A 57,671-nucleotide genomic window follows, 5' to 3' on the forward strand; every position below is an offset into this window, starting at 1 on the left:
TTACAAATAGAATCGACTTTTTAGTGGCTCACTTTATCCCGGCTAAAGTGGCTCACGTTGACCCGGCCAAGGTGGTTCACTTTCATCCGGCCAGGGTGGTATACTATGACCGTTTTTTGCAATAGAAGGTCGTACAAAAAGTTATATCGAACGTATCAAAACTAAAATACCTCTTTTTGTAATGACAAAAGATTTTGATACCGCCAATAAAGTTCTAGATAAAGAGAAAATTTTACTAATTACTGGTCAGCCAGGAGTAGGTAAAACTACTCTTGCAGAAATGCTTATTATTGAACGAGCTCGATTAGAACATCAAATTTATCTAATAAATACAATACGAGATGCCGAAGATGTTATATCGCCGGACGAGTCAAAGCAGCTATTTTATTTTGACGATTTTTTAGGTGAGGTTTATTATGAAATTTTAAGTGGTAGCCAGAAAGAAAATGAAATATCAAGATTCATCGATAGAATCAAGCATACTCCCAATAAATTTATCATTCTTTCAACTAGAACGGTAATATTAGAGCAAGCAAAAGCCAAATCTGAGAAAATTAAAAGATCAAGAATAGAAACTGGAAAATATGAAATAGTAATAAATCAATACAATAATTACGAGAAAGCAAAAATACTATACAATCATTTATACTTTCAAAGGATTAGTGATAAACTGTTTTCAGTTATAATAAATAATGAATTCTACTATGATATAATCAAGCATAAAAATTATACACCTAGAATAATTGAATTTATTACTGACTATGATCGGACAAAAAACTTTGAGAATGAAGATTATAAAAAATTTATAATTTTTAACTTAAATCATCCAGAAGAAATATGGAATGATTCTTTTCATAATCAAATCAGATATCAAGACAGACTTTTTCTGATGACGTTGTTCACATTTCAAAGGAATGTTGAAGAAAATTTTTTGATTAAAGCATTTGGTGAAAGGTTAGTATTTGAAAAGAGCTCAAATAATATTTCAATCAATTCTGAGCAATTTATCGACTCAGTTAGAAACCTTTTAAATGGTTTTATTGTATCCACAATTACTGATATTGATAAAAATAATAAGGTATATTCTTTTATTAACCCTTCGATTTCTGACTACTTAGTTACGTTCTTAAACAACCATTATAATCTTAAAAAAGCAACCATTGGCGCATCAATATATATTGAACAACTTGAAATTTTCAATCCTGAAAAAAAGCAATTTCATATCGAAGAAGAAATTCAAAAAATTATTTTAGGAAAAATATGCAACGAAGAGTTTGATAGCATCAATAAATATAAGGAATATAGACTTGAAGGCTTTTATTTAGAAATTTTGGTGAAATATTGCAAATCAATTGACATCGACGATTGTTTATTAGAATTATTTCAGAGATTAGATTTTGATAAAATGTGGTGGATAAGAAAAAGTTTAAAATACGTTCTTGAAAACTTACAAGATTCTCCTAAATCTACTGCGTACATAAGACAAAATTTTTTCAATATTATTGAAAAATATATAAAGGATGTTGATGATTATGATATGGCTATTGAACTTCCTTTGATTTTTACAAATTTCGGATATGATTATGAAGAATATTCTTCAGAAGACAATAGCCAAAATTTAATCCTGGATTTGATTTCCAAAATTGTAGTGGAAACAGAAAAAGATTTAATGTCATCTTACAAAGATCAAGTTAATGATATGGATGACTATGATAATTTCGTATATGATGAAGTCAATAACTTAAAGAAGAATTTATTTAATGAATTATGTTCTGAGGTTGACATGGAAATTCCCAGATACTATAATGATGAAGAGTTATTCAAACAAATAGAGGAAAATGAATTAAATCATCGAGAATATATCAAAAGAGAAAAGGCTCGAGATCGATATTATGAAGAAAGACAGGAAAAAACTGTTATAGAAAACAAGAAAATAGAAAGGCTATTCTCTCGGAGAAAATTAGAATAAAGAACCATTGATTCAAGAATACATTAAAGCAGAATTTCTAAATTGAATATGCATAATTTAACTTAGGAAGAATATTTGATTTTTTAGAGAATATCTAGCTCTTATTAGTTCCGGGAATTTATTATTCCTTATCTTTATAAGAATTAGTCGCATAAACTTTATTGCTATTTAGGCTCTTTTGATTTTAATGAATTATTCAGTGAATGCTTACTGAAATTCGACGATAAAGCGGCATAAATCCTACCAAAATTTTTGGTTTAGATTTCCTGCCACCTTTTTAACTCTCCTTATATTTATACCTTAAATCTTATTATTCCATGGAAATAATTGGAACAGGTAAAAATGACTTAAAATTTATACGACATAAAGCTTTCAACAGTAAACTCTTCTTGCCAATAAGCACTTATGTGTCTTATAAACTGGAACATGATTGGGATGACTATAATGAACTTTTTCACGCTGTTAATTATATTGAAAATATTAAAAACATAGAAGGCGTTTGGTTCGATATACATACTATTCAAAATAATGATAGAATCATAGGTGTTTTAACCATAGTTGGAGGAGAAATTGAAAAGCTAGGAATTCCACATGATTCACAAACTACATCTACATTACTGCTTAAATATTTTCATATCATTGATAAAGGCATGGGGTATGGAAGTTATTGGCTAAAATCAGTTATTTTCCCATATTATCAATCTAAAAACTATTCTAAAATCCTCATTAGTAGTAGTCATCCCAAATCCTTCAATTTTTACGAAAAAATAGGTAAAGAGATGGAATCCTACACCAAAATGAGCGATAACCAATTGCACGAAAGAAAATGCAAAACATTTTCAATTTCACTTTAATAAACTCAGCTCCTAAATTTCTCTGAATCGGCATCAAGTAGTTTTTTTGTGATCTGTGTCACCCTTAAATGTGAGTTAATCTTGAGTTTTACATTTACTTCTTTCACATGATCTTTCGCATATCATCACTAAGTTTTTGATCCAATACTCTAGAATAGATTTGAGTCGTAGAAAGCTTGGTATGTCCCAGAAGTTTAGATACTGTTTCAATAGGAATCCCTTTGGATAAGGTAACGGTCGTGGCAAAGGTATGACGAGCGACATGAAACGTAAGCTTCTTAGATATTTTGGCAAGCTTTGCCAAATCTTTTAAATACTGGTTGGTTTTCTGATTGGAATATACCGGAAGCAACAAACCACTTATATTAGCTTCCTTTTCATACTTTTTTAGAATAGCTTTTACCTTTGGAAGCATAGGCACTTTAAAAAGTTTACCTGTTTTTTCCCTTTCCTTTACAATCCATTTGTTGCCGTCAATTCCTGTAACAATATGTTTTGCTTCTAATGACTTTGCATCACCATAGGATAAGCCGGAATAGCAGGAAAACAAGAAAACATCTCTAGTTCTTGATAAGGTTATTCTATTAAGGTTTAAATTTTCTAAAATATCAATTTCATCCTGTAATAAATAGTCACGTTCCTTTTTCTTATAATGCAAGGAGTATTTGCTAAATGGGTCTTTATCGATCCATTCCATTTTTAAGGCAAGATTGGTAAGCTTTTTTAAACGCTCCAAATGCTTCATCACCCCGTTATTTGTTGGCTTGGATCGATGTGTCTTTGGTTTATAGTTACGAAGGAAATGTTCAAAATCAGTGATAAAGCGATAATTAATTTGCTTTAAATAGATATCATTGGTATTTATCTTTTTCTCTAGAAACTCCAAAACATACTTTTCAGTAGTATAGTAGTTTTTCATTGTTCCGGGCTTCAAAACAGAAGTCATCTTCGTGTTATGATAGGTCAGGAGTTCGGCTAAGGTTTTATAGGAATCATCTAAGCCTAAATAACGGGCTTTTATACTTTTGGCAGTTAAAAGCTTGTTTTCTTCTTGAAGTTGTCTAAAAGCCTCGTAAATTTTATTGTAAATACGATCTAAGGATTTGTTAACTTGCAGGCTTTCTTCACTATAGCCTTTTAATCGGCTACGTTTCTCATTCCAGAGACTTAAAGTAATCCTTCGCTTAAGGCTGAGTTCAATACGTTCTCCGTTTACAGTAATTCGAGCATAGAGGGGAGCAGTACCATTTTTGGCTTTTGATGTTTTTGGAATAAAACGAATTCCAAAGCTTACGGCATTTTTCATAGTGTTTCGTTTTCAAATTAGACAAAAGGCGTGAAAACGAAAGTCAAATCAATACGAACAACAAGATAACCAAAAAAAAGGTCACCGAATAGGTCACCGAATCGGACTCATTTTTAATGATTGCAAATGATATGAAAAACCGCCTAAAAACAGAAAAACCTTGAAAATCAATAGATTAACAAGGTTTTTTATGCCATTTTAATATGGTCTTGGTCGGGGTGGCAGGATTCGAACCTGCGACCTCCTGCTCCCAAAGCAGGCGCGATGACCGGGCTACGCTACACCCCGTTTCACAATCATTATCTGCGATTGCGGCTGCAAATATAATAATTCTTTTAGCACCACAATGGAAAGTTTAGATTTTTTATATATTAGTTCGATAAATCGCTTTTAATCCATTAAATTACAACCATTCTCATAACACCTAACTATGAAAAAAATATTAACTAATCTGGGAATTGCTCTTATGCTTATTTCCTGCGGTCAAAATGCTAAAGAGCAGGATACCGCCACTTCTCAGGACACGAATCCTCAACCCGAGATTATCAGCCAGGAAGTACCAGATCCTATTCCGGCAGAAACCAATGATGCTTACACCACTGAAGTTGTTGTAGAAGGAATTGCCATCCCATGGGGAATCGATTTCTTACCAGACCAAAGCATGCTGATTACCGATAAATCCGGTGATATTTATCATTTTAAGGATGGCAAAAAGCAAAAACTCTCTAATGTACCTGAAGTGTATGTTCGCGGTCAGGGCGGATTATTGGATATCGCGGTCCACCCAGATTATAAAAACAACGGATGGATTTATTTTACATACGCTTCTCCTAAAGGCAAAGGCGAAGGTGGGAATACCGCGATAGCCAGAGCAAAAATTAATGGCAACCAACTTGCCAATATAGAAGTGCTTTATAAAGCGGCTCCAAATACCACCAAAGGACAACATTTTGGATCCAGAATCGCTTTCGATAAAGATGGCTACCTATATTTTTCAGCCGGAGAACGCGGTGCCCGTGACGAAAATCCACAAGATATCACAAGAGATAACGGCAAAGTATATCGCTTAAATGATGATGGTAGTATTCCGCAGGACAATCCGTTTGTGGGAAAAGAAAACGCCAAAGAAGCTATTTATTCCTATGGGCATCGTAATCCGCAAGGGATGATCTTAAATCCTGAAACCGGTGAAATCTGGGTACATGAACATGGCCCACAAGGAGGGGATGAAATAAACGTAGTGAAAGCCGGAGCAAATTATGGATGGCCAATAGTAACCTATGGCGAAAATTATGACGGCACTCCTATCACCGAAGAACGTAGCAGAACAGAGTTCGAAAATCCTATTTTTTACTGGTTACCTTCAATAGCACCAAGCGGATTTGCTTATATAACTTCAGAAAAATATCCCGACTTAAAAGGAAATTTATTGGCCGGCTCCCTTAAATTTCAATATCTCGAACATTTGGTTTTGGACGGAAAGAAAATTAACAAAAGAGAAAAATTAGTCGAAAAAGTAGGAAGAGTACGAGAAGTTGTTGAAGGACCCGACGGAAATATCTATCTTGGCGTAGAAGGAAAAGGCGTATTGAAATTAGTTAAAAAAACAGAATAAATTAGATTAAACACAAACTATCAAAAATGAAAAAGTTATTAAGTATTGCTGTGATTTTGGGAGCGATGGCCTGCAAATCAGACAAAAAACAGGAACCCGCCGAGGAAGAAGAAACATACACTATCCCTGCAGATAACAGTTCAGCACAAAAAACACCTTTAGATGAAAGTATCGCCAGAGGAAAAAAAATATACTCTCAGCTGTGTGTTACCTGTCACCTTCCAACAGGAAAAGGAATCCCGGGAACTTATCCTCCCTTAGATGGTTCTAACTGGCTAAAGGAAAAACGTACCGAGAGTATTCGTGGCGTAAAATACGGCTTGCAGGGACCTATTACCGTAAATGGTAAAGAATACGATAACGTAATGACCCCTATGGGATTAAACGATCAGGAAGTTGCAGATGCGCTTAACTACGCCATGAACACCTGGAGCAATAAAATTGATGATATGGTAACCGCAGAAGAAGTTGCCGCAGTAGAAAAATCTGAATAACATTTATTTTTTGGGGCAAATAATTAAATTTGCCCCAAATTTTTTCAGATGCTTATAATTGGAATTGCCGGAGGAACCGGTAGTGGAAAGACTACCGTTGTAAATCAGATTATCGACGAGTTAAAAAACGAAGAAGTAGATGTAATATCTCAGGATTCCTATTATATGGATACCAGTCATCTTAGCTTCGAAGAACGCAAAAAAATAAACTTCGACCATCCAAAATCAATAGATTTCGAGTTGTTGGTCTCTCACCTAAAAGATCTAAAAGCCGGCAAAAATGTAATGCAGCCGGTATATTCATTCAAAGAACATAACAGGACTGGAGAGTTTATAGAAGTCCATCCCCGTAAAGTGGTGATCGTAGAAGGGATTCTTATTCTTGCCCATCCCGATATTCGCGATATGTTCGATATCAAAATTTATGTCCATGCCGATAGTGACGAGCGATTAATACGACGTCTTAAAAGAGATATCGCAGATCGTGGCCGTGATTTAGAAGAAGTGCTTTGGCGTTACCAGACCACACTAAAGCCCATGCACAACCAGTTTATAGAACCAACCAAAGAATTTGCCGATATTATTATTCCTACCAATCGCTATAATACAGTAGCTGTTGATATCGTTCAGACAATTATCAAAGATCGCTTGTCCTAATTTTGTATATTTAAACCAATGAAACTAAAAGAACTTCGCAGTAAAACATGGTTTAAAATTCTTAGCAATAAATATGTATTGCTGGGACTTATATTTGCGGTTTGGATGTTCTTTTTAGACAGTAATTCCTGGTTTATTCACCACGAACTAAATCAGGAAATTAACGAGCTAAAAGAAAACAAGGAATATTACCAAAAAGAAATATCTAGGGATAAAGCTATTATTGGTACTCTGGGCGACTCTATAGAATTAGAAAAATTTGCTCGCCAAAAATATTATATGAAACGCCCTAACGAAGAGATCTATATTATCGAATACGATACGGTAGATTAATATTGGGCATTTTCCACTTGTTTTCTTTAAACCACACCTATTATGAAGCAATCATTATTTCAGGATTTTGATGAAGTTTCTGCAAAACAATGGAAACAGAAAATTCAGTTTGAACTAGACGGTTCAGACTATCAAAATCTGATAACGCATACTTTAGATGGCGTAGATATCAGGCCATTTTACCATCAGGATGATCAAATTGAAAGTTTACAGATAGATTCCACTAAAGATTGGTCAATTTGCGACCAGATTTATGTAGTTTCTGAAGAAAAAAGTAATTATCGCGCTTTAAAATTAGTCGAAAAAGGAGCTGAAAGTATATGGTTTATCATTTCTTCGGAAGAAACCGATCTTGAAAAGCTATTTAAAAATTTCGATTTTCAATCTGTTCCTATTTACCTTAAATTCACTTTTTTTTCTGAAGATTTCCTAAAAGGTTTGCGTAATTTTTTTCAGGATAAAAAGGCAAAAGTATATCTTCATATCGATATTATTGGGAATCTGGCCGCTTCAGGAAACTGGTTTTTTAATTTGGAAGAGGATCATAAAATTTTAGATAAAATTCTTCAAAATTCATCCAATTTCGAGTCGGTTATTTCAGTAGACACTATGCACTATCAAAACGCAGGTGCTACTATTCCGCAGCAGTTAGCGTATGCCCTGGCACATGCCAATGAATATCTAAATCATATAAACAAAGTCAATTTTCTTTCCGAAGCAAAAAAGAAAAACCTTAAACTTCAGTTTCTGGTAGCGGTTGGCCCAAATTACTTCTTCGAAAATGCTAAAATAAGAGCTTTAAGATGGCTTTTTGCAAGCTTGGCAGAAAGCTACGGCTTTCATAAAGAAATTTTTATTCTTGCCCAGCCGTCAAAACGTAACAAAACGATATACGATTACAATGTAAACCTTCTACGCACTACGACCGAAAGTATGAGTGCAATTTTGGGCGGTGCAGATGCTATTTTTAATATGCCTTACGATGCGGTATATCATAAAAATAATGAATTTGGAAATAGAATTGCCCGCAATCAGCTTTTAATTATGAAGCACGAAGCACATCTTAATAAAGTGAAAAATGCTGCGGAAGGCACCTATTATATCGAAAATCTAACCGAACAATTTGCTGAAAAAGCCTTGGTTATTTTTAAAGATATTGAAAATGGAGGCGGATTTTTAAAACAACTGAAGGACAGCGTTATTCAGAAGAAAATAAGAGAATCGGCTGAAAAAGAACAGGCAAAATTTGATAATGGAGAACTGATTTTGATCGGTACCAACAAATATCAAAACAAAGCCGATAAAATGCAGCAGGAGATTCAGCTCTATCCGTTTTTAAAAAAGAATCCCCGAAAAACCTTAATCGAACCGATTTTAGAACGGCGATTGAGTGAAAAACTGGAAGCGCAACGATTGGAAACCGAAAAAACTGTAAACGCATAATTATGGGAAGAAAAGACCTTAAAAATTTACGGTTAATCGATAAAAACATCAGTTCAATATCAAGAATTTCGACCTATAACACTCCGGAAGAAATCAACATTAAATCTTCCTACGCAAAAGAAGATATTAAGCATTTTGAGCACCTGAATTTTGTTGCCGGAACGCCACCATTTTTACGTGGCCCTTACAGCACCATGTATGTACAACGCCCCTGGACGATTAGGCAATATGCGGGATTTTCAACCGCTGAAGAAAGTAATGCCTTTTATCGTAGAAATTTAGCAGCCGGACAAAAAGGACTCTCCGTAGCATTCGACCTGGCGACACACCGCGGTTACGATAGCGATCACGAACGTGTGGTTGGCGATGTAGGAAAAGCAGGAGTAGCCATCGATTCGGTTGAGGATATGAAGATTCTTTTCGATCAGATTCCGCTCGATAAAATGTCGGTTTCCATGACCATGAACGGTGCCGTGTTACCAATTTTAGCATTTTATATCGTTGCTGCAGAAGAACAGGGCGTAAAACCCGCGCAGCTTTCAGGAACAATTCAGAATGATATTTTAAAGGAGTTTATGGTGCGGAATACCTATATCTACCCTCCTACTCCTTCGATGAAAATAATTGCCGATATTTTTGAATATACCTCGCAAAATATGCCAAAATTCAACAGTATCAGTATTTCAGGCTATCACATGCAGGAAGCCGGTGCTACCAGCGATATTGAACTGGCATACACGTTGGCCGACGGACTGGAATATATTCGAAAAGGCCTGGAAGCGGGGATGGATATTGATAGTTTTGCACCCCGACTTTCTTTCTTTTGGGCAATAGGGATGAACCATTTTATGGAAATCGCTAAAATGCGGGCGGGCAGAATGCTTTGGGCAAAACTGGTAAAACAGTTTCATCCTAAAAACCCAAAAAGTTTATCGCTTAGAACACATTCGCAAACCAGCGGATGGAGTTTAACCGAACAGGATCCTTTTAATAATGTTGCGAGGACTTCCATAGAAGCGGCCGCGGCAGCCTTTGGAGGCACGCAAAGTTTACATACCAATGCTTTAGATGAAGCAATTGCTTTGCCTACAGACTTTTCAGCAAGGATCGCGAGGAATACACAGTTGCACCTTCAGCAGGAAACATCGATTACTAAAACAGTAGATCCCTGGGCGGGCAGTTATTATGTAGAAAGCTTAACGAATGCTATTGCTGAAAAAGCCTGGAAATTAATTGAAGAAGTAGAAGAGCTGGGCGGAATGACCAAAGCGATTGAAGCCGGAATTCCAAAAATGCGTATCGAAGAAGCCGCTGCCAGAAAACAAGCCCGAATTGACAATGAAACCGATATCATCGTGGGTACCAATAAATACCGTTTACCAAAAGAAGACGAACTGGTCACCCTGGAAATAGATAACCAAACGGTGCGCAAACAACAAATAAAGCGCTTAGAAAAAATTAAGGCTGAAAGAAATCAGGCTGAAGTTGATAAAACACTTGCAAATCTTACTAAATCGGCAAAATCTGGCAAAGGAAACTTATTAGCATTAGCAGTTGAAGCTGCCCGAAAAAGAGCTACTTTAGGGGAAATAAGCGATGCCTTAGCAGAAGTTTTTGGCCGATATAAAGCAAAAATCCAATCGTTTAGCGGTGTGTATTCTAAAGAAATGAAAGACAACGAAACTTTTAAAAAAGCCAGAGAACTTGCCGATAAATTTGCAGAGCAGGATGGTCGACGCCCCAGAATCATGATCGCAAAAATGGGACAGGATGGGCATGATCGTGGTGCAAAAGTAGTAGCAACAGCCTATGCCGATGTAGGTTTCGATGTAGATATTGGTCCGCTTTTCCAAACTCCAAAAGAAGCGGCAAAACAAGCGGTAGAAAACGATGTTCATATTCTTGGCGTTTCCTCACTCGCAGCAGGGCATAAAACTTTGGTGCCACAGGTTTTAGAAGAACTTAAAAAATTAGGTCGTGAAGATATTATGGTGATTGTTGGTGGGGTGATCCCATCGCAGGATTACCAGTATTTATTTGATGCCGGTGCCGTAGCAGTTTTTGGTCCCGGAACCAAGATTAGCGATGCTGCCATACAATTATTAGAGATTTTAATTGATGAATAAACACTGAGCACCGATTCCCAAATACATAATTTTCAGTATTATTTACCACAAATTCTGAAAAAATATAAGTAAATTCATTGCTGAACTTACAAATTCTGAATAATGGAGTACACAAAAAAAATGCTACGTGACGATGCTTTAGCGGGTAAAACAATTGTTGTCACCGGTGGAGGCAGCGGTCTTGGCAAATCAATGACCAAATATTTCTTAGAATTAGGAGCTAACGTAGCTATTTCTTCCAGAAATCTGGAAAAACTTCAGAATACAGCATCAGAACTAGAGCAGGAAACCGGTGGGAAATGTTTACCTGTGCAATGTGATGTTCGAAACTATGATGAAGTAGAACAAATGCTTCAATTGGTATTAGATGAGTTTGGAGAAGTAGACGTATTGTTGAATAATGCCGCAGGAAATTTTATATCTCCTACCGAACGTCTTTCAGCAAATGCCTTTGATACCATTATTGATATTGTACTTAAAGGAAGTAAAAACTGCACGCTAGCCTTTGGAAAACATTGGATCGATAAGAAAACTGAAAATAAATCTATTCTAAATATCGTAACCACCTATGCCTGGACGGGTTCGGCTTACGTGGTACCCAGTGCTACCGCGAAAGCAGGAGTATTGGCAATGACGCGCTCTCTGGCAGTAGAATGGGCTAAATACGGCATTAGATGTAACGCCATTGCACCAGGACCATTTCCTACCAAAGGAGCCTGGGATCGATTATTACCCGGAGATTTAAAAGATAAATTCGATCTTTCCAAAAAAGTACCCTTAAAACGTGTGGGGGATCATCAGGAACTAGCGAACCTTGCTGCTTATCTGGTGTCTGACTTTTCCGCTTATGTAAACGGTGAAGTTATCACCATCGATGGCGGAGAATGGCTTAAGGGTGCCGGGCAGTTTAATCTGCTGGAAGCGATCCCCGAAGAATTATGGGATCAGCTGGAAGCAATGATTAAAGCGAAGAAAAGAGGTTAAAACTTTTGCGATTGTTAAAGTTTTTGAAAAAACTGTTAAGAAAATGATTTTATAAACCTATAATAAATTGTATTTTTACCTTCAAAAATTGATACAAATTAATGGGTAAAATCATCGCTATTGCCAATCAGAAAGGTGGAGTAGGAAAAACGACAACCTCAGTAAATCTTGCTGCTTCCCTTGGTGTTTTAGAAAAAAAGGTACTTCTTATTGATGCCGATCCCCAGGCAAACGCCACTTCAGGATTAGGAATTGATGTTGAAGAAATAGAATTGGGAACCTATCAGCTGTTGGAGCATTCAATTACTCCAGAAAAAGCGATTATGGAAACCAGTTCGCCAAATCTGGATTTAATCCCTGCCCATATCGATTTGGTAGCTATTGAAATTGAACTGGTTGATCAGGAAAATCGTGAGTCGATGCTTAAAAAAGTAATCACTCCGCTTAAAGATCAATACGACTATATTTTAATAGACTGTGCTCCTTCCCTGGGATTATTAACTTTAAATGCTTTAACGGCTTCAGATTCTGTAATTATCCCTATCCAGTGCGAATATTTTGCTTTAGAAGGTTTAGGTAAATTACTGAATACCATAAAAAGTGTTCAAAAAATACACAATAACAAACTTGATATCGAAGGTTTACTGCTTACCATGTACGATAGCCGTCTTCGACTTTCCAATCAGGTTGTTGAAGAAGTTCAAAAACATTTTGATGAAATGGTTTTTGAAACAATCATTCAGCGAAATGTGCGTTTAAGTGAAGCGCCAAGTTACGGTGAAAGCATAATTAATTACGATGCGTCTAGTAAAGGGGCTACAAATTACTTAAGTTTGGCGCACGAAATTATTAAGAAAAACAGTTAGAGGATGGCGAAGGCTACAAAAAAACAGGCACTTGGTAGAGGTCTTTCTGCGCTATTGAAAGATCCTCAAAACGATATAAATTCAGCCGAAGATAAAAATGCAGATAAGTTGGTGGGGCATATTGTTGAGTTGGAATTATCTTCAATCGAGGTAAATCCATTTCAGCCAAGAACCAGTTTTAATGAAGATGCCTTACGTGAACTAGGTAGTTCGATAAAAGAACTTGGGGTAATTCAGCCCATTACCGTTAGAAAGTTAGATTTCAATAAATACCAGCTGGTTTCTGGAGAGCGCCGTTATAGAGCTTCAAAATTAATTGGTTTAGAAACCATCCCGGCTTATATACGAATTGCCAACGATCAGGAAAGTCTGGAAATGGCGTTGGTTGAAAATATTCAGCGCCAAGACCTTGATCCCATAGAAATTGCTCTTTCTTACCAAAGACTAATCGACGAGATTAGCCTTACCCAGGAACAGCTTAGTGAACGTGTAGGGAAAAACCGTTCTACCATTGCTAACTATTTGCGCCTTTTAAAACTAGACCCAATTATCCAGACCGGAATGCGCGATGGTTTTCTGGGAATGGGCCATGGTAGAGCTTTGATTAATGTTGACGATCCACAAAAGCAACTGGAGATCTATGAAAAGATCTTAAAAAACTCATTATCGGTAAGGGATACCGAAAAACTGGTAAAAGAAGCCAAAAACGGACCTGAACCAAAAACGGCTTCAAAAATTGCAATACCGGTAACCTACAAAAAAAGCATTAAAGAATTTACAGATTATCTGGGTACCAAGGTTGATGTAAAAGTTCAGAAAAACGGAAAAGGGAAACTAACTATTCCTTTTTCTTCTGAAGAGGAATTTAATAGAATTAAAAAATTAATTCAGGGTGAAGAGTAAGCAGCTACTTCCGCTATTGTTCCTACTTCTACTAACATTTCAGCTTATCGCTCAGGAAGATTCGCTTTCCGTAGAAACACCAACGATAGTTACAAATCCAGAAGGGACAAAAGCATCAAAACAAGAGAAGGATTATAAGCCCTATAATGCTTTGGCACCTGCCAAAGCTGCATTTTATTCGGCTATCCTACCAGGTTTAGGTCAAATTTATAATGGCCGAATTTGGAAAGTACCTCTAGTATATGCGGGAATAGGGATTCCTGTTTATTTTTATATTGATAACGACAAACAATACGATCGCTATCGCAGTGCTTATAAACAGCGATTAGCGGGAAAAGAGGATGAGTTTGCCGGAAAAATATCTGACGAGGGATTGCGTAACGCTCAGGAACTTTATCAACGTAATAAAGAAATTTCAATATTAGTAGCTATAGGATTTTATGCCCTAAATATTATTGATGCCAACGTAGATGCACACCTGCAACAATTTAACGTAAGCGACGACTTAAGTTTAAAACCGAATTATAATCTCGATAAATTCACAGGAAGGTCTAACTACGGGTTTTCCCTGAATTTTAAATTTTAGACATGAAAATAGCACTATTAGGATACGGAAGAATGGGAAAAGCAATAGAAAGTATTGCTTTAGAACGTGGTCATGAAGTTGTATTAAAAATAGATGAAAATATAGAAAGTTATAGTTTAGAAGAAATAGGAATTGATGTGGCCATCGATTTTAGTATTCCAGACGCCGCTTTTAAAAATATTATCACTTGCTTTAAAGCAGGCATTCCTGTTATTTCTGGTACCACTGGGTGGCTAGAAAAATATGACGAAGCAGTTAAAATATGTAATGACCATAAAGCCGCTTTTATTTATGCCAGTAATTTTTCTCTGGGCGTTAATATATTCTTTGAGCTGAATAAAAAATTAGCCGGAATGATGAAAAACTTAGAGGAATACGGCGTAGAAATTGAAGAAATACACCATACTAAAAAATTAGATGCTCCCAGTGGCACGGCCATAAGCCTGGCAGAACAAATTATCGAAGTTAACGAAAGAAAAAAAGGATGGCATCTGGAGACTGCTAATAATAATGAAATTCCGATTTTCGCAAAACGAATAGAAGATGTACCGGGAACGCATACGGTAAGTTACACCTCCAGGATCGACGATATCGAAATTATGCACACCGCCCATTCTCGTGAAGGTTTTGCCAAAGGAGCCGTAGTGGCAGCCGAATGGATAAATGGAAAAACGGGTGTACATACCATGAAAGATGTACTTTCTAGTTTATTGGAATAAAAAAGCCTTTTATTTTATCGAATTTCAGCTTAAGAGATCAAAAAATTCTGTTTTTACTTTCAGAATAAATTATAAGTAAACTACCTCGGGCTAATCCCATGAGGCATTTTTTAGAAATTATTTTTATTTCGAGTCCAAGCTCGGAGCATTTAATCTTGATTATCGAGTAACGAATAGCCTTTTAGGCATACTAACAGGGAAATAATAAGATATGACATTTACAGAGTGGTTTATTTTCTTTCTGGTTGTGCAAGTGATTCACTTTGCAGGAACCTGGAAATTATATCAAAAAGCAGGTAGAAAAGCCTGGGAAGCTTTAATACCAATCTACAATGCGGTAATTTTGATGAAAATCATTAATCGTCCGTGGTGGTGGGTAATTTTGCTTTTTATTCCGATTGTAAATCTTATCATGTTCCCGGTAATCTGGGTAGAAACCTTAAGGAGCTTTGGAAAAAACAGTACGGCAGATACCTGGTTAGGGATACTAACCCTTGGCTTTTACATCTATTACGTTAATTACACCCAGGATGTAAAGCATATAAAAGATCGAAGCATAAAACCAAAAACAACCGCTGGTGAATGGGTAAGTTCTATTTTATTTGCGGTGGTGGCAGCTACTATTGTTCACGGCTACTTTATGCAACCTTTTACCATCCCTACTTCTTCTTTAGAGAAAACCCTTTTGGTTGGTGATTATCTTTTTGTAAGTAAATTCCACTATGGTGCAAGGATTCCGCAAACGCCCATAGCTTTTCCTATGGTTCATGATACTATTCCGGGAATTGGTATTAAATCGTATGCTTCAGAGCCACAAATTCCCTATTTTAGGTTACCAGGGTTCGAAAAAGTTAAGAAAAATGATATCGTAGTTTTTAACTGGCCTGTAGATACGGTAAATGCTTTCCACCAATATGGCGATGGAAAATATTATCATAAGCCAATCGACAAAAAATCGAACTATGTTAAGCGTTGTGTAGCCACACCTGGAGATTCTTTAGAAATTATAGCCGGTAAAATCCATATTAACGGGAAACCTCTTCAATTATCTGAAAGAGCGAAACCACAATATTCATATCAGGGAACTACCAATGGGCAGGAGCTTACTCCGCAGTACATGTATCAAATGTACGATATTACTGATGGCTTCTACTACAATAAAGCAACCAATGAATTTATAATTTCTGCTCTTCCAGAAGAGGCGGAAGAAAGATTGAAAAATAATCCTTACATCAAAACACTGGAAAGACGTGTTTATCCTGAAGATCAGAAAACAGCCAGTTTATTCCCTAACGATAAGAAAAAGCGATATAACCTCGATTATTTTGGCCCAATTTACATTCCTGAAGAAGGAAAAACGGTAAAAATCACTCCGGAATCTTTGCCCTATTACCGCCGAATCATTGAAGTTTATGAAGGTAGCGAAATGGGAATTAACAATGAAATTAGTCTTAATGGCACCCAGGTACTCTTAAACGGTAAGCCATTTGATTCTTATACTTTTAAACAAAATTATTACTGGATGATGGGTGATAACCGTCATAACAGTGAAGATAGCCGTAGCTGGGGATACGTACCGTATAATCATGTTGTAGGAAAACCAGTGTTTATCTGGTTTAGTAAAGATAAATATGCCTCTGGTTTCTTTAATAGCATTAGATGGGATAGAATGTTTACAACAGTAAAAGGTGAAGGTAAACCAGTATCTTACCTACCCTATTTCTTAATTTTACTTGTGATTTTCTTCGGTTTTAATTATTTCAGAAAACGTAAAAAATCAGATTCCTAAAAAATGAATACTGTTTTATTACATCCGGCCTATTTTGGCCCAGTTTCACAATACGCTGTGATTGCGCAATACGAGAAAATAGTTTTTGAAAACTTTGATAGCTACCAGAAACAAACTTATCGTAACCGGATGTATATCTACGATGCCAATGGGAAGTTATTATTAAACATTCCCGTTAAGCATAAATCATCGCTTACGGGAAAGGAATCTGACGGGCATCAGCTTTATAAAGAAGTTTTGATCGATAACTCATTTGAATGGCAGAAACAGCATTGGCGAGCTTTAAAAGCTTCCTATCAAACCTCTCCATTCTTTGAGTTTTATGAAGATGATATTGTCCACTTATATAAACAGCAATTCGCTCATTTAATGGATTTTAATTATCAATGCCAGGCATTTGTTTTTGATGCGCTGGGAATTGAGCCTGAAATTAAACAATCTGAAGAGTATTTTAGAAATCCTAAAGAAATGGATAATGGCCGACATCTTATTTCAGCCAAAAAGGATTTTAATTTTTCAGCAACTCCTTATCAGCAGGTATTTGAACCAAAACACGGATTTATCAATAACCTTAGTATTCTGGATCTAATTTTTAATTTAGGGCCGCAAAGCTTAGAATTCCTGGAAAACCAAAAACTTCCCGATTTTAATTTTTAATTGAAAAGGTAGTTAGGATCGGATAATGATCGGAATAAGGTACTTTAATCCTCTCATACGAATTTATCTCAAAAACAGTATCTAACAGATGAAAATCAATTCTTAGCGGAAAATAATTTAAGTTGTAAGTACTACTAAACCCCGACCCTTTCTTCACAAAAGCATCCTGCAACCTATCATTTGTAACCTGATTATAGGTATACGAAAAAGCAGTATTATTAAAGTCTCCACTTACAATGACGGGATATTCCGACGCATTTATTGAACGTTGTACTTTTTCTGACTGGTTTTGCTGTCTAACAAAACCACTCGATATATTTTTTACGACTTTTTTAGATTCCTGCTTATTTTTGAAATTATCGACTTCCTGAATATCTTCGGTAACTTTTAAGCTCTGAAAATGTATATTATAAAGCCGTATCGTGTCTTTTTTTATAATAACATCTGTAAATATGGCATTATTATTTTCTCCTGTAAAATTGTCCAGACTAAAATCTAAAGATCGCTTGGCAAGCAATGGAAACTTAGAAAATATGGCCTGTCCAAACGAAGATTTATCAGAACGATATTTGATAAATTTATAGGGATATTTTTTTTCCAGATATTCATTTTTGTAATATTCCTCTATGGTTAGAATATCCGGATCTGCTTCATCGATTACATCGTTAATTTTTTCAGGGATATCCTCTTCTTCTGTCCAATTCGATTTATTGAACATTCTAACATTATAATTCATTATAGAATATTCTCCGGCAGGCTCTTCGCTTGTAAATGGCCATCTATAAAACTTAGAAGCAAATCCAAATCCTACAATTATAATTAACAACGACAAAACCATTTGTCGCTTCATTCGCAATAACCAGTATAAAAAGAAAACAAGATTAGCGATAATTAAAATAGGAACCCCTAAGGTTAATACTGAAATTAAAGGATAACTTTTGGGTGGGATATATGGTAAAAAATAAGCTACAATTAAGCCTATCGCTAATACTGAATTAAAAAAGAAAATGAGTTTATCAAACCAGGATAGTTTTTTCATTTAATCGTCTTTGCCGGCCTGAAAAAGAAAATCTTTTTCTGCTTTCGTTAAACTTTCATAACCACTCTTACTTATTTTGTCTAAAATTGAATCAATTTTTTGTTGTTTTTCAGATTTAGACATACTCGAAGAAGTTCTGGAAGATGAAGAGGAAGCCGCCGAAGATCTTTTTTTAGAAGTTCTATGTACCGTTTTCATATTGGCCTTTTTCTCTCTCTTTTTAAATAGATTTGCTATGCCATCCATCAAATTTTCCCACCAGGCACCAATATCATTTCCCTTATGCAATTGCGTAGTGTATAGATATCCCAAACCTGCCCCACCAAGATGTGCTAAATGACCACCGGCATTACCCATAGGAATCTGAATGACATCTATTGCCACCAAAGCAGCAGCGATCCACCAAAATTTTAAATTCCCCAAAATCAGTAATCGAACGTACATATTAGGCGCCTGGGTAGCTACTCCTATTAATACCGCCATCACTCCCGCTGAAGCTCCAACAAGATAAGATTTACCACCAGCAAAGGCCGGAAATAGATTATAACTCAGCATAAAAACCAAGCCTCCTATAATCACTCCCAAAAAGTAATAATTTAATAGGCGTTTTGGTGAAAAGAAATTCAAAAAATATATTCCCGAAAAGTATAAAATCAGCATGTTCCCTAGTAAATGTAAAATTCCGCCATGCAGAAAAGAATACGAGATAATCGTCCAGGGTTTCAGGATAAATTCGGCAGGGTCTGATGGCAATACAAACCAGTCATAAAAATTGGCAAAGCCGCCTATTTTAAAAAGCGAAAATATCGTATTAAGAATACCGAAAAATAAGAATACAATCACATTTACAGCGATAAGTTTCTCTGTAACCGTGGCTGTATTTATTTTATATCGTATCTTATCTGAGGTCCTCATCTAGTTCCACCTATTTTGGTTAAACTGATTTTTCTTCCAGTACCACATGGTAATAAAGCCAATAACTGCTCCCCCAATATGCGCCCAGTAGGCCGTGTTTGAAGGTCCTAACAGAGTATTCCCGGTTACCGCGGAATACACATTTAAAAGAAAATATCCACCAATTAAATACTTTGCTTTTATGGGTATAGGAATAAACATAATGTATAATGGCAAATTTGGATAAATCACTGCAAAAGCAGCCATTACTCCAAAAATCGCTCCTGATGCTCCAACCATTGGCACCATAAAGGAACTGGCCAAATCGTTCACCAACGTATTACCGCCATTATACATCATCCCATAAGACTGCCCGTCAAACTGGCTTAGCAAATCATTGATTTGGGAAACAGTAGCGCCATTTTCGATCAAAGCATTGTAAGCCGAATTAAAGTCGAGATAAGAAAACAATATCTGTAGTCCTGCTGCTCCTAACCCGGCTGAAAAGTACAGGAATAAAAAGCGATTCTGACCAATACTTTGCTCTAAAAAACTTCCGAAGATATATAGCGCAAACATATTAAAGAAAATATGAGAAATCCCGCCATGCATAAACATGTGGGTAATCACCTGCCAAAAATGAAAGTTTTGATTCTCTGGAAACCATAAGGCAAAAAGCTCGTAAGCTTTTACACCTATCACCTGGCTACCAATAAAAAATAAAATATTTGCTATTAAAATAACTTTTACAGACTCCGAAATTCTTCCCATTTAGGTAAACTTTTTATCTAATTCATCCACTGTTAAGGTTACGAATACCGATTTATTAAACGGACTTACATCGGGTTCCTTGCAGGCGAACAATCGATTTACAATATGTTGCTGCTCTGTACTATTTAATAAAGTTCCAGATTTCACAGCCATTCCTTTTGCCAGGGATTTGGCCAGCAAATCGGTTTGTGAAAATCCATTATCGGGAACTTCATTTTCAAAATCAGATAGCAGCTGCTCTAGCAAAATACTAACTTCGCTTTCGCTAATTAACGTTGGTATCCCTGTAATCTCTACATTTTCGACCTCAATATTAGAAAAAATAAAACCAGTTTGTTCTAAAGATTCCTTAATTTCTTTAAGCATTTCGATTTCATGTGTGTTAAACTGCAATTGTAAAGGAAAAAGAAGTTGCTGGCTCACCGCTGCGGCGATGGTAATATTTTTTAAAAGCTCTTCGTACAAAATTCTGGTATGTGCCCGATTTTGATCGATCACCAAAATTCCGCTTTTCAATGTAGAGACAATATATTTTTTTTGAAGCTGAAAAGTACCTGCTTCAGACCCTGAATGATCATCATCAAAAAGCTTTCCGGTTACTTCTTCGCTTTCAAATTCTACCTGCCTAAATTGATGTTGATCGGCTTCAGGAGCGGTATTCAGTCCCGCATATAAACTTTCCCAGGATTGTGTATTTTCTTTTCTGAAATTATGACTTTTCCCTGACCGAATTGAAGTTGTATTTAACTCGCTTTCAAAAGGATTAAAACTACGATCTACTTCGATTTTAGGCACTTCTGCCTGCTTATTTTTATATTCATAAGGGGTATCCAGATTCGAATCTCGATCAAAATCCAAAACGGGAGCTACACTAAACTGTCCCAAACTATGCTTAATCGCACTTCTTAGCATGGCATAAAGCGCATGCTCGTCGTCGAACTTAATCTCCGTTTTTGTAGGATGAATATTAATATCAATACTCTTAGGATTTACATCCAGATAAAGAAAATAACTGGGATAGGTCTTTTCTTTTAGTAAACCTTCAAAAGCTGCGGAAACCGCGTGATTTAAATACGGACTTTTAATGAATCGATTATTCACAAAAAAGAATTGCTCGCCCCGGCTACGTTTCGCAAATTCTGGTTTCCCCACAAAACCCGAAATTTTTACAATCTCGGTATCTTCATTTACAGGAACCAGCTTTTCGTTGGTTTTCGCTCCAAAAATATTTGTAATTCGTTGTCGGTGATTTGTCGAAGGTAACTGAAAAAGTTCTCCCCCATTATGAAAAAGCGAAAAGGCAATGGATGGATGCGCCATAGCCACACGCTGAAATTCATCGATAATATGACGTAATTCTACCGCATCAGATTTTAAAAAATTTCTTCGTGCAGGAATATTATAAAAAAGGTTCTTTACACAAAGGGAAGTGCCTTTTGGTGTTACACACGGTTCCTGTGAAGTTACTTTGCTACCTTCTATTTTAATACAGGTCCCTACTTCTTCATCCTGTGGTTTGGTTTTTAATTCGACATGGGCAATTGCCGCAATAGAAGCCAAAGCTTCCCCTCTAAAACCTTTTGTATTTAAACTGAAAAGATCCTCAGCAGATCTGATTTTTGAAGTCGCATGCCGCTCAAAACACATACGTGCATCGGTAAGGCTCATCCCGGCACCATCATCTACCACCTGTATTAATGTTTTACCGGCATCTTTTATTACAACCTGAATATTTTGAGCATAAGCATCTATAGCGTTCTCCAGTAATTCTTTAATAACAGAAGCTGGGCGCTGTACTACCTCTCCCGCAGCAATCTGGTTCGCAACGTGATCTGGTAAAAGTTGTATTATATCACTCATTTAACGAGGATTCGAGAAGATAGACAAATCAAAATCTATAATCCACAAAAAAATAAAAATAAGGACAATGGCTACATAAATAACACGGCGATTGATTTCGCGATTACCGCGATTTCGGCTCGCCTTACGATCTCTAGACCATTGGGCTCCAAAATCTATTGCGTTTGTAGCTTCCCTATATTTATTAAATTTCGAATCAAAATCGTAAATATTACCCGTATCCTTACCGTTGTAGTAACGAGGAGTATAATTATAACGGGCGTTTTTCTTGGTTTTTAAAAAATTGACTCTCAAAATTATTGCTTTAAAACGTGGTACATCAAATTTACTTAAAAGCTTTCTAAAATAGAAGAGCTCTTTTATAAAATATAAAAAAGCAATAATAATGCCGCTTTAAAAAAGCGGCATTTAGATCATGATATGTACTACCTAAGATTATTAAAATCTGGCTTCTTTTCTTAATTGTGCCATTTTGATAGCTGCAACCGCAGCTTCAGTCCCTTTGTTTCCGTGCTTACCGCCAGAACGGTCTAAAGCCTGTTGCATGTTATTGTCTGTAAGTACGCAAAAGATTACCGGGGTATCGCCATTTACATTTAACTGGGTGATCCCATTAGAGACTCCCTGACAAACAAAATCGAAATGTTTTGTCTCGCCCTGGATTACACTACCTATAGCGATAATACCATCCAGCATATCATAAGTTTCCTGCATTTTCTTACAGCCGTAAGTTAATTCAAAACTTCCCGGTACATTCCAGCGTACTATTTTTTTCTCTAGTACGCCATGCTCTTTCAGGGTTTCAAAAGCGCCCTGAAATAAACTTTCAGTTACTTTATCATTCCATTCTGAAACAACAATCCCAAACCGAAATTCTTTCGCGTTTGGGATTGAAGATTTATCGTATTCCGATAGATTATTTCCTTCGGTTGCCATATATTGTATTAGTTCATTGCCTGAGCCTGACCAATAAATACAGGTGCTTCACCTGCCTCTGGCGACTCTGGATATTCGTTTTCTAATTTGTTTAGATATTCTAAAGCATCTTCGGCATTTCCTAACTCAAGTGCTGTAATAGCAGCTTTTAATAAGAATTTTGGTGTAGTAAAGCTATTCGATCTCATATTCGCAGCTTTTACGTAATAATCTAAAGCTTCTTCTGGTTGCTCTAATTGCATAAAAGCATCTCCAATACCACCAGTTGCCAACGGTGCTAATATCTCATCATCACTTTTAAAGTCCTCAAGATAATCGATAGCTTCCTGATATTTGCCTGTATAAAGATAAGCAAAACCAGCATTATAAGCAGCGATATTTGCACTTGGAGTACCTCCGTAATTATCGATAATATCTAAGAAACCATATTTACCCTCACCGCCGTTTAATGCAAGATTATAAAGTGAATCGCTTTGTGTGGCTCCTGCACTCATTGCTGCCTGCATATAATTTTGCGCCTGTGCCATCTCATTAGCAGCTTCAGCTTTCTTTGGCTCCTGAATCCATTGTTCGTAACCTAGATATCCCAAAACAGCGATTACCACAACCCCTAATACAATGTAAATGTATTTTTGATTGTCGGCTACCCATGTTTCGGTTCGACTGGCTCCTTCATCCAGCGTATTGAAAACTTCTTCTGTAGTGGATTGCCCATCTACATATTCGTTTTCATTGTTTTCTTCTACGTCCTGGATTTTCTCCTTTGGTGGTTTATATCCTCTTTTCTTATATGTTGCCATAAGATATTTTTAATGCGTGGCAAAAATATAATATTTTGTGAAAATTAAAAGGGAAATTATTTGTATTTTTTGAATATTTTAAGCTCTTTCGCTTAGGAATTTCTAGCAAGGCCCAATAATCAAAACCCTATTGATTTTCAGTAAATTATGCATCTAAAACAACTTTCCTTATTAAATTATAAGAATCTGGAGTCGTCTTCTTTCGAATTTGATCCCAAGATTAACTGTATGGTAGGCCATAACGGTGTGGGGAAAACAAATGTTTTAGACAGTATTTACCATCTCGCTTTTGGGAAAAGCTATTTTAATCCTATTACCAGTCAAAATATTAATCATGAAGCTGATTTCTTTGTGGTTGATGGTACCTTTGAAAAGAACGATAAAAACGAGCAAATTTTAGTCAGTGCTAAACGTGGCCAGAAAAAAGTCATCAAAAGAAACCAGAAACCTTATGAGAAGGTTAGCGAACATATTGGTTTTATTCCGGCAGTGATTATTTCTCCGGCAGATCGCGACCTTATTATAGAAGGTAGCGAAACCCGAAGAAAATTTATGGATGGCGTAATTTCCCAAAGTGATAACGGGTACTTAAATAATCTTATTAATTACACTAAGATTGTTTCGCAGCGAAATTCCCTTTTAAAATACTTTGCAGCCAATCATACATTCGATAGGGACACTCTTGAAGTATATAACCTTCAGCTAAATGATCTGGGGACAAAATTATATAAAAAACGAGTAGATTTTTTACAGGATTTTGTACCGATTTTCAATAAAAGATATGCTGAAATTACCAATAACAAAGAACCGGTAAGTATCGAATATAAAAGTCAGCTATCCGACAAAACACTATCGCAACTTTTAGAAGATCAGCTTCAAAAAGACATGGTTTTACAATATACCAGCGTAGGGACGCATAAAGACGACTTAAGTTTTGAAATTGAAGGGCATCCAATCAAGAAATTTGGTTCACAGGGACAGCAAAAATCATTTTTAGTAGCCCTAAAACTGGCTCAATTCGATTTTATAAAAAAAATTAGCGGTGTTAATCCAATTTTACTGTTGGATGATGTTTTTGATAAACTGGATGAACAGCGAGTAGCCCATATCGTCGCTTTAGTAGCCACGAACGAGCTTGGACAAATTTTTATAAGCGATACACACGCCGAACGGACTGAAAAAGTAGTTAAAGAAAGTAACCAAACCTATAAAATATTCAAATTGTGAAAAATACCGGAGTATTTTTTTTCCTATTCAGTTTAATTCTGTTAAGTTGTAATAAGCAGGACCCTAAAGAACAAATACAGTTTATAGAAGGATACTGGGAAATTGATAAGGTTGAAGTTAGCCCAGATTCTACCATCACCTACTCTATAAATGATAATATAGACTATTTTAAAGTAGATGGGAACAGCGGGCAACGTACAAAACTTAGGCCTGAAATAGATGGCTCCTTTAAAACGACCAATTCTGCTGAAAAAATTGAACTGAAAATTGAAGAAGACAGTCTTAGGATCTATTATAAAACGCCTTATGATAATTGGAAAGAGACCGTTTTAAAAGCATCGTCTGAAGAGTTGGTCATAAAATCCAATCAGGATAAAATTTATTATTATAAAAAATATACCCCAACAAGCATCGACACAAATGAAAAGGAATAATGAGAATTTGAGTTTAGGAGACGTTTTAAAAGAATTTGTATCTAAAAACAATCTTGAAAAAGGCCTTGATAAAGTGCATGTTCGCGATGCATGGAACCAACAAATGGGCCCTGCAATACAAAAATATACCACTGCTATAAAATTACAGGGAACTACACTTTACGTTCAGTTAAGTTCTTCGGTTTTACGAGAAGAATTAAGCTATGGCAAAGAAAAGATTGTAAAAATGCTTAATGAAGAATTAGGAAAAGAGCTTATTGAGAAATTAGTGCTTCGATGATTACAAAAGCCAATCGTTTCTTATCGTTTCGATCTTTAACAGCCGAATCCATCCAATGGCGCAATACTTCAGGATTTGATAAATCTGAAATAAAATAATACGACATCTCTGGAACCTGAGTCAATTTTGAGATTTTATCAAAATCATCAGGTTCCATTGGTCTTAAAAAATCTTTTTATTGGCTAATTGAAGGCTAAAATTGATCAATTTTAAAGCTTTTTCTTGGCGGCAATTTTATCTAAAGCTAGATTATCCTTGCTTCCTAAATGACTGTGTTTTCTTCCTTCTCCCGGTTGATAAGTCCCATCTTGAACCTGCCCCCCTATTTCTTTATAAGCGTCTCTAAAACTGGCGCCATCGATCACCAAATCGTTAATACTATCTACCGTAAACAGGTATTTATATTTTTCGTCATTAAGATCGATATCTTTAACGATGATCTGAGAAATAGAATACGAGAAAATATCCAGAATTTCTTTAATCCCTTCTACAGAAGTCATACTGTTTTCCTTAATTAACTGATAATCCCTGTGATAACCGCTTGGTAGATTATTGGTAATTAATACCATTTCGGTTGAAATAGCCTGAAGTTTATTCGATTTCCCCCGAATCAATTCAAAAACATCCGGATTCTTTTTATGAGGCATGATCGAACTCCCCGTAGTTAATTCATCCGGAAAACTTATAAAACCGAAATTCTGACTCATATACAGGCAAATGTCCATTGAAAAACGTGCCAGCGTATTCGCTAATCCAGCAATCGCTGAAGTTACCGTACGCTCACATTTACCCCTACTCATTTGAGCGGCAACCGAATTATATTTTAATGTTTTAAAGCCTAATTCTTTCGTGGTAAATTCACGATCTATAGGAAAAGAAGAGCCATAACCCGCGGCCGAGCCTAACGGATTTTGATCAGCTACTTTTAGAGCGGCATCTAGCTGAAAAAGATCATCGATTAAAATTTCAGCATAAGCCGAAAACCATAATCCAAAAGAAGACGGCATGGCTACCTGCAAATGTGTATAGCCGGGAAGTAATTTATCTTTGTATTGCTCGGCAAGACCTAAAAGGATATCGATTAATCCTTCTGTTTTTTGACGAATTTCGATTAGATTTTCTTTAAAATACAATTGCATCGCCACCAAAACCTGATCGTTTCGTGATCTTGCGGTATGAATTTTTTTACCGGTATCTCCTAAAACTTTGGTAAGCTCATATTCTATTTTAGAATGGACATCCTCAAATTCTTCTTCAATCACAAATTCGTTGTTTTCAACCTGTTTTTGAAGTTTATCTAATTCACTTAACAAAGCCGGCACTTCGTCTTTCTCTAAAATCCCGATCTCTCCAAGCATTTTAGCATGGGCTTTAGAAGCCGTAATATCATATTCAGCAAGATACATATCCAGTTCGCGATCGTTACCAACTGTAAACTTTTCAATTTTTTTATCGATGCTTATTCCTTTATCCCAAAGTTTCATTATGTAATTCTTTAAGTTTTCCCAATCAATAATATAATTGGGCTATGTTGATGTCATCCTGAACTTGATTCAGGATCTCACACAATCAGGATGAGATGCCGGATCGAGTCCGGCATGACAAAAATAGTATTATCATCTCAACGCTTTTTCTAACAGGGCGATATATTTTTCTATTCCTTCTTCTACTTCGTTCACGTAAATAAATTCGTCTGCCGAATGTGATCTTGTGCTGTCCCCGGGGCCTAATTTCAATGAAGAACATTTCAGCATCGCCTGATCTGACAGTGTGGGCGATCCATAAGTTTTCATTCCCAAATCTAATCCTGCTTTTACCAAATCGTGATCTAACGGAATATTAGACGAATTTAATCGTAAGGACCTTGGCTCGATACTATCTACCGGAGCATTCTCCTGTAAAAAATCACTAATCTCCTGGTTAGAATAACAATCATTTACACGAACATCGATCACCAAATCGACCTTTGCAGGAACCACATTATGCTGCGTCCCGGCCTTGATCTGGGTTACGGTTAATTTCACCTCTCCTAATTGCTTCGAAACTTCAGGAAATTTAATCGCCTCAAACCACTTTAAAACTTCCGCAGTTTTATAAATCGCATTGTCATTATTAGGATGTGCTGCATGTGATGGCGTTCCTTTAACAACAGCATCAAAAACCACCAGCCCTTTTTCAGCAACGGCAAGATCCATCAGTGTTGGTTCACCTACAATAGCCACATCTACTTTCGGCATGATAGGCAACATACAGGCAATTCCGTTTTTACCATTGGTTTCTTCTTCTGCAGTACCGGCAAAAATGATATTATAATTTAAATCTTCCCGATCATAAAACCAGGTGAAAGTGGCTAATAACGACACCAAACAGCCACTGGCATCGTTACTTCCCAGTCCAAATAATTTTCCATCTCGAATTTCAGCTTTAAAAGGATCATTAGTATACGCCGCATTTGGCTTTACCGTATCATGATGCGAGTTTAACAATAAGCTTGGTTTGGCCTCATCGAACGCTTTATTGGTTGCCCAAACATTGTTTAAATGTCTTTGATGCGGAATCTTATGCTGAACAAACCACTGCTCTAACAATTGTGCAGTTTGATCTTCTTCGCCAGAAAATGATTGCGTTTCGATTAGATGTTGAAGTAATTGAAGGGCTTCCTGCTGAAGTTCTTTAATTTCCATTACTGAATGATTTTTGTATGCGTTGTATTTTCTTTTAAAGATTGGTGATTTCCAAGATGAATTTTATGTACGCCCTGTTCTAAAGCCTCAAAGCAATTTTGAAGTTTTGGCAGCATTCCATCGGTGATCACCTGCTTTTCCACCAGCGTTTTATACTGGAGAAAATCTATTTCTTTGATAACCGATTCGTCATCTGAAGCATCAGCAAGTACGCCTTGTTTTTCAAAGCAATAATACAGCTCGGTTTCGTAAGATTTGCTCATTGCACGTGCAATTTCAGAAGCAATCGAATCAGCATTTGTATTTAACAGCACCCCTTCTTTTGTACAGGAAATTGCTGAAAAAACCGGCACCACGCCATCATTTAGCAAAGCGTCAATAAATTCGGCATTCACTTTTTCGATATCCCCTACAAAGCCATAATCGATAGTTGCAACCGGCCTTTTTACAGACAGGATACTTTGCCCATCGGCGCCGCAAAGCCCAATTGCATTTGTATTCATCGATTGTAATTTCGCAACGATATTTTTATTTATTAGTCCGCCATAAACCATTGTAATCACTTTCACCGTATCCTCATCGGTAATTCGGCGACCATCGACCATTTTGGTTTCGTAACCTAATTTTTCTGAAATTTGCGTCGCCATATTTCCACCACCATGCACCAGGATTTTATAGCCTTCCAGATTTTTAAAATCTTCCAGAAATTCATCGAATTTGGCGGTATCTTCGATCAATTTCCCTCCTATTTTTACAATTTTTAGTGGTTTCATTTTTTTGGTAATTAGTAGTTAGTATTTAGCTATTAGCTATTAGCTTTCAGCGATCAGCCTTCTCGATACAATTTTATATTACGCTATCGCTACAATAAAATCACTGGAAGTGAAAGTTGAGTTCAAAGTTCCAAATTTCAAGGTTTAAAGTTTATTGCTATTCTCATCTTCAAATTACTAAATCTATAGATCAACACTTAGCTTTAAACCATTCAAAATTTGCTGGTCACAGCATCTATCCTCTCTTGTCTTTATTCCATATTCTTGATTCCTGGTTCTTGAATCTTGTTTCAAATTCGCACATTATCAAATCAACTCATCAACATTCTACAATAATTGATAAATAAGACTTCTCGATACCATTTTATCTTCGCTATCGCTACAATAAAATCACTCGAAGTGACATTATTTTCAAATTATCGCATCACCCAATCATCACATTAATCCAGTTTTTCCAAAATTCGTTTTAAAACGGCCTGTGCTGCATAAGTTCTGTTGTTAGCCTGATGAATTACAGCGGAGTTTTCACTATCTAAAACCTCATCTGAAATCACCACATTTCGCCTTACCGGTAAACAGTGCATCACTTTGGCATCGTTAGTAAGCGCTAATTTTTCCTTCGAAAATGTCCAATTTGGGTCTGTAGATAAAACTTCGCCATACTTTTCGTAGCTACTCCAATTTTTTACATAAACAAAATCGGCATCTTTTAAAGCTTCATCCTGATCGTGATACACTTTAGTATCATTTAAAACGCGATCGCTTAGATCGTAACCTTCAGGGTTTGCAACACAAAACTCCACATCCATTTTCTGCATCATTTCAGCAAAAGAATTCGGTACAGATTGCGGCAAAGCTTTAGGATGCGGCGCCCAGCTTAACACGACTTTTAATTTATCTTTCTTTTTTAACTCGGTAATCGAAATTGCATCGGTTAATGCCTGCAAAGGATGTCCGGTAGAACTTTCTAAATTCACCACCGGTACACTCGCAAACTTTTTAAATGCGTTAATCACCTGTTCTTCTTCATCTTTTGTTTTGTCTTTTAAGCCTGGAAAAGCACGCACACCAATTACATCGCAATATTGCGACAATACCGCGGCAGCTTCTTTAATATGTTCGGCCTTATCTGAATTCATTATCGCTCCATCTTCAAATTCCAACGCCCATCCATCTGCACCAACATTCATCGTAAGCACTTCCATTCCTAAAAGGCGCCCAGCTTTTTCTGTACTTAAACGCGTGCGTAAGCTGGAGTTAAAAAACAACAAGCCCAGGGTTTTACCTTTTCCTAAACTGGCGGCTGAATTTTCTTTTTTAAGCTGGATCGCTTCCTGTATTAATTCATCAAGGTTTTCGATATCGTGAACGCTTGTGTAATGTCTCATTGAAATTGGTAATTATTAGTTTCTGTCATTCTGAACTCGTTTCAGAATCTCAATAGTATATTTCTTTATCTGAAATATGGGATTCCGTGCCGAGCACGGAATGACATAAAATATTTCTATTTTTGATTAGCTAAACTGATCTTTAAAGCTTTAAAAAAGTCATCAAAATGCTTTTTTTCAATATTTAATGGAGGTAAAATCCTCAGCAACTTTTTATTAGCGGCAGATCCGGTAAAAATTTGATGCACAAACAACAAATCTTTTCGAAGACTAGCGATTTCAAAATCGAATTCTAAACCAATCATTAATCCACGCCCTTTTATCTTTTTTATCTGCGGAATTTCTTTCGCCTGCTCTTTTACGAAATCGAACATTGCTGAAGCATTCTGCATCAAGTCTTCTTTTTCAAGAATATTTAGCACTGCTAAGCCAGCGGCACAGGCTAAATGATTTCCACCAAACGTAGTACCTAACATTCCATATTTTGGAGCGATATTTTTATCGATCAAAACACCACCTACCGGGAAGCCATTCCCCATTCCTTTTGCGATCGAAATGATATCTGGATGAATATTATGCTTTTGGAAGGCAAAAAAGTCACCCGTTCTCCCATAACCCGCCTGAACCTCATCTGCAATAATCATGGTTCCGTTTTCTTTAGCCAGTTTTTCTATTTGCTGGTAGAATTCGGTTGTCGCTTCATCCAAACCACCAACTCCCTGAATCACTTCAAAAATAACGGCGGCAACATCTCCTTTTTGTAATTCCGCAGTTAAAGTTTCCGCATCATTAAAGGCGATTTTGGTGATTTTATGACCTTTATTAAAAGGTGCTTTAATATTTTCGTTATCGGTAACAGCCACCACTCCAGAGGTTCTTCCGTGGAAAGCATTATCAAAATAGATCACCCGGTCTTTTCCTGTTGCAAACGAAGCTACTTTTAAGGCATTCTCGTTCGCCTCGGCACCCGAATTACATAAAAACAACTGATAATCTTTGCAACCGGACAGCTTACCTAGTTTTTCTGCTAATGCTACCTGAAGTGGATTTTTGATCGAATTGGAATAAAAACCAAGATTGCGCACCTGATTAGAAATTGCATTTACATAAGCAGGGTGCGAATGCCCGATAGAAATTACGGCATGCCCACCGTAGAGATCAAGATATTTTTTACCGTCCTTATCGAAAACATAAGTGCCTTCACCTTTTACAGGAGTGATATCGAATAATGGATAAACATCAAAAAGCTCCATATTTATTGTTCTGAAATGTTATTTATTTTTTTAAAAGATGCCTGCAAACCTTTAATTAAAGAAGAACTTAAACCATTATGTTCCATCTCGTTTAATCCTTCAATGGTACAGCCTTTTGGCGTGGTTACTTTATCAATTTCTTCTTCGGGATGCTTACCCGATTCTACCAGTAAGCTTGCTGCCCCTAAACAGGTGTTCATCGCCAGTTGTTGCGCATCTTTGGCATCAAAACCAAGTTGTACAGCGCCCTGTGTGGTTGCGCGAATTAAACGCATCCAAAAAGCGATACCGCTGGCACAAATTACCGTAGCGGCCTGCATCTTATTTTCGTTGATAATAATGCTTGTTCCCAAACGATTAAAAATAGCTTCGGCAATAGCGATACGCTTTACCCCTTTTTCGTTAGAACACATGCATGTCATGGATTTTCCTACAGCGATCGCGGTATTAGGCATCGCGCGGATTATAAACTGATCTTCGCCAATAATAGCTTCAATTCTATCGATTTTGAAACCTGTTATTGTTGAAATAATCACGTGCTTATCCGTAAGCAGGTCTTTAATATCTTCCAGAATACGTTCTAATTGCTGGGGCTGTACCGCAAAAATTAGAATGTCTGAATTTTTAACGGCCTCCTGGTTATCTGAAGTTACCGTCACCTTAGAATATTCTTCGTAAGATTTAATGGCTTCAGTATTTCTTTTGGTGAGGTAAAGCGTGGTAAACGCGTTATTTACGATAAGTCCTTTTGCTATGGACTTGCCTAAATTTCCTGCACCAATAATGGCTATTTTCATGGTTTAAGTTTTTAGAAATGGTCTAGAAATAACTAGCTTTAAGGTGTAATCCTGAATCCTCCGGTAAGCCACACATTAAATTCATATTTTGTACGGCCTGCCCTGAAGCTCCCTTTAGTAAATTATCGATCACACTGGTAACTAATAATTTATCGCCAAATTTCTCTAATTTCAGTAAACATTTATTGGTATTCACTACTTGTTTTAGATGTATATTTTCTTCCGTCACAAAGGTGAAAGCAGCGTCTTTGTATTGTTCTTTGTAAATCTTTTTTGCTTCTTCCAGGCTACCAGTGAATTTGGTATATGCCGTGGCATGAATTCCGCGAGAAAAATTCCCTCTATTCGGAATAAAATTTACGGTAGCATCAAAATCGGGTTGCAGCCATTTCAAACTTTGCCCAATTTCATTGAGATGCTGATGTTCAAAAGACTTATACGCTGAAAAATTGTTATCTCTCCAGGTAAAATGTGTGGTTGCTGAGAGTGAAACTCCGGCTCCGGTGGCTCCGGTAACGGCATTCACATGCCATTCGTCTTCAACTTTCTTGGCTTTTGCCAACGGAAGGATAGCCAGACTTATCGCCGTCGCAAAACAACCGGGATTTGCGATGAAATTCGCTGTTTTAATCGCCTCTTTTTTAAATTCGGGTAACCCGTAAACAAAATCGTGCTCACCGTTCATTCTATAATCGGTACTCAGATCAATGATTTTTGTGTTTGCTGAAAATTCATTTTCTGCTAAAAACTTTACCGAATTCCCATGTCCAAGACATAGAAAAACCACATCAACTTCTGTATTGATTTCCCCTGAAAATAAAAGATCGATCTCCCCAATTAAATCCTGATGCACTCCTGTAACCGGCGTTCCCGGCCTTGAGGTACTGTATATAAAATCGAGTTCAACATCGGGATGATAGGTTAAAATCCTTACCAGTTCTCCTGCTGTATATCCTGCGCCGCCAATAATTCCTGCTTTGATCATGATGTGCTAATTTTCTGATTATTTATTTTCTACCGACTGGTATATCTTACCGGCATTTGATAGAATTTTAATAAATCCTTTAGCATCATTGGCTGTCCAGGCTTTATTTTCTTCTCCGTAATTTCCAAAATTGCTATTCATCAAATCATAAGGTGAAGAAATTCCGTCTAAAATAAATCGGTACGGATGTAGGCTTACAAATACTTTTCCTGTTACCCGTTCCTGAGAACTTTGCAATAAAGCTTCAAAATCACGCATTACAGGATCTAAATACTGGCCTTCGTGTAAATGGGTACCGTACCAATTCGCCACATAATCTTTATGTTGTAATTGCCATTTACTAAGCGTATGCTTTTCTAGTAAATGATGGGATTTTATAATGATGCTTGCCGCAGCAGCTTCAAAACCTACTCTACCTTTAATCCCGATGATGGTATCCCCAACATGAATATCCCGACCTATCGCATACTTTTTTGCGATTTCTTCAAGAACCTGAATATTATTTTCTGGTAAATCTTCCTTATCATTAATAGCGGTAAGTTCTCCTTTGGTAAAACTCAGGCTAATTTTACCTACTTCTTTTTCTGAAAGTTGGGAAGGGAATGCAGATTCTGGTAATGGCTCGTGAGACGTTAGCGTTTCAGCACCTCCTACACTGGTTCCCCAAAGTCCTTTATTTACTGAATATTTAGACTTTTCCCAGTTCATTTCTACGCCATTGGCTTTTAGGTAATCAATTTCTTCCTGTCGACTTAATTGCTTATCTCTAATTGGCGTAATAATTTCAATTTCAGGAGCAATAATCTGGAAGATCATATCGAATCTTACCTGGTCGTTCCCAGCACCGGTACTACCGTGAGCGATATATTTGGCGCCAATCTCCTTAGCGTAATTTATAATTTCAATAGCCTGCACGATACGTTCTGCACTTACAGAAAGTGGATAGGTATTATTTTTTAAAACATTACCAAAAATAAGATACTTTACCACCTTAGTATAAAATGATGAAACTGCATCGATATTTTTATAGGTGGTTGCTCCTATTTTCTTTGCATTGTCTCCTATTTTTTGAACTTCTTCTTTAGAGAATCCTCCTGTATTCACGCTTACTGCATGAACTTCGAAACCTTCATTAGACAATGATTTTGCACAATATGAAGTATCTAATCCGCCGCTGTAGGCAATAACTACTTTTTTCATTTTTATTGGTAAGTTTTAATCTAGGTTATTTTTTTCCTTTTTATAAAAAAGGCTTTGTTTTATATTTTTTAGTCGTGTAAATGTTTTATCATTTAAGTCATGCTTTTTTCTATCCTTTTTCTTCTTTTCAGGATCGTAAAGCATTCCTGTACATAAGCACATTTTACGTTCGGTACGGGTTAGAATATCGTAGTTCTTGCAAGTTTGACAGCCTTTCCAAAAAGCTTCATCATCTGTAAGTTCAGAGAAAGTAACGGGCTGGTATCCTAACTCGTAATTTATTTTCATTACGGCTAAGCCTGTAGTAATTCCAAAAATTTTAGCTTCTGGAAAACGCTTTCTAGAATACTCAAAAACTGCCTTTTTGATATCTTTTGCAAGTCCCTGATTTCTATAATCGGGATGCACAATTAAACCTGAATTTGCAACGTATTTCTCGTGACTCCAGGTTTCTATATAGCAAAAGCCGGCAAACTTATCACCATCTAGCGCAATAATGGCGTTACCATTTTCCATTTTGGTAATCACATATTCTGGTGTACGGCGCGCTATACCTGTACCACGAACTTTGGCAGATTCTTCTATAGTTGTACAAATAACCTCTGCAAATTTTGCATGAGATTTATTAGCAATGACAATTTTCATTTGCTAAACGATTATTAGGATTGAAAAAATTAAATTGAAAGTTCTAACCGAAAAGGGAACCGGACTCACCTAAGTTCCATAAAAATATACACGCACTTACGTGCGGCGGGGAGTGCGGCGACGGCGTACGGGAACATAAACAACTGAAGGAGTTGATGGCCTGTTAAAAAGGGCAATCCAATCCTGTAAACCTTGAATAAGGCTTTCTAATATTTGTTGTATGTTCAGTGATTTTTTCAAAATAAAAGTTTCAAATAATATTAATAAGAAGATTATATAAGCATTACCTCATGCAGCGCACGGGGTATCGATTATTAATTAATATTATTTGAGCTTGTGTATTCACAATGTAAATGTAGCTTTTATTAACGGATTTACAAAGGTTTTTTTAATCAAATAATGAATTGAAATAGATCTGGAGTATCGTTAAGATATCTTCCATAAAAATTACGCTCTTTCATCCTTTTTATTAACGGCTGAAAGTCGGCTTTGTCTTTTAGCTCGATACCCACTACTGCAGGGCCATTTTCCCTTTCATGCTTTTTCGAATACTCAAAATGGGTTATATCGTCTGTAGCTCCTAAAACTTTATCTAAAAATTCGCGTAAAGCACCAGCTCGTTGCGGGAAGGTTACTACAAAATAATGTTTTAAGCCTGCATAAAGTAGAGCTCTTTCTTTAATTTCAGCCGTACGCGTAATATCGTTATTGCTTCCGCTAACGATACATACCACATTTTTACCTTTAATTTCTTCAGCAAAAAAATCTAATACTGAAATCGACATTGCCCCAGCAGGTTCAACCACTATAGCATCCTGATTATAAAGATCCAAAATGGTTTGGCATATTTTACCTTCAGGAATGGTCACCATTTTGTCTAAATTTTGCTTACAAATTTCAAAATTTCGGCTTCCAACTTTTTGTACAGCAGCACCGTCTACAAAACGCTCTATTTTATCTAACTCTACCAATCTTCCTTCTTTTAAGGAAGCAGACATTGATGGAGCACCTTCTGGCTCTATACCAATAATCTTTGTTTTTGGAGATAATTCTTTAAAAACCGAAGAAACTCCGGCTAACAACCCTCCACCTCCAAGTGGAGCAAAAACATAATCTATAGGTTCGTTGGCTTGCTCTAAAATCTCTAATCCAATAGTTGCCTGGCCCTCAATTACCTTTTCATCATCAAAAGGATGAATAAAAACAAGGTCATCTTCTCCTGCTCTTATCATTGCATTTTTGAAAGAATCGTCGAAAGTATCACCTTCTAAAGCAACCTCTACCCAATCACCACCAAACATTTTAGTTTGCGCTACTTTTTGGCTGGGTGTAGTGCTTGGCATATAAATTACCCCTTTAGCTTTTAATTTATTACAGGCAAAAGCTACTCCCTGTGCATGGTTACCCGCACTGGCACAAATCACACCTTTCTCTAACTGATCTTTAGGCAAGCTGGAAATCTTATTGTAAGCTCCACGAATTTTGTAAGAGCGTACCTGCTGTAAATCTTCCCTTTTAAGCATAATATTTGCTCCAAATCGATTACTATATGTAAACGATTCAGCTAAAGGCGTATGTACAACAACTTTAGATATTCTTTCAGATGCCTGTTTAACAGCTTCTATACTCGGTTTATATATTTGTGCCAATGCAGTGTCCATCATCAATTATTCATGTATTCTTTTCATTGCTGTCATCGCTTTTCTAAGCTTAGCTCCTACTATTTCTACAGGATGTTGTCTTAGCGCGTCATTTACAGCAATTAATTCAAGATTATCTACTCCGGTTTCCTCAGTTCCATAAGCATGACCAATAAAATCTTTATCTAAGCCATTTACATAATCTTTGATAAGTGGCTTACAAGAATGATCAAAAAGGTAACAACCGTATTCTGCCGTGTCAGAAATAATTCTGTTCATCTCGAACAATTTCTTTCTGGCAATGGTATTGGCGATAAGCGGAGTTTCATGTAGTGACTCGTAATACGCAGATTCTGCAATAATACCTGCTTCAACCATAGTTTCGAAAGCCAGCTCTACGCCAGATTTTACCATAGCAACCATTAATACTCCTTTATCAAAATATTCCTGTTCTGAAATCTCTTCTTCAGAAGCTTCGGTTTTTTCAAAGGCAGTTTCTCCGGTAGCGGCTCTCCATTCTAATAATTCTTTATCGTCGTTTGCCCAGTCTCTCATCATCCTAGAGCTAAATTCTCCAGAAATGATATCGTCCATGTGCTTTTGGAAAAGCGGGCGCATAATTTCTTTTAATTCTTCTGAAATTTCAAAAGCTTTAATTTTTGCAGGATTAGAAAGACGATCCATCATGTTGGTGATACCACCGTGCTTAAGGGCTTCTGTAATCGTTTCCCATCCATACTGAATTAATTTGGCTGCATAAGAAGGTTCTACTCCATCTGCAACCATTTTATCGAAACTTAAGATCGATCCTGTTTGAAGCAGTCCACAAAGAATGGTTTGTTCTCCCATTAAATCAGATTTAACTTCAGCTACAAAAGAAGATTGAAGCACTCCGGCTCTATGTCCACCGGTACCATAAGCATAGGCTTTAGCCCACTCCAGACCAATACCTAAATGATCATTTTCAGGATGTACAGCGATTAGTGTTGGTACACCAAAACCTCTTTTATATTCTTCTCTTACCTCACTACCGGGACATTTAGGAGCTACCATGATAACGGTAATATCCTCTCTTATTTGCATCCCTTCTTCAACAATATTAAAACCATGAGAATACGAAAGCACTCCGTCTTTTTTAATATGCGGCATAATGGCATTAATTACCCCGGTATGTTGCTTATCGGGCGTAAGATTAATCACCAAATCTGCTGATGGAATTAACTCTTCGTAAGTGCCAACTGTAAAATTGTTTTCAGTTGCATTTTTGTAAGACTGTCTTTTTTCTTTAATCGCTCCTTCTCTAAGTGCGTAAGAAATATCAAGACCGCTATCTCTCATGTTTAGTCCCTGATTAAGACCTTGAGATCCGCATCCTACAATAACTATTTTTTTATCTTTTAATGCAGCCACTCCATCACTAAACTCATCTAGTTCCATGAACCTGCAAGTCCCCAGCTGGGCTAATTTTTCTCGTAAAGAAAGGCTGTTAAAATAGTTTGTCATGATATTGAATTTGTTGTATTAAATTTTTCTAAGATTCCTGTTATTGGCATTTCATTTTTGGTTACCGCAATGGTTCCTGAACGTACAAACTGCATCAGCCCATAAGGCTTTAAAGTTTCATAAAGTTCGTCTACCTCATTGCGCTTACCGGTTTTTTCGATTACAAAGAATTTTGGGGTAACGGTAACTATACGTGCGTTTGTTGCTTTAATAAAAGCCTGCACATTTAAATCGTCTAAAAACTCTGAAGATTTAATTTTATATAGAGCCGTTTCCTGATAGATCATTTCTTCAGCGGTGTGATAAAAAGCTTTAATTACTTCAATTTGCTTTTCAATTTGCCCCACTATTTTCTTGATCTGTTCTTCGGTAACCTCAACTACTATAATAAAACGCATCACCTCTGGCACCTCACTTGGCGAAGCGGTAATACTTTCTATATTAATATGTCTTTTTAGGAAGATTGCCGCAATTCGGCTTAACAGTCCTAAATTATTTTCAGTATATATCGAAACTGTGAAATTTTTCTTTTCCATTACTCTAAAATTATATCTGAAACTGATGCCCCAGTTGGTACCATTGGGAACACATTTTCTTCCTGTTCTACTTTTACTTCTAGGAAATATGGGCCGTCGTGATCGATCATCGCTTTTACTGCATCCTTAAGTTGCGTACGATCTGTAACCCGGTTGGCCTCGATATGATATCCTTTTGCAATCGTTACAAAATCTGGATTGGTCATTTCGGTAGAAGCGTATCTTCTGTCAAAAAACAGCTGTTGCCATTGTCTTACCATTCCTAAAAATCCGTTATTCAGAATAACGATTTTTACCGGTACTTTAGTCTGGAAAATAGTCCCTAATTCCTGAATGGTCATTTGATATCCTCCATCACCTATCACAGCCACCACTTCTCTTTCTGGTGCTCCCATCTTGGCTCCGATAGCGGCTGGTAAAGCAAATCCCATAGTACCTAAACCACCACTGGTTACGTTACTTCTGGTTTGTGTAAAATCGGAGTAACGACAGGCTGCCATTTGATGCTGCCCTACATCTGATACGATTACTGCTTTACCTTCAGTATTTATATTAATTTCCTGAATAACCTCAGCCATTCCTAAATCCTGTTTATTGACATCAAGATTTCGGCTGATCACCTTCTTATATTCAGTTTTATATAATTCTTTAAATCTGTTATGCCATTCTTTATGAGAATTTGGCTTTACCAGTTCCATAAGTGCCTTGAGCGTTTCCTTTACGTTTCCTAAAACCGGAAAATCGGCATATACATTCTTATTAATCTCGGCAGGATCAATTTCTAAATGCACTACTTTCGCCTGCTTTGCATAATGGTCTAAATTACCGGTCACACGATCATCAAAACGCATCCCAATGGCAATTAAGACATCACACTCGTTGGTAAGGATATTTGGCCCATAATTTCCGTGCATTCCAACCATTCCTACATTTAAAGGATGCTTGGTAGGCAATGCAGAAAGTCCTAAAATGGTCCATGCTGCAGGAATTCCTGTTTTCTCTACAAACTCCTTAAATAACTCCTCGGCACCTCCAAGAATTACACCCTGACCAAAAACGATCATTGGTTTTTTAGCTGAATTGATGGCCTCTGCCGCCTTTTCTATCTGGATTAAATCCACCTCAGGATTTGCCTTATAACTGCGGATTCCGCTACATTTTTTATAATTGAATTCTAAAGAAGCAAATTGAGCGTCTTTAGTAATATCTACTAATACGGGACCGGGACGACCGGATTTTGCGATGTAAAAAGCTTTTGCAATCACCTCTGGAATTTCTTCAGCTCTGGTTACCTGATAGTTCCATTTGGTAATAGGGGTCGAAATCCCTACAATGTCGGTTTCCTGAAAGGCATCACTTCCTAAAAGATGTGATCCTACCTGTCCCGTAATACACACTAAGGGTGTAGAATCTATTTGAGCATCGGCGATCCCGGTGACAAGATTGGTCGCTCCGGGACCAGATGTGGCCATGGCCACCCCTACTTTACCGCTTACGCGAGCATAGCCCTGTGCAGCATGAGTAGCTCCCTGCTCATGCCTGGTAAGGACGTGGTGAATTTTATCCTGGTACTTATACAATTCATCATACACCGGCATAATGGCACCGCCAGGGTAACCATAAATCGTCTCTACGCCTTCCTCTAACAAACACTTAATTACCGCTTCTGCTCCAGAAACCGTCATTGAAGTATCTGCCGATGTTTTTTCGAAACTAGCTGTTTTTACTTCCATAATTCACCAATTTAAAACTCATCGGTCACACATCCTTTAGATGCCGATGAAACTGTTCTCGCATATTTATATAAAACACCTTTGCTAAATTTTAAAGCCGGTGCTTTCCAGTTTTTTCTTCTTTCTTCTATTTCTGCATCAGTAAGATCTACATGTATAGAATCATCTTCTGCACTAATGGTAATTTTATCCCCATCTTTTAATAGAGCGATCATACCGCCTTCCTGAGCCTCAGGAGTAATATGCCCCACTACAAAACCGTGGGTTCCTCCAGAAAATCTACCATCTGTAATTAAAGCTACATCTTTACCCAGTTTCGCTCCCATAATTGCTGAAGTAGGTTTAAGCATTTCTGGCATTCCGGGACCTCCTTTTGGCCCTTCGTAACGAATGACCACTACATCACCTTTCTTCACTTTTCCTTCAGAGATACCATCATTCGCCTCGTATTCACTTTCAAAAACCTTTGCTGTTCCTGTAAAGCTTAGTCCTTCTTTCCCGGTAATTTTTGCCACAGCACCTTCTTCTGCCAAATTTCCATGAAGAATCCTGATATGACCTGTTTTTTTAATGGGCTGATCGATTGGGTAAATAACGTCCTGACCTTCTTCTAAATCTGGAACATCGGCCAGATTTTCTGCTAAGGTTTTTCCGGTAACAGTCATACAATCTCCATGCAGCAAACCATGTTTCAACATGAATTTTTGAACGGCAGGAATTCCCCCAATTCTATGAATATCTTCCATAGCATATTTACCGCTTGGTTTTAGATTGGCTAAAAATGGTGTGCTATCTACAATCTTTCCAAACTCTTCTATCCCCAAATCGATTTCTGCTGAACGGGCAATCGCTAAAAAGTGTAGTACGGCATTTGTAGAACCACCAAGTAGCGTAAGCAATCTTATCGCATTTTCCAGTGACTTTTTAGTTACAATATCTCTAGGTTTAAGATCTTTCTCTATAAGAAGTCTCATCGCCTCACCGGCTTTTACACTTTCTTCTTTTTTCTCTTCGCCCACCGCAGGGTTAGAACTGTTATAAGGTAAAGACATTCCCAGTGTTTCTATTGCAGATGCCATTGTATTTGCAGTATACATACCACCACAGGCTCCTGCACCGGGACAAGCTTTTTCGATCACACTATCATATTCTTCCTGATCGATATCACCACTTACTTTCGCCCCCCAGGCTTCAAAAGCTGAAACAACATCTAATTTTTTACCATTATGACAACCTGAAGCGATTGTTCCGCCGTAAACTAAAACTGAAGGCCGGTTTATACGTAGCATCGCCATTAAAGCGCCCGGCATGTTTTTATCACAACCTACCACCGTTACCAATCCATCATAAGACATGGCATTTACAACAGTTTCCATAGAATCTGCTATAATATCGCGTGAAGGCAGTGAAAAACGCATTCCCGGTGTTCCCATAGAAATACCATCACTTACCCCAATAGTATTGAAAATTAATCCCACAAGGTCCGCAGAAAGCGTTCCTTCTTTTACCAGTTTTGCAAGATCATTTAAATGCATGTTACAAGGATTACCCTCGTATCCTGTACTGGCAATTCCTACAAATGGTTTATTAAAATCTTCTTTAGTTAAGCCTATTGCATGAAGCATGGCCTGTGATGCCGGCTGGGAATCACTTTGGGTTAAAATACTACTATACTTGTTATTCATTACTAATTTTTCTCGTCTCGTTAGATAAAATTACCGCCTTCAAAATGCCTCTGTTTTTTAGCTAAGATTGCTTAATTGTTTTCAACGACATATTTAACAGTATAAAATATTGATTTACAACAATTTAAACACTTCTTTTTTACGACTGCTGAAACTATCAAAAAACGTTTAATTTTTTATTGATTTAACATTAACATCATTATTATTCTTAAAATACCTCTTGTTTTAAAGGAAATACGACATCTTATAAATTATTACAAAGCATAAAAAAAGCCATCCTGAGAGATGGCTTTTTTTATATAAATTATACACATCTTCTACAGGGTCAGGTTTTCAAAATGAAAATGACCTCGATAATTGAAGAAATAGTGTATTGTTTCTTTAAATTCATGTGATAAACTTAAGCATATTTTTTTAAGAAGCTCGTGTTTTTATCTATTTTTTCAGTTTTATAGAATATAGATCTTTTCTTCGATCTTTTAAGTTCCGCACACTTCCAAAATTATGTAATTCCTTCAGTAAATCTAAATCTACATCGGCCAGTAAGGTACTTTCAGTATTTGGAGTGGCTTCCGCTTTTACCCCATTTACCGGGAAAGCAAAGTCAGATGGCGTTAACACGGCACTTTGTGAGTATTGAATATCCATATTATTAACTTTTGGCAGGTTTCCCACAGACCCTGCAATGGCCACATAGCATTCGTTTTCTACCGCGCGGGATTGTGCACAAATTCGAACTCTGGAATACCCATTTTGGGTATCGGTCATAAATGGCACAAACAAGATATTCATCCCTTCTTCCGCTAAGAGTCTTGGAAGCTCAGGAAACTCTACATCGTAACAAATTAAAACTCCAATTTTACCACAATCGGTATCAAATGTTTGCAGTTTGGTACCCCCCTTCATTCCCCAGGCAGATTCTTCAGCGGGAGTGATGTGTAATTTTTCGTATCGCTCATAACTCCCATCGCGACGACATAAAAAGCCTACATTATACATATGCTCACCTATTACCTGCGGCATACTTCCGGTGATGATATTGATATTATAATTAATCGCAAAATCGATAAAAACCTCTAACAATTTATCGGTATAAGTGGAAAGTCCCCGAATGGCTTCAGCTTCATTTAAGTGATTAAACTCGGCCATAAGCGGCGCATTAAACAATTCAGGAAAAAGAATAAAATCGCTTTGATAATCACTAACGGCATCTACAAAAAACTCGATTTGTGATACCAGAGCGTCAAAATTCTTAAACAAACGCATTTGCCATTGTACCAGGCCTAAACGTACTACCGTTTTGGTACTTTCTATCAATTTTTGAGGTTTGGTATAATAAATATTATTCCACTCCATCAAAACAGCGTATTCTTTGCTCTCATGATCACCAGAAAGATATCCTTTAATCACCTTTTTTACGTGAAAATCGTTAGAAAGCTGAAATGATAGCACAGGATCGTGAATCTCCTGTAGTTTAACTTTGTCGATATATTTTTTGGGTGTAAGCTCGTTGGCATATTGGGCAAAATTTGGGATTCTACCACCAAAAATTATAGACTTCAAATTCAGTTGTTCACATAATTCTTTACGAGCTTCATAAAGTCGGCGTCCTAAGCGTTTGCCTCTATACTCCGGATGGATAAAAACATCTATACCGTAAAGAACATCACCATTTTTAGTATGGGTTGAAAAATTTTCGCCCCCAATAATATCATCGTAAGTATGATTATCGTCAAACTTATCGTAATTTACGATGATAGAAAGGGCGCAACCGGCAATTTTATTATCGATTACAATACAAAACTGTCCATCTGGAAATTTCTTGATCAGGTTTTTTATTTCAGCAGCGCTCCAGTAATCATCTGGCATACCACTGTAACTTTTTATCATCGAAACTTTCAGCTCTTTATAATCCTGAACTTTTAAGTTCCTAAGCTCTATTGTAGGTGTCTCCATCTTCTATAAACCATGTTTAATTCTGAAAACGAAGATACTATCTAAAAAATTAGATTTTCAAAAAAAGAAGCTAAAAACCGGGAATATTAGATAGAGTAATAATTATTTTTAATGGCATAAACAGCAAGGCCAACTCTGCTTTTAATTTGTAGTTTAACAAAAAGGCTCTCTCGGTATCCGTCGATTGTTTTTGGGCTAAGACTCATTTCAGCAGCAATCTGTTTATACGTCATCTCTGTACAAACATATTTTAGAAATTCAATCTCCCGCTCAGAAAATTGTTCTTTTGCCTGTCCTTTTTTCCCCATTTCGTCCATTAATTCTTTATCAAGATAATAGCCGGTTTCAATAACAGTTTCTATAGCGGTTTTAAATCGGTTAGGATCGATATCCTTAAGTAGATATCCTCTACACCCATAGCTAAGCATTTTTAGGATTATTTCTTCATCATCTTCCATGGTTAAGGCCATAGCTTTTTGCTTGGGAAATTCTTGTTTAAGCCATTGCATGGTTTGTAATCCATCCATTACCGGCATACGAACGTCCAATAAAATAAGATCTGGACGTAAATCCATTTTTCCTAAATTATCCTGAAGTTCTTTACCGTTTTTATAAACTGCTTTAACGCGATAACCATCGTAAGAATCGACCAATCCTTTTAAAGATTGCCCAAAAAGTTGATGATCATCGACGATTACTATCGATTTCGTCATTTGATTGATTGAATAGATTATTTTGGATACGCAAAGATATAGAAGTTCCACGATCGGGAAAATATTCTAGCTAATATTGCCAATTAATCAGTCTTGTTTTAATTTCTATGTTCAACACCCACTATTTCGACTACTATTTTCATCCCTAAATCCTAGGTCATCGTTCTTATATTTTACAATAAACTCATTATCAATACATTTAAAATCAACTTTCCATAATTTCAATCTAAAATATTGAATAATATTAGAAAAGGACAACTGTAAAATCTTAAAAATTACCAGCCTATCTTTTAAATAGATCGCAAATATTTCACCTTTAATGGTAAAATTTGTTTTAATAACGTTAAGTCTGGAAAAGCGATCTGAAGCCTTTTTAGCAACGCTGATAAATCATCATAACCCTATAACGTCAATGTTTAAAGATTTTGAAAATGTATTCAGTTCTATAAAATAATCGTCTACTAATTGCATTGATTAAGATATTAATCTTGAATATAGCTTGACGGTTATTTTTATAAAAAATAGCTTTCTTTTTTACAACCTTACTTTCAATATATCACCTCCTGTAGTACAGCCACTTACATTTGTTTTACAAGGAAGCAGTTTTTTCGTAGATTACTTGGTAATCAAATATTTAAACTTAAATTAATTTTAAGATAAAATTACAATTATTTTTTAGGCCGTTCAAAAAATTTTATTCAAAAAAGGGGTGTTTTTCCCCTTTGCTATCAGGATCTTTTAAATTACTTTTGACTTATCATTTTAGTTAGCTAAGGTGTTTTGGGGCAAAAAAGTGTCGATAGAATGTGAAGTAATTCTGAGTAGGGTCTTTGTTACTTCGTTGAACGTCTAGTCGGCACTTTTTTATTATAAGGATTTCTTAAAACAAAACTTCACTTTTTCATTCGTTAACTTTTGGGCGATAGTTCCTATGCCTTTGTCTGATAACTGCAAGACCCTTGGATAACCACCTGTAGTTTGACAATCCCTCATTAAAACTATCAATTTTCCTGACGGAGTTAGCTGAACTGTCCCTGGAACCACCGGACCGGTAATGATTGGTTTTAAATCATTTTGTAATTGCTCTTGCAACTGGATGGCCATTCTATTGTTATTTTGATCGATGCTAAAAATAGCATTCCTAAGATGTTCTTTTTGTGTTTCTGAAAGGAACTTAAATTCTGCACCTTCATAAACTTCAACTTTGTCTGTTTTTAGATAATCTTCATCAAATTTTAGAATAGCGTTGGTTTTAATTTTCGTTGCCAGATCTTCTTTATAAGATATCGCCATCGCTTTTTGCAGTTTTTCATGCTTACTAATTCCGTCGTACCAACTTTTACTTCCCAAAATTTCTTCGGTAGTAAAACCTCCCGAGATAGCGAGATAAGCCCGGCAGCCTATTATTCTTCTTCCAAAACTTAAAATATCACCTTTAGCGACTTCAAGGATCGTGTTATTTTCTACCTCTTCATTATTCAATTTTGGGGAAAGATAAGCGCCAGAAATCACAATTTTTGTCACTGCCGTAAATTCTAATTTTGGCCCCATCATGGTTATTTCCAGTACCGCATGGTTAGCATCATTTCGTAACATTAGGTTAGCGGTTCTTGCCGCGTATCGATCCATTACCCCACTTGCAGGAACGCCAAATTCCATATTTCCAAATCTTCCATAATCCTGAATGCTACTAAAAAGTCCTGGTTGCAAAACCTTCATTTCACCCATTTCGTTTTTGTTTATTTAGTTGAAATTTTCCCTGTTCCACCTGCTGCTTTACACAATCATATTCGGTACGATCTATACTTTTAAATTTGATATAATCTCCAGCTGAAATTTGGGCAGGAATTTGGGTATTTTTATTAAAAAAATTAATCGGACAATTACCAATAATTTGCCAACCACCAGGACTCACTTTTGGATAAATTCCGGTTTGATTTTCGCCTATGCCAACGGCCCCTTTTTCGATCTTCATTCGGGGTTGTGATTTTCTTGAAATCTGAAGTTTTTTATCTAAGCCTCCCAGGTATAAAAATCCTGGTAAAAAACCCATAAAATAAACCCGATATTCTGGCTGCGTATGTAAAGAAATTATCTCTGAAATTTGCAGGTTTTTCTCCTTCGCGATAAGCTCTAAATCGATCCCAAATTCCAGATCATAACACACTGGAATTTCGAATACGCTGCTTTCTAAAATTTTCGTATTATTGTGCTGCTGAAATACCTCTTTTATCGCTTTAACATCACTATAAACATCTTCTATAGCAACAAAGTAATTAATTAATATCGAGTTATATGTGTTAATCACCTCAACCTTTTGTTCAACATATAGTTGCTGAATCAAATTTCGGTAAAACAATACCTTATCCAACAATTTTTCGCTAATAATTTGTTCAAACTGAACTAAAATAGCGTTATCTCCCAAGGGAGAAATTTGTGGTAAATCCCTACTCATGTATTCTTGATCTTTATATTTTCTTCGGAAAATCTTTGATGTAAAAATCGTAGAATTTCAACTGAATTTTTAGTGTCGCTATGCAAACAAAAAGTATTGGCATCACAAGGTAAATATTGGCCACTTTTGGCGATTATTTTTTGCTCCTGAAACATGCTTAAAACATGCTTAAAAACTGCTTCTTTTTCTTCGATTACGGCATGGGGTTCAGCCCTGCTCACTAATGAATAATCTGCCTCATAATTTCGATCTGCAAAAGCTTCAAAAATGATATTTATTTTTCCTTTTGCCACTTCAGAAATCACAGAATTGATTGGTACAAAAAGACTAAAATCATCCTCAATTTCCAATAAACTTTCCACAATAATTTGGGCTATTTTTTCATCTTTTGCAGCATCATTATACAATGCCCCATGGGGTTTTACATGATGCAGTTTTGTTCCTTTTTCTATGGCAATATTTTGTAACGATAGTAACTGATCCCGGATACTTCTTTTAAGAGCTTCAGAAGAAACCTCCATTGATCTTCTCCCAAAATTTTCTTTGTCGGGATACGAAGGATGTGCCCCAATATTCGTATTATTTTTGATGGCGAGATTGATTGTATTTTCCATCGTTCTCAGATCACCGGCATGGCCACCACAGGCAATATTACAACTAGAAATTAAAGGCATTAACAAATGATCGTAATCGCCACCTTCACCAAGATCGCAATTAATATCTATCTCTTTCATAATTTCATTTTACTAGAAATTGTAAAATAAAGTTTTTTCGGCAAAAAAGTACTAAATAAATGATAAGCCTTTGCTAGTGATAGATTTGAAGATCTGAACCACTAATTTATAACACGGTATAAATTGATTTTACCCCCAAGAAGATGGCAATAGCGATAACCAATGCTCCAAAGATATTTTGAAGTAAGGAATTTTTATAATCTCCTAAAACCGACGTTTTATTGACTACCCAAAATAGGAAAATGGCAATTACCGGCAGTAAAATTCCGTTTGCGATCTGCGCAAATTGAATTAATTGTATAGGTTGAATTTTTAAAGAAGAGCAAAAAACACCCAAAATCAAGACAAAAGCCCAAACAGCTTTAAACTTAGTCGATTTTAAATTGGTTTTCCATCCCAAACATCCTTTTACCACGTAAGCTGCTGCCAGCGGAGCCGTAATCGAAGAGGTGATTCCCGCAGCCAAAAGGCCAATGGCCATAAACCAGGAGGCATAATCGCCAAAAACAGGTTTTAAACCTTCAGCCAGATCTAGCGCATTGCTTACATCATCTAATCCAGCTGCGGCACCGCAAATTAAAATCGCCATAGAAACAATGCCGCCCAAGACGATAGCAATAATCAATTCGATTTTAGCCGTTTTAAGATACTTTTTATCTTTCCACTTCTCACTAACCAGCGAGGCATGCAAAAACAAATTATAAGGCACTACGGTGGTTCCAACCAAAGCGATCACTCCCAGAATTCCGGTAGAAATATCGTAAGGTATAAATCCGTTTAAAATTTTAGCAATATCAGGTTTTACGGCAATCGCAGTAATGATAAAAGCCAGGCTCATTAAAATGACCAGTGCTATAAAGACTTTTTCCAACACTTTATAATTCCCTATCCAAAGAATCGCAAAAGCGATAGCGCCAACAACAATACTCCAAATATTTACTTCTAAATTAAATAAACTTACATGTTGCCCTCCAAAAACGGCTTGTAACCCCAAAACGGCCCCGGTAATGTTACCGGCTTCGTAAGCAGCGTTACCAATAACGATTGCTGAAAAAATAAGCGCCAGTGCTACCAATCGCCAAACCGGTTTTTTGAGTTCATATCGAATATTATCGCTTAGGCCTTTTTGTGAAACAACGCCCAACCTGGCAGCCATTTCTTGCAAAATGATACAAGAAAAAATAGATAGTAATAATGCCCAAAGTAAGGAATAGCCAAAATTAACGCCTGCCAATGTACAGGCGGTTACCGTTCCAGGGCCAATAAAAGCAGCAGAAACTAATATTCCGGGGCCTAATTCTTTTAGAGAATGCTTCAAATTACTTTTTATCCTGACTTAAGGCATAAATCGCAAAAGTCCCCAGCCAGTGACCACCTTCGTAAGCATCGCCCACCAAATTAGGGAACGAATAGGCTAAATGGCTATCGGCAAGAGATCTTAAATGGCCGAATTTCTCTGGATAATTGTTTGCCAAACCATAAAAAACCCAGGCTCGACTAAAGTTTAAGCCATCTAAATGAACTAGTTTACCATCACTTCGATCAGACACTTCACCTACTTCTATTGAAAAATCTTTCTTGTTAAGTGCAGGCATAAAATCTTCTATCCAAAGAAAAAATGCATTTTTAGGCATAATTCTTCGCATAATATCGACTTCTTCTAAACAAGGAGACAAAAAATCATAGCCTCCAGGTTCCCACGAAATGGGACAGTCATCATCCTTTAAGTAAAAATCTTTTGCCCGCTTAGAAATTAATTCCTCAAGTTCCACATTCTGTGTTGTTACTGCAAAATCGTAAGCAAAGCTCAAACCGAATGCAGTATTGGTATGTTCTCCTACCCTAATTGGATACTTTAGTTTAGGTAGAAATTCCAAGTATCGGGACACAATCAAATCAGTTAGTGGTTGTAGATTTTTATCTAATTGTTTTGCTAAAGGATCATCCCATGTTTTAATTTCTTCAGCAAGCTTTAAAAGCCAGGCCCAACCATAAGTCCGTTCATAACTATTTTCCTGCGGACGCTTAAAATAAGCTACTTCTGCTTTAATATTTTCAGCCGATAAAGATTGTTCTAATTTTTGACGAATCTCCTCTGCTTTTTTAAGATTTGGGAATTTTTTAAGTAAAGCCACCATCGACCAATGCCCATGTACCGAGCTGTGCCAATCAAAGCAGCCATAAAACGCGGGATGTAACTCTTTTGGTTCTCCTAAAGCCTCGGCATTTTCTAGGGTCTGACTTAACTTGTTAGGATATTCTGTACCAACACACGCTAAAGGAAGTTCTGCCAGCTTATTTGCTTCTTCAAGCGTAAAATTTATAGTCTCCTCAGGACTTATGGTCTCCGTTATCGTATCTATATCTATCAAGGAGTCCGATGACGTTTCATTAGGATTGGCAGTATCGTTTGCGGTTTCATTTTTACAACCAAAAAGGCTAAAAGCTGCAAAAACAAGCACTAATTTTTTCATGTATTGGGATGGATTGAAAATTCAAGAACAATTTATCAAAAAATAATTACAAAAATTTAAAGGTCTTCCTAAAAAGAGAAAACATTTATCCCAGCCAACCATCTCTGTCTAAACTGCGATACTGAATGGCTTCGCTAATGTGCGCAGATTTTATTCCTTCGGAGGCTTCTAAATCGGCTATAGTTCTGGAAACTTTTAAAATTCGGTCATAAGCTCTTGCTGAAAGATTTAAACGTTCCATTGCCGTTTTTAGCAAGTTTTTTGAAGTGCTATCTAATTTACAGAATTTCGAAATCTGCTTGGTTCCCATCTGGGCGTTATAATGAATATTTTCGTACTCCTCAAAACGTTGGGTTTGCAGTTCTCTGGCTTTAGTTACCCGCTTTCGAATTTCTATGCTATTTTCACCTTTTCTTTCTTCACTAAGTTTATCAAACGGAACCGGAGTAACTTCAATATGAATATCAATGCGATCCAGCAAAGGACCGCTAATTTTACTTAAATAACGTTGCATTTCTGCCGGTGAAGACGTGACAGGAGCATCGGGATCATTAAAATAACCACCGGGACTCGGATTCATACTCGCCACCAGCATAAAACTGGAAGGATACGTGACCGTAAATTTAGCTCTGGAAATCGTTACTTCCCGATCTTCTAACGGTTGCCGCATTACTTCTAAAACACTACGCTTAAATTCGGGAAGTTCATCCAAAAATAAAACGCCGTTATGAGAAAGCGAAATTTCTCCCGGTTGCGGATAAGCTCCACCACCCACCAGCGCAACATCTGAAATTGTGTGATGTGGACTACGAAACGGGCGTTGCGCCATGAGCCCATGATCTTTAATTTTCCCAACAACACTGTGTATTTTGGTAGTTTCGAGTGCCTCATGCAGGGTCATTGGCGGCAAAATACTGGGTAATCTTTTTGCCAGCATGGTTTTACCGGCACCTGGCGGGCCTATTAAAATAATATTATGGCCACCTGCTGCGGCAATTTCCATACAGCGTTTTATAGATTCCTGACCTTTAACATCTGCAAAATCATGTTCTGGATGATCTAAATGATTATAAAACTCTTCCCGAGTATTTATGATGGTTTCGTGAAGCGCTACTCCCTTATCAAAATGATCACAGACTTCTCTGATATTATTTACGCCATAAACTTTTAAGTCTGAAACTATAGCTGCTTCTTTGGCGTTTTGTTGCGGTAGAATAAAATGCTTAAAACCTTCTTGCTTGGCTTTTATGGCAATAGGAAGTGCTCCCTTGATGGGTTGTAAACTTCCATCAAGGGATAATTCTCCCATAATAATATATTCTGAAACATTTTCGGCTTTAATCTGGCCAGAGGCGGCCAAAATACCGATTGCAAAAGTAAGGTCGTAAGCCGATCCTTCTTTGCGAAGATCGGCCGGAGCCATATTTACAATAATCTTTTTTCCCGGAAACTTAAATCCGTTATTCTGAAGTGCTGCGGCAATTCTAAAACTACTTTCCTTAACCGCATTATCTGGCAATCCTACTAAATGATAGCCAATTCCTTTATCGATATTAACCTCTACCGCAATGGTTGTGGCTTCTACACCAAAAACAGCGCTACCATAAACTTTTACCAGCATTTAAAGACAATTTCCTTAAATGTAGTAAATATTTCTTTAATAACTGTAGCCTAAACAGTTAACACATTCTTACGATAGTGCTCTACTAAAGCATCTATAGGGCGTCTTACAATATTCCCTACCTCGATACCATAAGGCTGTAAAACTGCTCTAATGATATCTTCACTAAAATAAGCAATTGTACCTATAAAGTGTACCGGTGTAGTACGACATTCAGGATAACATAGTACACGAGAATGTACAAAATCTGTTAAGCCTTCATGAACTAATTTATAGAAGTATCCATTACGCTCGTTTGCAAAAATAAATTCAGCAAAAGAAGCTAAATAGGTATTTGGATTTTCTTTTTGATAGATATTTCTTTTTATCTCGTCACTGCCTACATCAAACTTCTCTGCAAATTTAACGGCAAGTTCTGGCGGCATTCTTTTGTAGTAGTAATCACGTATAAGTCTTTTCCCAAAGTAATTACCACTGGCTTCATCCATTAAGATATATCCTAAAGAAGCTACGGCCTGATGAATATTTTCTCCATCAAAATAGCATGAATTAGATCCTGTTCCTAGAATACAAACGATCCCGGGCTCTGTAGTAGCAGCATAAACCGCAGCGACCATATCTTCTTTTACCATTACATCATCGGCATTGGTAAAGAAATTAGCAATAATTCCGGCTAAAAGTTTACTAGGCTTCTCTGTACCGCAACCTGCACCAAAAAAATGAACTCTTTCTACCTTATCTTTTACTTCTCTAAGGTCTGGGTTTTCTTCTATACGTTGTTCTAATACTATCTCTGGAAATACGGCTGGATTTAATCCTTTAGTTCTTGTTTTAAAAATCTTTTCTCCGGTGGAATCCATTAATATCCAGTCGCACTTTGTAGAGCCACCATCTGCTATTAGTATCATTTGCTATTTAGTATTGATTAGAGATAAAAAAGCCTGAAAAACTGTGTAAATTCAAAAAATCTGAATTTCCACACAATCTTTCAGGCCGATAATTAATTATAAAGAAGCTACGTGTGCAGCTAAATCTACAAGTTTAGACGAATAACCATATTCGTTATCATACCAAGCGATTAATTTGAAGAAGTTATCGTTAAGTGCGATACCAGCTTCAGCATCAAAATTACAAGTATGAGCATCAGATACGTAATCCTGGCTTACTACAGCGTCGTCTGTATAAGAAATTACTCCTTTGTAATCTCCATCAGCAGCTTTTTTCATTGCGGCTTTAATATCTTCGTAAGAAGCAGCTTTCTCAGTTTTTACAGTTAAGTCTACAACAGAAACGTCTGTAGTAGGAACTCTAAATGCCATACCGGTAAGTTTTCCTTTAAGAGAAGGGATTACTTTAGTTACCGCTACTGCAGCCCCTGTAGAACTTGGGATAATGTTAGCCATTGCGCTTCTTCCTAATCTATAGTTCTTTCTAGATGGAGAATCTACAGTAAACTGAGTAGATGTAGACGCGTGAACGGTTGTCATTAAACCTTCCACAAGACCAAACTCATCATCGATCACTTTTGCAAGTGGTGCAAGACAGTTTGTAGTACAAGAAGCGTTAGAAACGATATCCTGATCTGCAGTTACTTCGTGGTGGTTTACTCCCATTACAAACATAGGAGCTGTTTTAGAAGGTGCAGAAATTACAACTTTTCTAGCTCCAGCTTCAAGGTGAGCTTTTGCGTTATCTAAGTCTGTAAAAATACCTGTACAATCTAGTACAACTTCTACTCCAGCATCATTCCATTTTAAATCTGCAGGATTTCTTTCTGCGGTTACTCTAATTGTTTTACCATCCACAACAAGATTTCCGTCTTTTACTTCAACAGAACCTTTAAATTTACCGTGAACAGAATCATATTTTAGAAGGTATGCTAAGTGATCTACATCAAGTAAATCATTAATGGCAACTACCTCTACTTTTTCGCTTTGTGCAGCTATTCTAAAGGCTATACGCCCAATTCGACCAAAACCGTTAATTCCAATTTTTGTACTCATTTTTCTATTTTTAAATTTAAACTGAAGTGATGTCTGCCACCCTTCTTAATTCTTTATCATATTTTGCCTCACCGTTAATGGCTTCGGTAAGCGGTACGCGAATCACGTGTTGATGACTTAAGCCAATCATTACTTTAGAATCCCCGTCCAGTAGTGCTTCTACAGCTCCTACTCCTAATTTACTTGCCAGAACACGATCAAAACAACTTGGTCGCCCTCCTCTTTGGATATGTCCCAAAACAGATACTCTAATATCGTATCCTTCTAAATGCTCTTCTACATATTCTGCAAGCTGAAATATATTCTTCCCGCTTTTTTCTCCTTCGGCTACTACTATGATGCTGGAAAGTTTGCCGGACATTTTACTCTTTCTTAATGATTCCAACATACGTTCTACCCCTTCATCTTCCTCTGGAATCAAAATCTCTTCGGCTCCTGCTCCTATTCCGCTATTAAGAGCAATGTCTCCCGCATCCCTTCCCATAACTTCTATAAAGAACAATCGGTTATGAGAACTGGCAGTATCTCTAATTTTATCAATGGCATCTACAACAGTATTTAGTGCAGTATCATACCCTAGGGTAAAATCTGTACCACTAATATCATTGTCTATCGTAGCAGGAATTCCAACTATTGGAAGATCAAATTCCTGACTAAAATACACGCCACCCGTAAAAGTACCATCTCCGCCGATAACTACCAAAGCGTCAATGTTATTTTTTGTTAATTGCTCGTATGCTTTCTTTCGGCCTTCTACGGTTTTAAACTCCATAGAACGAGCAGATTTTAGAAAAGTACCTCCTTTATTAATAATGTTACGTACAGATCTGGCATTTAGTTCTTCAAAGTCTCCTTCCATTAAGCCTTGGTAACCTCTGTAGATCCCTACACAATCAACATTATAAAAAGAACAAGCCCTAACCACCGCGCGAATTGCAGCGTTCATTCCGGGAGCATCTCCTCCCGACGTTAAGACACCTATTTTTTTTATTGTATTTGCCATCACCTCAAAGCTATTTTAAATCTTAAATATAACCTAATTTGAGTGGAAACTAAATCGATTTCGGTTAATAACTAATAAAAACAGCCCTAAACGCGGGCTGTTTTTATGATTTTGTGAATTTTATTGCCGAATTATTAAAATTTTATATTCCCAAGGAGAAAATTTAAATTGTTGATTTTTCTTAATTTCGAAAACTTTTTCGTTGTTCATATAATCAATAAACTGACCATCTATAGCTATGGAAAATGATTTAACACTATTCGTTAAATTTCCAATAAAAATTATTTGATCTTCACCTTTTTTTCGAACGAATGAAAAAATAGAGTGTTCATCAGAATTCTGAATTTCGATAAATTCAGCGGGTGTTTTTGAACCGTCTAACGCCGGACTTTCATTTTTTAATGTCCCAAGTTTGGATAAAATTGGCCAGAATTTATTTTGCTGATGTGGAATGGTATCCTTCTCAAAAAACCGGAGGCGCTTTTGCATATCGTATTCCTGCCCGCTATAAATTAAAGGCATTCCCGGTAAAGTAAAAATTAAAGCCGTCATCACTTCTGCGGCATCCCCCATTCTTTCGTTTACCGAGCCACTCCAGCTGTTTTCATCGTGATTGGTAACAAAATTCATTAGATAATCATCCTGCTGGTACGTTGTATCTATTTTCTTTATATAATCGCTTAGATCCTTCGCATTTTGCTTTCCCTGTGCGATCGCATTTAAAATATGATGACCTTCCCAGTTATACCCCATATCAAAAGCAGCTTCAAAAAGATCTTTATCTTCAGATTCTGCCAACATAAAAATGGGTTTCACCTGTTTTATCTCTTCAACGGCAGATTCCCAAAATTCGGTGGGTACTTCACCGGCTACATCACATCTAAATCCGTCAATATTTTGCTCTTCCACCCAATAGCGCATATCCTTGCGCATTTCAGTCCACAACGCTTTATTATCATAATTAAGATCGGCAACATCTGTCCACCCCCAGCTCTCACCGGTTTCCGGATTTATAGGATCTATAATCTCTCCGGCTTCATTTTTAGTATAAAATTCGGGATGCTCTTTGATCCAAACATGATCCCAGCCGGTATGATTTGCTACCCAATCCAAGATCACATAAATGCCGTTATCATGAGCTGTTTTTACTAATTTCTGAAAATCCTCTAGCGTCCCAAACTCAGGATTGATTCCGGTATAATCTGAAATAGCATAATAACTTCCTAAAATCTTTTCGCGTTCCTTAGGATCTTCAATTTCTTCTGCAAACCTGCCATCAGCAGCTTTTCGTTTTACAGCAGATATTGGATATACCGGCATTAACCAGATCACCTTTACGCCCAACTCTTTTAGCTGCGGAATATCTTTCGTAAACTCATTAAAAGTACCTTCAGGCGAATATTGCCTAATATTAGCTTCATAAATAACCGATTGTCCTAAAATACTATCGTTTATAGGGGCTAATTTTTCAGCTTTTTCATTTTTATTATTAACCTTTTTTTCAGAAGTTTCATTTTTACAGGCAGCAAGCATCGAAACTGCAAGTGCCGCTATTATAAATCTTTTCATTTTTATTGAAGTTGAATTACCATGGCATCCTGTGCCTTAATACTTAAAGTTTCGTCTAACCGAATAGTTTCTCCTGAAATAATTTCCTTCCCGGATGTCGAATCCTGAATTCCTTCAGCATATCTTTTTAAATCTAATTTCTGGTCTTCAGCATTGTTATTGATAATCACCATTACGCGGTTTTCATCATTATATCTAAAATAGACATACACATTATTTTCAGGTAAAAACTGAAGCATTTTACCAAACTGCAATACTTCATTTTCTTTCCTGAAATTCAATAATCTTGAGGTGAGATCGAAATATTGTGACTGCGTTTCCGTTCTTCCTTCCGCAGTAAAAGCCGATTGTTCATCGCCTTCCCAACCACCGGGAAAATCCTGACGAATCGCACCATCGCCTTTTCCTTTATCTCCTCGCATGCCAATCTCATCACCATAATAGATTTGCGGCGTGCCACGTACTGTAGCGATCATCGTCATCGCCATTTTATATTTCTGGAAATCGCCATCATAAATCTCATTGAATCTACCAGTATCGTGATTTCCCATAAATACCAGTAAATTATCGGTGTTGGCGTATAAAAAGTCATTTACAAAATTCTCGTAAGCTTTAATCATGCCGCGATCCCAGCTGGCGTCCTGCTCATGGAACATCGCTGTCATCGCATCATGCAAAGTAAAATCCATTACCGATGGCAAATAAGAATTGTAATCCTGAATCGCACCAATCGGGCTATCCTTTTGCCAGTAGCTTATTTGCGCCTGGTCGTGCATCCA

At 36.8% G+C, this 57,671-nt stretch carries 54 protein-coding genes and 1 tRNA gene (1 of these 55 running past the window's edge); 18 read left to right on the top strand and 37 right to left on the bottom strand.

Going from position 1 to position 57,671, the window contains the following annotated elements; all coding sequences use genetic code 11:
• Positions 1-181: 181 nt before the first annotated feature.
• Positions 182-1,969 carry an ATP-binding protein gene (locus L1967_RS05465; protein ID WP_249600721.1) on the top strand — a complete coding sequence of 596 codons (1,788 nt, stop codon included), beginning with the start codon at positions 182-184 and terminating at the stop codon, positions 1,967-1,969.
• Between the two features lie 317 nt (positions 1,970-2,286).
• Positions 2,287-2,823 carry a hypothetical protein gene (locus L1967_RS05470; RefSeq protein WP_249600722.1) on the top strand — a complete coding sequence of 179 codons (537 nt, stop codon included), beginning with the start codon at positions 2,287-2,289 and terminating at the stop codon, positions 2,821-2,823.
• 103 nt (positions 2,824-2,926) lie between these two features.
• Here the strand turns inward: L1967_RS05470 and L1967_RS05475 are convergent, their stop codons facing one another.
• On the bottom strand, positions 2,927-4,129 hold the full coding sequence (locus L1967_RS05475) for a site-specific integrase (protein ID WP_249600723.1): 1,203 nt from the start codon (positions 4,127-4,129) through the stop codon (positions 2,927-2,929).
• A 210-nt stretch (positions 4,130-4,339) separates the two neighbouring features.
• Positions 4,340-4,417: transfer RNA gene (locus L1967_RS05480), tRNA-Pro, on the bottom strand.
• Positions 4,418-4,559: 142 nt separating this feature from the next.
• Here L1967_RS05480 and L1967_RS05485 point away from each other — a divergent pair.
• The 13 genes from L1967_RS05485 (at position 4,560) to L1967_RS05545 (ending at position 17,301) form a co-directional block, all read left to right on the top strand.
• Positions 4,560-5,744: a PQQ-dependent sugar dehydrogenase gene (locus L1967_RS05485; RefSeq protein ID WP_249600724.1), complete on the top strand. Its 1,185-nt coding sequence runs from the start codon at positions 4,560-4,562 to the stop codon at positions 5,742-5,744.
• Positions 5,745-5,770: 26 nt separating this feature from the next.
• Positions 5,771-6,238, top strand: a complete 468-nt coding sequence (locus tag L1967_RS05490) for a cytochrome c (protein WP_249600725.1) — start codon at positions 5,771-5,773, stop codon at positions 6,236-6,238.
• Positions 6,239-6,286: 48 nt separating this feature from the next.
• Positions 6,287-6,895 (top strand): uridine kinase, encoded by a 609-nt coding sequence (gene udk / locus L1967_RS05495; protein ID WP_249600726.1) that lies wholly within the window; start codon positions 6,287-6,289, stop codon positions 6,893-6,895.
• Between the two features lie 18 nt (positions 6,896-6,913).
• Complete coding sequence (locus tag L1967_RS05500; protein ID WP_249600727.1) at positions 6,914-7,228, top strand: FtsB family cell division protein; 315 nt, start codon at positions 6,914-6,916, stop codon at positions 7,226-7,228.
• A 42-nt stretch (positions 7,229-7,270) separates the two neighbouring features.
• Complete coding sequence (locus L1967_RS05505; RefSeq protein ID WP_249600728.1) at positions 7,271-8,671, top strand: methylmalonyl-CoA mutase subunit beta; 1,401 nt, start codon at positions 7,271-7,273, stop codon at positions 8,669-8,671.
• 2 nt (positions 8,672-8,673) lie between these two features.
• The gene (scpA, locus tag L1967_RS05510) at positions 8,674-10,797 is read left to right on the top strand and encodes a methylmalonyl-CoA mutase (RefSeq protein ID WP_249600729.1); all 2,124 of its coding nucleotides are present in this window, start codon (positions 8,674-8,676) and stop codon (positions 10,795-10,797) included.
• Between the two features lie 102 nt (positions 10,798-10,899).
• On the top strand, positions 10,900-11,781 hold the full coding sequence (locus L1967_RS05515; RefSeq protein WP_249600730.1) for an SDR family oxidoreductase: 882 nt from the start codon (positions 10,900-10,902) through the stop codon (positions 11,779-11,781).
• Positions 11,782-11,882: 101 nt separating this feature from the next.
• Entirely contained in the window at positions 11,883-12,647 is a 765-nt protein-coding gene (locus L1967_RS05520) for a ParA family protein (RefSeq protein ID WP_249600731.1), read from the top strand.
• A 3-nt stretch (positions 12,648-12,650) separates the two neighbouring features.
• Positions 12,651-13,550: a ParB/RepB/Spo0J family partition protein gene (locus tag L1967_RS05525; RefSeq protein ID WP_249600732.1), complete on the top strand. Its 900-nt coding sequence runs from the start codon at positions 12,651-12,653 to the stop codon at positions 13,548-13,550.
• Positions 13,540-14,136, top strand: coding sequence for a DUF5683 domain-containing protein (locus tag L1967_RS05530; RefSeq protein ID WP_249600733.1), 597 nt, complete (start codon positions 13,540-13,542; stop codon positions 14,134-14,136). The genes L1967_RS05525 and L1967_RS05530 overlap by 11 nt, the downstream gene beginning before the upstream one ends.
• Positions 14,137-14,138: 2 nt before the next feature.
• Positions 14,139-14,855, top strand: a complete 717-nt coding sequence (gene dapB / locus L1967_RS05535) for a 4-hydroxy-tetrahydrodipicolinate reductase (protein WP_249600734.1) — start codon at positions 14,139-14,141, stop codon at positions 14,853-14,855.
• Positions 14,856-15,066: 211 nt separating this feature from the next.
• Positions 15,067-16,644: a signal peptidase I gene (gene lepB, locus L1967_RS05540; protein WP_249600735.1), complete on the top strand. Its 1,578-nt coding sequence runs from the start codon at positions 15,067-15,069 to the stop codon at positions 16,642-16,644.
• 3 nt (positions 16,645-16,647) lie between these two features.
• A complete protein-coding gene (locus L1967_RS05545) occupies positions 16,648-17,301 on the top strand; it encodes a WbqC family protein (protein WP_249600736.1) in 654 nt (217 codons plus the stop codon).
• On the opposite strand, the gene L1967_RS05550 is transcribed toward L1967_RS05545, so the two are convergent.
• The 7 genes from L1967_RS05550 to L1967_RS05580 form a co-directional block, all read right to left on the bottom strand.
• Positions 17,291-18,340 carry an endonuclease/exonuclease/phosphatase family protein gene (locus tag L1967_RS05550; protein ID WP_249600737.1) on the bottom strand — a complete coding sequence of 350 codons (1,050 nt, stop codon included), beginning with the start codon at positions 18,338-18,340 and terminating at the stop codon, positions 17,291-17,293. The genes L1967_RS05545 and L1967_RS05550 overlap by 11 nt on opposite strands.
• The gene (locus tag L1967_RS05555; protein WP_249600738.1) at positions 18,341-19,255 is read right to left on the bottom strand and encodes a rhomboid family intramembrane serine protease; all 915 of its coding nucleotides are present in this window, start codon (positions 19,253-19,255) and stop codon (positions 18,341-18,343) included.
• Positions 19,256-20,005, bottom strand: a complete 750-nt coding sequence (locus L1967_RS05560; RefSeq protein WP_249600739.1) for a rhomboid family intramembrane serine protease — start codon at positions 20,003-20,005, stop codon at positions 19,256-19,258.
• On the bottom strand, positions 20,006-21,865 hold the full coding sequence (mutL, locus tag L1967_RS05565; RefSeq protein ID WP_249600740.1) for a DNA mismatch repair endonuclease MutL: 1,860 nt from the start codon (positions 21,863-21,865) through the stop codon (positions 20,006-20,008). It lies immediately after the preceding gene.
• Positions 21,866-22,159, bottom strand: coding sequence for a hypothetical protein (locus L1967_RS05570; protein WP_249600741.1), 294 nt, complete (start codon positions 22,157-22,159; stop codon positions 21,866-21,868).
• A gap of 144 nt (positions 22,160-22,303) precedes the next feature.
• Positions 22,304-22,801, bottom strand: a complete 498-nt coding sequence (ribH, locus tag L1967_RS05575) for a 6,7-dimethyl-8-ribityllumazine synthase (RefSeq protein ID WP_249600742.1) — start codon at positions 22,799-22,801, stop codon at positions 22,304-22,306.
• An 8-nt stretch (positions 22,802-22,809) separates the two neighbouring features.
• On the bottom strand, positions 22,810-23,601 hold the full coding sequence (locus tag L1967_RS05580) for a tetratricopeptide repeat protein (protein ID WP_249600743.1): 792 nt from the start codon (positions 23,599-23,601) through the stop codon (positions 22,810-22,812).
• A 147-nt stretch (positions 23,602-23,748) separates the two neighbouring features.
• On the opposite strand from L1967_RS05580, the gene recF reads away from it, so the two are divergent.
• Genes recF through L1967_RS05595 form a run of 3 tightly spaced genes read left to right on the top strand, consistent with a single transcriptional unit; the run spans position 23,749 to position 25,542 of the window.
• Positions 23,749-24,828, top strand: a complete 1,080-nt coding sequence (gene recF / locus L1967_RS05585) for a DNA replication/repair protein RecF (protein WP_249600744.1) — start codon at positions 23,749-23,751, stop codon at positions 24,826-24,828.
• On the top strand, positions 24,825-25,262 hold the full coding sequence (locus L1967_RS05590; protein ID WP_249600745.1) for a lipocalin family protein: 438 nt from the start codon (positions 24,825-24,827) through the stop codon (positions 25,260-25,262). The genes recF and L1967_RS05590 overlap by 4 nt, the downstream gene beginning before the upstream one ends.
• Positions 25,249-25,542, top strand: coding sequence for a DciA family protein (locus L1967_RS05595; protein WP_041578752.1), 294 nt, complete (start codon positions 25,249-25,251; stop codon positions 25,540-25,542). The genes L1967_RS05590 and L1967_RS05595 overlap by 14 nt, the downstream gene beginning before the upstream one ends.
• On the opposite strand, the gene L1967_RS05600 is transcribed toward L1967_RS05595, so the two are convergent.
• The 28 genes from L1967_RS05600 to L1967_RS05735 form a co-directional block, all read right to left on the bottom strand.
• The gene (locus tag L1967_RS05600) at positions 25,517-25,699 is read right to left on the bottom strand and encodes a GNAT family N-acetyltransferase (RefSeq protein WP_249600746.1); all 183 of its coding nucleotides are present in this window, start codon (positions 25,697-25,699) and stop codon (positions 25,517-25,519) included. The two genes, L1967_RS05595 and L1967_RS05600, sit on opposite strands and share 26 nt — an antisense overlap.
• Positions 25,700-25,751: 52 nt before the next feature.
• The gene (gene argH / locus L1967_RS05605; RefSeq protein WP_249600747.1) at positions 25,752-27,026 is read right to left on the bottom strand and encodes an argininosuccinate lyase; all 1,275 of its coding nucleotides are present in this window, start codon (positions 27,024-27,026) and stop codon (positions 25,752-25,754) included.
• 132 nt (positions 27,027-27,158) lie between these two features.
• A complete protein-coding gene (locus tag L1967_RS05610) occupies positions 27,159-28,226 on the bottom strand; it encodes a M20 family metallo-hydrolase (protein WP_249600748.1) in 1,068 nt (355 codons plus the stop codon).
• Positions 28,226-28,999 (bottom strand): acetylglutamate kinase, encoded by a 774-nt coding sequence (argB, locus tag L1967_RS05615; protein WP_249600749.1) that lies wholly within the window; start codon positions 28,997-28,999, stop codon positions 28,226-28,228. Before argB ends, L1967_RS05610 begins: the two co-directional genes overlap by 1 nt.
• 440 nt (positions 29,000-29,439) lie before the next feature.
• Positions 29,440-30,387, bottom strand: coding sequence for an N-acetylornithine carbamoyltransferase (locus L1967_RS05620; RefSeq protein WP_249600750.1), 948 nt, complete (start codon positions 30,385-30,387; stop codon positions 29,440-29,442).
• 116 nt (positions 30,388-30,503) lie between these two features.
• Positions 30,504-31,640 (bottom strand): aspartate aminotransferase family protein, encoded by a 1,137-nt coding sequence (locus L1967_RS05625; protein WP_249600751.1) that lies wholly within the window; start codon positions 31,638-31,640, stop codon positions 30,504-30,506.
• 2 nt (positions 31,641-31,642) lie between these two features.
• Positions 31,643-32,437: a pyrroline-5-carboxylate reductase gene (gene proC, locus L1967_RS05630; protein ID WP_249600752.1), complete on the bottom strand. Its 795-nt coding sequence runs from the start codon at positions 32,435-32,437 to the stop codon at positions 31,643-31,645.
• 22 nt (positions 32,438-32,459) lie between these two features.
• Positions 32,460-33,422: an N-acetyl-gamma-glutamyl-phosphate reductase gene (argC, locus tag L1967_RS05635; protein WP_249600753.1), complete on the bottom strand. Its 963-nt coding sequence runs from the start codon at positions 33,420-33,422 to the stop codon at positions 32,460-32,462.
• 18 nt (positions 33,423-33,440) lie between these two features.
• A complete protein-coding gene (locus tag L1967_RS05640; protein ID WP_249600754.1) occupies positions 33,441-34,622 on the bottom strand; it encodes an argininosuccinate synthase in 1,182 nt (393 codons plus the stop codon).
• Between the two features lie 15 nt (positions 34,623-34,637).
• Positions 34,638-35,267, bottom strand: a complete 630-nt coding sequence (locus L1967_RS05645; protein WP_084840186.1) for a GNAT family N-acetyltransferase — start codon at positions 35,265-35,267, stop codon at positions 34,638-34,640.
• A gap of 392 nt (positions 35,268-35,659) precedes the next feature.
• Positions 35,660-36,928: a threonine ammonia-lyase IlvA gene (gene ilvA, locus L1967_RS05650; protein WP_249600877.1), complete on the bottom strand. Its 1,269-nt coding sequence runs from the start codon at positions 36,926-36,928 to the stop codon at positions 35,660-35,662.
• A gap of 6 nt (positions 36,929-36,934) precedes the next feature.
• Positions 36,935-38,410, bottom strand: a complete 1,476-nt coding sequence (gene ilvC, locus L1967_RS05655; RefSeq protein WP_249600755.1) for a ketol-acid reductoisomerase — start codon at positions 38,408-38,410, stop codon at positions 36,935-36,937.
• The gene (gene ilvN, locus L1967_RS05660) at positions 38,407-38,946 is read right to left on the bottom strand and encodes an acetolactate synthase small subunit (protein ID WP_249600756.1); all 540 of its coding nucleotides are present in this window, start codon (positions 38,944-38,946) and stop codon (positions 38,407-38,409) included. Before ilvN ends, ilvC begins: the two co-directional genes overlap by 4 nt.
• Positions 38,946-40,679, bottom strand: a complete 1,734-nt coding sequence (gene ilvB, locus L1967_RS05665; RefSeq protein ID WP_249600757.1) for a biosynthetic-type acetolactate synthase large subunit — start codon at positions 40,677-40,679, stop codon at positions 38,946-38,948. The genes ilvN and ilvB overlap by 1 nt, the downstream gene beginning before the upstream one ends.
• Before the next feature lie 11 nt (positions 40,680-40,690).
• Positions 40,691-42,364 carry a dihydroxy-acid dehydratase gene (gene ilvD / locus L1967_RS05670; protein ID WP_249600758.1) on the bottom strand — a complete coding sequence of 558 codons (1,674 nt, stop codon included), beginning with the start codon at positions 42,362-42,364 and terminating at the stop codon, positions 40,691-40,693.
• Between the two features lie 435 nt (positions 42,365-42,799).
• Positions 42,800-44,320, bottom strand: a complete 1,521-nt coding sequence (locus L1967_RS05675) for a bifunctional GNAT family N-acetyltransferase/carbon-nitrogen hydrolase family protein (protein ID WP_249600759.1) — start codon at positions 44,318-44,320, stop codon at positions 42,800-42,802.
• 86 nt (positions 44,321-44,406) lie between these two features.
• Positions 44,407-45,033, bottom strand: a complete 627-nt coding sequence (locus L1967_RS05680; RefSeq protein ID WP_249600760.1) for a response regulator transcription factor — start codon at positions 45,031-45,033, stop codon at positions 44,407-44,409.
• An 867-nt stretch (positions 45,034-45,900) separates the two neighbouring features.
• Positions 45,901-46,752, bottom strand: a complete 852-nt coding sequence (locus tag L1967_RS05685; RefSeq protein WP_249600761.1) for a 5-oxoprolinase subunit C family protein — start codon at positions 46,750-46,752, stop codon at positions 45,901-45,903.
• Position 46,753: 1 nt separating this feature from the next.
• On the bottom strand, positions 46,754-47,488 hold the full coding sequence (gene pxpB / locus L1967_RS05690) for a 5-oxoprolinase subunit PxpB (protein ID WP_249600762.1): 735 nt from the start codon (positions 47,486-47,488) through the stop codon (positions 46,754-46,756).
• Positions 47,485-48,222 (bottom strand): 5-oxoprolinase subunit PxpA, encoded by a 738-nt coding sequence (gene pxpA / locus L1967_RS05695; RefSeq protein WP_249600763.1) that lies wholly within the window; start codon positions 48,220-48,222, stop codon positions 47,485-47,487. The genes pxpB and pxpA overlap by 4 nt, the downstream gene beginning before the upstream one ends.
• A gap of 106 nt (positions 48,223-48,328) precedes the next feature.
• The gene (locus L1967_RS05700; protein ID WP_249600764.1) at positions 48,329-49,540 is read right to left on the bottom strand and encodes an Nramp family divalent metal transporter; all 1,212 of its coding nucleotides are present in this window, start codon (positions 49,538-49,540) and stop codon (positions 48,329-48,331) included.
• Position 49,541: 1 nt separating this feature from the next.
• Complete coding sequence (locus L1967_RS05705) at positions 49,542-50,696, bottom strand: DUF2891 domain-containing protein (protein ID WP_249600765.1); 1,155 nt, start codon at positions 50,694-50,696, stop codon at positions 49,542-49,544.
• Positions 50,697-50,781: 85 nt separating this feature from the next.
• Entirely contained in the window at positions 50,782-52,317 is a 1,536-nt protein-coding gene (locus L1967_RS05710) for a YifB family Mg chelatase-like AAA ATPase (protein ID WP_249600766.1), read from the bottom strand.
• A 50-nt stretch (positions 52,318-52,367) separates the two neighbouring features.
• Positions 52,368-53,225 carry an N-acetylglucosamine kinase gene (locus tag L1967_RS05715; protein WP_249600767.1) on the bottom strand — a complete coding sequence of 286 codons (858 nt, stop codon included), beginning with the start codon at positions 53,223-53,225 and terminating at the stop codon, positions 52,368-52,370.
• A gap of 96 nt (positions 53,226-53,321) precedes the next feature.
• The gene (gene gap, locus L1967_RS05720; protein WP_249600768.1) at positions 53,322-54,320 is read right to left on the bottom strand and encodes a type I glyceraldehyde-3-phosphate dehydrogenase; all 999 of its coding nucleotides are present in this window, start codon (positions 54,318-54,320) and stop codon (positions 53,322-53,324) included.
• A 16-nt stretch (positions 54,321-54,336) separates the two neighbouring features.
• The gene (gene pfkA, locus L1967_RS05725) at positions 54,337-55,323 is read right to left on the bottom strand and encodes a 6-phosphofructokinase (RefSeq protein ID WP_249600769.1); all 987 of its coding nucleotides are present in this window, start codon (positions 55,321-55,323) and stop codon (positions 54,337-54,339) included.
• A 120-nt stretch (positions 55,324-55,443) separates the two neighbouring features.
• On the bottom strand, positions 55,444-56,892 hold the full coding sequence (locus L1967_RS05730) for an alpha-amylase family glycosyl hydrolase (protein WP_249600770.1): 1,449 nt from the start codon (positions 56,890-56,892) through the stop codon (positions 55,444-55,446).
• Between the two features lie 2 nt (positions 56,893-56,894).
• A protein-coding gene (locus tag L1967_RS05735) for a glycoside hydrolase family 13 protein (protein WP_249600771.1) crosses the window boundary here: on the bottom strand, positions 56,895-57,671 show its 3' end. The gene runs 1,071 nt beyond the window's last position; only the last 777 of its 1,848 coding nucleotides appear in the window; its start codon lies beyond the right edge, outside the window; its stop codon occupies positions 56,895-56,897.

It is taken from the genome of Zunongwangia pacifica (assembly GCF_023499215.1).
GTDB classification, from domain to species: domain Bacteria; phylum Bacteroidota; class Bacteroidia; order Flavobacteriales; family Flavobacteriaceae; genus Zunongwangia; species Zunongwangia pacifica.

What these genes read in the sequence shown, in the direction of transcription:
- L1967_RS05465 (WP_249600721.1), top strand. Translation starts at nt 182, where the DNA reads ATGACAAAAGATTTTGATACCGCCAATAAAGTTCTAGATAAAGAGAAA.
- L1967_RS05470 (WP_249600722.1), top strand. Translation starts at nt 2,287, where the DNA reads ATGGAAATAATTGGAACAGGTAAAAATGACTTAAAATTTATACGACAT.
- L1967_RS05475 (WP_249600723.1), bottom strand. Translation starts at nt 4,129, where the DNA reads ATGAAAAATGCCGTAAGCTTTGGAATTCGTTTTATTCCAAAAACATCA.
- L1967_RS05485 (WP_249600724.1), top strand. Translation starts at nt 4,560, where the DNA reads ATGAAAAAAATATTAACTAATCTGGGAATTGCTCTTATGCTTATTTCC.
- L1967_RS05490 (WP_249600725.1), top strand. Translation starts at nt 5,771, where the DNA reads ATGAAAAAGTTATTAAGTATTGCTGTGATTTTGGGAGCGATGGCCTGC.
- udk (WP_249600726.1), top strand. Translation starts at nt 6,287, where the DNA reads ATGCTTATAATTGGAATTGCCGGAGGAACCGGTAGTGGAAAGACTACC.
- L1967_RS05500 (WP_249600727.1), top strand. Translation starts at nt 6,914, where the DNA reads ATGAAACTAAAAGAACTTCGCAGTAAAACATGGTTTAAAATTCTTAGC.
- L1967_RS05505 (WP_249600728.1), top strand. Translation starts at nt 7,271, where the DNA reads ATGAAGCAATCATTATTTCAGGATTTTGATGAAGTTTCTGCAAAACAA.
- scpA (WP_249600729.1), top strand. Translation starts at nt 8,674, where the DNA reads ATGGGAAGAAAAGACCTTAAAAATTTACGGTTAATCGATAAAAACATC.
- L1967_RS05515 (WP_249600730.1), top strand. Translation starts at nt 10,900, where the DNA reads ATGGAGTACACAAAAAAAATGCTACGTGACGATGCTTTAGCGGGTAAA.
- L1967_RS05520 (WP_249600731.1), top strand. Translation starts at nt 11,883, where the DNA reads ATGGGTAAAATCATCGCTATTGCCAATCAGAAAGGTGGAGTAGGAAAA.
- L1967_RS05525 (WP_249600732.1), top strand. Translation starts at nt 12,651, where the DNA reads ATGGCGAAGGCTACAAAAAAACAGGCACTTGGTAGAGGTCTTTCTGCG.
- dapB (WP_249600734.1), top strand. Translation starts at nt 14,139, where the DNA reads ATGAAAATAGCACTATTAGGATACGGAAGAATGGGAAAAGCAATAGAA.
- lepB (WP_249600735.1), top strand. Translation starts at nt 15,067, where the DNA reads ATGACATTTACAGAGTGGTTTATTTTCTTTCTGGTTGTGCAAGTGATT.
- L1967_RS05545 (WP_249600736.1), top strand. Translation starts at nt 16,648, where the DNA reads ATGAATACTGTTTTATTACATCCGGCCTATTTTGGCCCAGTTTCACAA.
- L1967_RS05550 (WP_249600737.1), bottom strand. Translation starts at nt 18,340, where the DNA reads ATGAAAAAACTATCCTGGTTTGATAAACTCATTTTCTTTTTTAATTCA.
- L1967_RS05555 (WP_249600738.1), bottom strand. Translation starts at nt 19,255, where the DNA reads ATGAGGACCTCAGATAAGATACGATATAAAATAAATACAGCCACGGTT.
- L1967_RS05560 (WP_249600739.1), bottom strand. Translation starts at nt 20,005, where the DNA reads ATGGGAAGAATTTCGGAGTCTGTAAAAGTTATTTTAATAGCAAATATT.
- mutL (WP_249600740.1), bottom strand. Translation starts at nt 21,865, where the DNA reads ATGAGTGATATAATACAACTTTTACCAGATCACGTTGCGAACCAGATT.
- ribH (WP_249600742.1), bottom strand. Translation starts at nt 22,801, where the DNA reads ATGGCAACCGAAGGAAATAATCTATCGGAATACGATAAATCTTCAATC.
- L1967_RS05580 (WP_249600743.1), bottom strand. Translation starts at nt 23,601, where the DNA reads ATGGCAACATATAAGAAAAGAGGATATAAACCACCAAAGGAGAAAATC.
- recF (WP_249600744.1), top strand. Translation starts at nt 23,749, where the DNA reads ATGCATCTAAAACAACTTTCCTTATTAAATTATAAGAATCTGGAGTCG.
- L1967_RS05595 (WP_041578752.1), top strand. Translation starts at nt 25,249, where the DNA reads ATGAAAAGGAATAATGAGAATTTGAGTTTAGGAGACGTTTTAAAAGAA.
- L1967_RS05600 (WP_249600746.1), bottom strand. Translation starts at nt 25,699, where the DNA reads ATGGAACCTGATGATTTTGATAAAATCTCAAAATTGACTCAGGTTCCA.
- argH (WP_249600747.1), bottom strand. Translation starts at nt 27,026, where the DNA reads ATGAAACTTTGGGATAAAGGAATAAGCATCGATAAAAAAATTGAAAAG.
- L1967_RS05610 (WP_249600748.1), bottom strand. Translation starts at nt 28,226, where the DNA reads ATGGAAATTAAAGAACTTCAGCAGGAAGCCCTTCAATTACTTCAACAT.
- argB (WP_249600749.1), bottom strand. Translation starts at nt 28,999, where the DNA reads ATGAAACCACTAAAAATTGTAAAAATAGGAGGGAAATTGATCGAAGAT.
- L1967_RS05620 (WP_249600750.1), bottom strand. Translation starts at nt 30,387, where the DNA reads ATGAGACATTACACAAGCGTTCACGATATCGAAAACCTTGATGAATTA.
- L1967_RS05625 (WP_249600751.1), bottom strand. Translation starts at nt 31,640, where the DNA reads ATGGAGCTTTTTGATGTTTATCCATTATTCGATATCACTCCTGTAAAA.
- proC (WP_249600752.1), bottom strand. Translation starts at nt 32,437, where the DNA reads ATGAAAATAGCCATTATTGGTGCAGGAAATTTAGGCAAGTCCATAGCA.
- argC (WP_249600753.1), bottom strand. Translation starts at nt 33,422, where the DNA reads ATGATCAAAGCAGGAATTATTGGCGGCGCAGGATATACAGCAGGAGAA.
- L1967_RS05640 (WP_249600754.1), bottom strand. Translation starts at nt 34,622, where the DNA reads ATGAAAAAAGTAGTTATTGCCTACAGCGGCGGATTAGATACTTCATAT.
- L1967_RS05645 (WP_084840186.1), bottom strand. Translation starts at nt 35,267, where the DNA reads ATGAAAATTGTCATTGCTAATAAATCTCATGCAAAATTTGCAGAGGTT.
- ilvA (WP_249600877.1), bottom strand. Translation starts at nt 36,928, where the DNA reads ATGGACACTGCATTGGCACAAATATATAAACCGAGTATAGAAGCTGTT.
- ilvC (WP_249600755.1), bottom strand. Translation starts at nt 38,410, where the DNA reads ATGACAAACTATTTTAACAGCCTTTCTTTACGAGAAAAATTAGCCCAG.
- ilvN (WP_249600756.1), bottom strand. Translation starts at nt 38,946, where the DNA reads ATGGAAAAGAAAAATTTCACAGTTTCGATATATACTGAAAATAATTTA.
- ilvB (WP_249600757.1), bottom strand. Translation starts at nt 40,679, where the DNA reads ATGGAAGTAAAAACAGCTAGTTTCGAAAAAACATCGGCAGATACTTCA.
- ilvD (WP_249600758.1), bottom strand. Translation starts at nt 42,364, where the DNA reads ATGAATAACAAGTATAGTAGTATTTTAACCCAAAGTGATTCCCAGCCG.
- L1967_RS05675 (WP_249600759.1), bottom strand. Translation starts at nt 44,320, where the DNA reads ATGGAGACACCTACAATAGAGCTTAGGAACTTAAAAGTTCAGGATTAT.
- L1967_RS05680 (WP_249600760.1), bottom strand. Translation starts at nt 45,033, where the DNA reads ATGACGAAATCGATAGTAATCGTCGATGATCATCAACTTTTTGGGCAA.
- L1967_RS05685 (WP_249600761.1), bottom strand. Translation starts at nt 46,752, where the DNA reads ATGAAGGTTTTGCAACCAGGACTTTTTAGTAGCATTCAGGATTATGGA.
- pxpB (WP_249600762.1), bottom strand. Translation starts at nt 47,488, where the DNA reads ATGAGTAGGGATTTACCACAAATTTCTCCCTTGGGAGATAACGCTATT.
- pxpA (WP_249600763.1), bottom strand. Translation starts at nt 48,222, where the DNA reads ATGAAAGAGATAGATATTAATTGCGATCTTGGTGAAGGTGGCGATTAC.
- L1967_RS05705 (WP_249600765.1), bottom strand. Translation starts at nt 50,696, where the DNA reads ATGAAAAAATTAGTGCTTGTTTTTGCAGCTTTTAGCCTTTTTGGTTGT.
- L1967_RS05710 (WP_249600766.1), bottom strand. Translation starts at nt 52,317, where the DNA reads ATGCTGGTAAAAGTTTATGGTAGCGCTGTTTTTGGTGTAGAAGCCACA.
- L1967_RS05715 (WP_249600767.1), bottom strand. Translation starts at nt 53,225, where the DNA reads ATGATACTAATAGCAGATGGTGGCTCTACAAAGTGCGACTGGATATTA.
- gap (WP_249600768.1), bottom strand. Translation starts at nt 54,320, where the DNA reads ATGAGTACAAAAATTGGAATTAACGGTTTTGGTCGAATTGGGCGTATA.
- pfkA (WP_249600769.1), bottom strand. Translation starts at nt 55,323, where the DNA reads ATGGCAAATACAATAAAAAAAATAGGTGTCTTAACGTCGGGAGGAGAT.
- L1967_RS05730 (WP_249600770.1), bottom strand. Translation starts at nt 56,892, where the DNA reads ATGAAAAGATTTATAATAGCGGCACTTGCAGTTTCGATGCTTGCTGCC.